At 61.0% G+C, this 54,601-nt stretch carries 59 protein-coding genes, 1 tRNA gene and 1 riboswitch (1 of these 61 cut by a window edge); of the genes, 39 read left to right on the plus strand and 21 right to left on the minus strand.

Going from position 1 to position 54,601, the window contains the following annotated elements:
- Positions 1–152: 152 nt before the first annotated feature.
- The 3 genes from AC1Q5O_RS19725 to AC1Q5O_RS19735 form a co-directional block, all read right to left on the minus strand.
- Positions 153–1,076: a homoserine O-succinyltransferase gene (locus tag AC1Q5O_RS19725; RefSeq protein ID WP_492565319.1), complete on the minus strand. Its 924-nt coding sequence runs from the start codon at positions 1,074–1,076 to the stop codon at positions 153–155.
- Between the two features lie 31 nt (positions 1,077–1,107).
- A riboswitch (SAM riboswitch) is annotated at positions 1,108–1,185 on the minus strand.
- A gap of 93 nt (positions 1,186–1,278) precedes the next feature.
- A complete protein-coding gene (locus AC1Q5O_RS19730) occupies positions 1,279–1,896 on the minus strand; it encodes a glutathione S-transferase family protein (RefSeq protein ID WP_492565320.1) in 618 nt (205 codons plus the stop codon).
- An 86-nt stretch (positions 1,897–1,982) separates the two neighbouring features.
- Positions 1,983–3,146 carry a dihydrodipicolinate synthase family protein gene (locus AC1Q5O_RS19735; RefSeq protein ID WP_492565322.1) on the minus strand — a complete coding sequence of 388 codons (1,164 nt, stop codon included), beginning with the start codon at positions 3,144–3,146 and terminating at the stop codon, positions 1,983–1,985.
- Positions 3,147–3,398: 252 nt separating this feature from the next.
- Here AC1Q5O_RS19735 and AC1Q5O_RS19740 point away from each other — a divergent pair, with 252 nt between their 5' ends.
- The 12 genes from AC1Q5O_RS19740 (at position 3,399) to AC1Q5O_RS19795 (ending at position 17,851) form a co-directional block, all read left to right on the plus strand.
- The gene (locus AC1Q5O_RS19740) at positions 3,399–4,442 is read left to right on the plus strand and encodes a LacI family DNA-binding transcriptional regulator (protein WP_492565324.1); all 1,044 of its coding nucleotides are present in this window, start codon (positions 3,399–3,401) and stop codon (positions 4,440–4,442) included.
- Positions 4,439–5,440 (plus strand): Gfo/Idh/MocA family protein, encoded by a 1,002-nt coding sequence (locus AC1Q5O_RS19745; protein WP_492565326.1) that lies wholly within the window; start codon positions 4,439–4,441, stop codon positions 5,438–5,440. The genes AC1Q5O_RS19740 and AC1Q5O_RS19745 overlap by 4 nt, the downstream gene beginning before the upstream one ends.
- Positions 5,441–5,457: 17 nt before the next feature.
- Positions 5,458–7,059, plus strand: coding sequence for an acyl CoA:acetate/3-ketoacid CoA transferase (locus AC1Q5O_RS19750; protein ID WP_492565327.1), 1,602 nt, complete (start codon positions 5,458–5,460; stop codon positions 7,057–7,059).
- The gene (locus tag AC1Q5O_RS19755; protein ID WP_492565329.1) at positions 7,052–7,831 is read left to right on the plus strand and encodes an enoyl-CoA hydratase/isomerase family protein; all 780 of its coding nucleotides are present in this window, start codon (positions 7,052–7,054) and stop codon (positions 7,829–7,831) included. The genes AC1Q5O_RS19750 and AC1Q5O_RS19755 overlap by 8 nt, the downstream gene beginning before the upstream one ends.
- Complete coding sequence (locus AC1Q5O_RS19760; protein ID WP_492565331.1) at positions 7,831–9,339, plus strand: aldehyde dehydrogenase family protein; 1,509 nt, start codon at positions 7,831–7,833, stop codon at positions 9,337–9,339. Before AC1Q5O_RS19755 ends, AC1Q5O_RS19760 begins: the two co-directional genes overlap by 1 nt.
- Positions 9,340–9,446: 107 nt before the next feature.
- The gene (locus AC1Q5O_RS19765; protein ID WP_346304993.1) at positions 9,447–10,694 is read left to right on the plus strand and encodes an ABC transporter substrate-binding protein; all 1,248 of its coding nucleotides are present in this window, start codon (positions 9,447–9,449) and stop codon (positions 10,692–10,694) included.
- 94 nt (positions 10,695–10,788) lie between these two features.
- Positions 10,789–11,667: a carbohydrate ABC transporter permease gene (locus AC1Q5O_RS19770; protein ID WP_492565334.1), complete on the plus strand. Its 879-nt coding sequence runs from the start codon at positions 10,789–10,791 to the stop codon at positions 11,665–11,667.
- Positions 11,664–12,545, plus strand: coding sequence for a carbohydrate ABC transporter permease (locus AC1Q5O_RS19775; protein WP_464662193.1), 882 nt, complete (start codon positions 11,664–11,666; stop codon positions 12,543–12,545). Before AC1Q5O_RS19770 ends, AC1Q5O_RS19775 begins: the two co-directional genes overlap by 4 nt.
- 4 nt (positions 12,546–12,549) lie before the next feature.
- A complete protein-coding gene (locus AC1Q5O_RS19780; RefSeq protein WP_403169061.1) occupies positions 12,550–13,668 on the plus strand; it encodes an ABC transporter ATP-binding protein in 1,119 nt (372 codons plus the stop codon).
- Positions 13,669–13,681: 13 nt separating this feature from the next.
- On the plus strand, positions 13,682–15,205 hold the full coding sequence (locus AC1Q5O_RS19785) for a GMC oxidoreductase (RefSeq protein WP_492565339.1): 1,524 nt from the start codon (positions 13,682–13,684) through the stop codon (positions 15,203–15,205).
- The gene (locus AC1Q5O_RS19790; protein ID WP_492565341.1) at positions 15,205–15,981 is read left to right on the plus strand and encodes a 3-ketoacyl-ACP reductase; all 777 of its coding nucleotides are present in this window, start codon (positions 15,205–15,207) and stop codon (positions 15,979–15,981) included. Before AC1Q5O_RS19785 ends, AC1Q5O_RS19790 begins: the two co-directional genes overlap by 1 nt.
- Positions 15,982–16,171: 190 nt before the next feature.
- On the plus strand, positions 16,172–17,851 hold the full coding sequence (locus AC1Q5O_RS19795; protein WP_492565343.1) for a GMC family oxidoreductase: 1,680 nt from the start codon (positions 16,172–16,174) through the stop codon (positions 17,849–17,851).
- Positions 17,852–17,905: 54 nt separating this feature from the next.
- On the opposite strand, the gene AC1Q5O_RS19800 is transcribed toward AC1Q5O_RS19795, so the two are convergent.
- Together AC1Q5O_RS19800 and AC1Q5O_RS19805 are read right to left on the minus strand one after the other, a co-directional pair.
- Positions 17,906–18,163, minus strand: coding sequence for a DUF982 domain-containing protein (locus AC1Q5O_RS19800; RefSeq protein ID WP_105733947.1), 258 nt, complete (start codon positions 18,161–18,163; stop codon positions 17,906–17,908).
- 158 nt (positions 18,164–18,321) lie between these two features.
- The gene (locus AC1Q5O_RS19805) at positions 18,322–19,296 is read right to left on the minus strand and encodes a LysR substrate-binding domain-containing protein (protein ID WP_472462020.1); all 975 of its coding nucleotides are present in this window, start codon (positions 19,294–19,296) and stop codon (positions 18,322–18,324) included.
- A 65-nt stretch (positions 19,297–19,361) separates the two neighbouring features.
- On the opposite strand from AC1Q5O_RS19805, the gene argH reads away from it, so the two are divergent.
- The 5 genes from argH (at position 19,362) to AC1Q5O_RS19830 (ending at position 23,907) form a co-directional block, all read left to right on the plus strand.
- Entirely contained in the window at positions 19,362–20,801 is a 1,440-nt protein-coding gene (gene argH, locus AC1Q5O_RS19810) for an argininosuccinate lyase (RefSeq protein ID WP_492565346.1), read from the plus strand.
- A gap of 5 nt (positions 20,802–20,806) precedes the next feature.
- The gene (locus tag AC1Q5O_RS19815) at positions 20,807–21,706 is read left to right on the plus strand and encodes an amino acid ABC transporter permease (RefSeq protein WP_464662203.1); all 900 of its coding nucleotides are present in this window, start codon (positions 20,807–20,809) and stop codon (positions 21,704–21,706) included.
- A gap of 2 nt (positions 21,707–21,708) precedes the next feature.
- The gene (locus tag AC1Q5O_RS19820) at positions 21,709–22,473 is read left to right on the plus strand and encodes an amino acid ABC transporter ATP-binding protein (protein WP_288194796.1); all 765 of its coding nucleotides are present in this window, start codon (positions 21,709–21,711) and stop codon (positions 22,471–22,473) included.
- A 59-nt stretch (positions 22,474–22,532) separates the two neighbouring features.
- Complete coding sequence (locus AC1Q5O_RS19825) at positions 22,533–23,354, plus strand: ABC transporter substrate-binding protein (RefSeq protein ID WP_223612429.1); 822 nt, start codon at positions 22,533–22,535, stop codon at positions 23,352–23,354.
- 79 nt (positions 23,355–23,433) lie between these two features.
- Positions 23,434–23,907, plus strand: a complete 474-nt coding sequence (locus tag AC1Q5O_RS19830) for a GNAT family N-acetyltransferase (protein WP_346307625.1) — start codon at positions 23,434–23,436, stop codon at positions 23,905–23,907.
- Positions 23,908–23,918: 11 nt separating this feature from the next.
- Here the strand turns inward: AC1Q5O_RS19830 and AC1Q5O_RS19835 are convergent, their stop codons facing one another.
- On the minus strand, positions 23,919–25,190 hold the full coding sequence (locus tag AC1Q5O_RS19835) for a multidrug efflux MFS transporter (protein ID WP_492565349.1): 1,272 nt from the start codon (positions 25,188–25,190) through the stop codon (positions 23,919–23,921).
- A 264-nt stretch (positions 25,191–25,454) separates the two neighbouring features.
- Between AC1Q5O_RS19835 and AC1Q5O_RS19840 the strand changes: the two genes are divergently transcribed.
- On the plus strand, positions 25,455–25,883 hold the full coding sequence (locus AC1Q5O_RS19840; RefSeq protein ID WP_492565351.1) for a DUF4864 domain-containing protein: 429 nt from the start codon (positions 25,455–25,457) through the stop codon (positions 25,881–25,883).
- 12 nt (positions 25,884–25,895) lie between these two features.
- On the opposite strand, the gene AC1Q5O_RS19845 is transcribed toward AC1Q5O_RS19840, so the two are convergent.
- The 4 genes from AC1Q5O_RS19845 to AC1Q5O_RS19860 all read right to left on the minus strand — a co-directional run bounded on the left by AC1Q5O_RS19845 (position 25,896) and on the right by AC1Q5O_RS19860 (position 28,478).
- A complete protein-coding gene (locus AC1Q5O_RS19845) occupies positions 25,896–26,321 on the minus strand; it encodes an AprI/Inh family metalloprotease inhibitor (protein ID WP_288194799.1) in 426 nt (141 codons plus the stop codon).
- A gap of 83 nt (positions 26,322–26,404) precedes the next feature.
- Positions 26,405–27,082: a lysoplasmalogenase gene (locus AC1Q5O_RS19850; RefSeq protein ID WP_492565354.1), complete on the minus strand. Its 678-nt coding sequence runs from the start codon at positions 27,080–27,082 to the stop codon at positions 26,405–26,407.
- Positions 27,083–27,112: 30 nt separating this feature from the next.
- Positions 27,113–28,045 carry a sterol desaturase family protein gene (locus tag AC1Q5O_RS19855; protein WP_492565356.1) on the minus strand — a complete coding sequence of 311 codons (933 nt, stop codon included), beginning with the start codon at positions 28,043–28,045 and terminating at the stop codon, positions 27,113–27,115.
- Complete coding sequence (locus AC1Q5O_RS19860; protein WP_492565358.1) at positions 28,023–28,478, minus strand: hypothetical protein; 456 nt, start codon at positions 28,476–28,478, stop codon at positions 28,023–28,025. The genes AC1Q5O_RS19855 and AC1Q5O_RS19860 overlap by 23 nt, the downstream gene beginning before the upstream one ends.
- A 289-nt stretch (positions 28,479–28,767) precedes the next feature.
- Here AC1Q5O_RS19860 and AC1Q5O_RS19865 point away from each other — a divergent pair, with 289 nt between their 5' ends.
- Positions 28,768–29,265: a sulfotransferase family protein gene (locus AC1Q5O_RS19865; RefSeq protein WP_492565360.1), complete on the plus strand. Its 498-nt coding sequence runs from the start codon at positions 28,768–28,770 to the stop codon at positions 29,263–29,265.
- 295 nt (positions 29,266–29,560) lie between these two features.
- Here AC1Q5O_RS19865 and AC1Q5O_RS19870 read toward each other — a convergent pair.
- A tRNA-Ser gene (locus AC1Q5O_RS19870) sits at positions 29,561–29,651 on the minus strand.
- A gap of 371 nt (positions 29,652–30,022) precedes the next feature.
- On the opposite strand from AC1Q5O_RS19870, the gene AC1Q5O_RS19875 reads away from it, so the two are divergent.
- From AC1Q5O_RS19875 to AC1Q5O_RS19885, 3 genes are all read left to right on the plus strand, one after another.
- The gene (locus AC1Q5O_RS19875) at positions 30,023–30,346 is read left to right on the plus strand and encodes a hypothetical protein (protein WP_492565362.1); all 324 of its coding nucleotides are present in this window, start codon (positions 30,023–30,025) and stop codon (positions 30,344–30,346) included.
- 269 nt (positions 30,347–30,615) lie between these two features.
- The gene (locus AC1Q5O_RS19880; RefSeq protein WP_223612330.1) at positions 30,616–31,614 is read left to right on the plus strand and encodes a BMP family lipoprotein; all 999 of its coding nucleotides are present in this window, start codon (positions 30,616–30,618) and stop codon (positions 31,612–31,614) included.
- Between the two features lie 132 nt (positions 31,615–31,746).
- Complete coding sequence (locus AC1Q5O_RS19885) at positions 31,747–32,382, plus strand: LysE family translocator (protein ID WP_492565365.1); 636 nt, start codon at positions 31,747–31,749, stop codon at positions 32,380–32,382.
- Here AC1Q5O_RS19885 and AC1Q5O_RS19890 read toward each other — a convergent pair whose 3' ends face one another.
- The 3 genes from AC1Q5O_RS19890 to AC1Q5O_RS19900 are packed head-to-tail and all read right to left on the minus strand — an operon-like array spanning position 32,383 to position 34,244.
- Entirely contained in the window at positions 32,383–32,838 is a 456-nt protein-coding gene (locus AC1Q5O_RS19890) for a GNAT family N-acetyltransferase (RefSeq protein ID WP_492565367.1), read from the minus strand.
- A gap of 12 nt (positions 32,839–32,850) precedes the next feature.
- Positions 32,851–33,060, minus strand: coding sequence for a SlyX family protein (locus AC1Q5O_RS19895; RefSeq protein WP_105733935.1), 210 nt, complete (start codon positions 33,058–33,060; stop codon positions 32,851–32,853).
- A gap of 11 nt (positions 33,061–33,071) precedes the next feature.
- Positions 33,072–34,244: an iron-containing alcohol dehydrogenase gene (locus AC1Q5O_RS19900; RefSeq protein ID WP_464663164.1), complete on the minus strand. Its 1,173-nt coding sequence runs from the start codon at positions 34,242–34,244 to the stop codon at positions 33,072–33,074.
- 209 nt (positions 34,245–34,453) lie between these two features.
- Between AC1Q5O_RS19900 and AC1Q5O_RS19905 the strand changes: the two genes are divergently transcribed.
- From AC1Q5O_RS19905 to deoA, 7 genes are read left to right on the plus strand one after another with little or no spacing between them, the layout of a single operon-like run.
- The gene (locus tag AC1Q5O_RS19905) at positions 34,454–35,986 is read left to right on the plus strand and encodes an ABC transporter ATP-binding protein (RefSeq protein ID WP_492565370.1); all 1,533 of its coding nucleotides are present in this window, start codon (positions 34,454–34,456) and stop codon (positions 35,984–35,986) included.
- Positions 35,983–36,537 (plus strand): cysteine hydrolase family protein, encoded by a 555-nt coding sequence (locus AC1Q5O_RS19910; RefSeq protein ID WP_492565372.1) that lies wholly within the window; start codon positions 35,983–35,985, stop codon positions 36,535–36,537. The genes AC1Q5O_RS19905 and AC1Q5O_RS19910 overlap by 4 nt, the downstream gene beginning before the upstream one ends.
- Positions 36,534–37,679: an ABC transporter permease gene (locus tag AC1Q5O_RS19915; protein WP_288192615.1), complete on the plus strand. Its 1,146-nt coding sequence runs from the start codon at positions 36,534–36,536 to the stop codon at positions 37,677–37,679. The genes AC1Q5O_RS19910 and AC1Q5O_RS19915 overlap by 4 nt, the downstream gene beginning before the upstream one ends.
- Complete coding sequence (locus AC1Q5O_RS19920) at positions 37,679–38,650, plus strand: ABC transporter permease (protein ID WP_223612324.1); 972 nt, start codon at positions 37,679–37,681, stop codon at positions 38,648–38,650. Before AC1Q5O_RS19915 ends, AC1Q5O_RS19920 begins: the two co-directional genes overlap by 1 nt.
- A 1-nt stretch (position 38,651) precedes the next feature.
- Complete coding sequence (locus AC1Q5O_RS19925) at positions 38,652–39,059, plus strand: cytidine deaminase (RefSeq protein WP_492565375.1); 408 nt, start codon at positions 38,652–38,654, stop codon at positions 39,057–39,059.
- On the plus strand, positions 39,056–39,856 hold the full coding sequence (locus AC1Q5O_RS19930) for a purine-nucleoside phosphorylase (RefSeq protein WP_403169104.1): 801 nt from the start codon (positions 39,056–39,058) through the stop codon (positions 39,854–39,856). The genes AC1Q5O_RS19925 and AC1Q5O_RS19930 overlap by 4 nt, the downstream gene beginning before the upstream one ends.
- A 5-nt stretch (positions 39,857–39,861) precedes the next feature.
- Complete coding sequence (gene deoA / locus AC1Q5O_RS19935; protein ID WP_492565822.1) at positions 39,862–41,175, plus strand: thymidine phosphorylase; 1,314 nt, start codon at positions 39,862–39,864, stop codon at positions 41,173–41,175.
- A gap of 126 nt (positions 41,176–41,301) precedes the next feature.
- Here the strand turns inward: deoA and upp are convergent, their stop codons facing one another.
- Together upp and AC1Q5O_RS19945 are read right to left on the minus strand one after the other, a co-directional pair.
- Complete coding sequence (upp, locus tag AC1Q5O_RS19940; protein WP_105733928.1) at positions 41,302–41,928, minus strand: uracil phosphoribosyltransferase; 627 nt, start codon at positions 41,926–41,928, stop codon at positions 41,302–41,304.
- Positions 41,929–41,958: 30 nt separating this feature from the next.
- Entirely contained in the window at positions 41,959–42,978 is a 1,020-nt protein-coding gene (locus AC1Q5O_RS19945) for an adenosine deaminase (RefSeq protein WP_492565378.1), read from the minus strand.
- A gap of 116 nt (positions 42,979–43,094) precedes the next feature.
- Between AC1Q5O_RS19945 and ubiE the strand changes: the two genes are divergently transcribed.
- The 4 genes from ubiE (at position 43,095) to AC1Q5O_RS19965 (ending at position 47,562) form a co-directional block, all read left to right on the plus strand.
- Positions 43,095–43,871, plus strand: coding sequence for a bifunctional demethylmenaquinone methyltransferase/2-methoxy-6-polyprenyl-1,4-benzoquinol methylase UbiE (gene ubiE, locus AC1Q5O_RS19950; RefSeq protein WP_105733926.1), 777 nt, complete (start codon positions 43,095–43,097; stop codon positions 43,869–43,871).
- 8 nt (positions 43,872–43,879) lie between these two features.
- Positions 43,880–45,457, plus strand: a complete 1,578-nt coding sequence (gene ubiB / locus AC1Q5O_RS19955) for a 2-polyprenylphenol 6-hydroxylase (RefSeq protein WP_492565381.1) — start codon at positions 43,880–43,882, stop codon at positions 45,455–45,457.
- A 68-nt stretch (positions 45,458–45,525) separates the two neighbouring features.
- Entirely contained in the window at positions 45,526–46,920 is a 1,395-nt protein-coding gene (coaBC, locus tag AC1Q5O_RS19960) for a bifunctional phosphopantothenoylcysteine decarboxylase/phosphopantothenate--cysteine ligase CoaBC (RefSeq protein ID WP_492565383.1), read from the plus strand.
- Positions 46,921–47,025: 105 nt separating this feature from the next.
- Positions 47,026–47,562 (plus strand): GNAT family N-acetyltransferase, encoded by a 537-nt coding sequence (locus AC1Q5O_RS19965; RefSeq protein WP_492565385.1) that lies wholly within the window; start codon positions 47,026–47,028, stop codon positions 47,560–47,562.
- Positions 47,563–47,587: 25 nt separating this feature from the next.
- Here AC1Q5O_RS19965 and AC1Q5O_RS19970 read toward each other — a convergent pair whose 3' ends face one another.
- From AC1Q5O_RS19970 to AC1Q5O_RS19985, 4 genes are all read right to left on the minus strand, one after another.
- A complete protein-coding gene (locus AC1Q5O_RS19970) occupies positions 47,588–47,953 on the minus strand; it encodes a hypothetical protein (protein WP_492565387.1) in 366 nt (121 codons plus the stop codon).
- 52 nt (positions 47,954–48,005) lie between these two features.
- A complete protein-coding gene (locus AC1Q5O_RS19975; protein WP_492565389.1) occupies positions 48,006–48,551 on the minus strand; it encodes an SRPBCC family protein in 546 nt (181 codons plus the stop codon).
- Positions 48,552–48,555: 4 nt separating this feature from the next.
- Entirely contained in the window at positions 48,556–48,954 is a 399-nt protein-coding gene (locus AC1Q5O_RS19980) for an ArsR/SmtB family transcription factor (RefSeq protein ID WP_492565391.1), read from the minus strand.
- A gap of 110 nt (positions 48,955–49,064) precedes the next feature.
- The gene (locus AC1Q5O_RS19985; RefSeq protein ID WP_492565393.1) at positions 49,065–50,654 is read right to left on the minus strand and encodes a peptide chain release factor 3; all 1,590 of its coding nucleotides are present in this window, start codon (positions 50,652–50,654) and stop codon (positions 49,065–49,067) included.
- Between the two features lie 169 nt (positions 50,655–50,823).
- Here AC1Q5O_RS19985 and AC1Q5O_RS19990 point away from each other — a divergent pair, with 169 nt between their 5' ends.
- On the plus strand, positions 50,824–51,105 hold the full coding sequence (locus AC1Q5O_RS19990) for a type II toxin-antitoxin system RelE/ParE family toxin (protein ID WP_403177316.1): 282 nt from the start codon (positions 50,824–50,826) through the stop codon (positions 51,103–51,105).
- A gap of 24 nt (positions 51,106–51,129) precedes the next feature.
- Positions 51,130–51,447, plus strand: a complete 318-nt coding sequence (locus tag AC1Q5O_RS19995; protein WP_492565395.1) for a HigA family addiction module antitoxin — start codon at positions 51,130–51,132, stop codon at positions 51,445–51,447.
- 15 nt (positions 51,448–51,462) lie between these two features.
- On the opposite strand, the gene AC1Q5O_RS20000 is transcribed toward AC1Q5O_RS19995, so the two are convergent.
- On the minus strand, positions 51,463–52,272 hold the full coding sequence (locus AC1Q5O_RS20000; protein ID WP_492565397.1) for a class II glutamine amidotransferase: 810 nt from the start codon (positions 52,270–52,272) through the stop codon (positions 51,463–51,465).
- Between the two features lie 162 nt (positions 52,273–52,434).
- Here AC1Q5O_RS20000 and dut point away from each other — a divergent pair, with 162 nt between their 5' ends.
- The 4 genes in view from dut to AC1Q5O_RS20020 are tightly spaced (at most 15 nt apart) and all read left to right on the plus strand, a layout consistent with a single transcriptional unit that may run on beyond the window.
- A complete protein-coding gene (gene dut, locus AC1Q5O_RS20005; protein ID WP_223612312.1) occupies positions 52,435–52,920 on the plus strand; it encodes a dUTP diphosphatase in 486 nt (161 codons plus the stop codon).
- A 15-nt stretch (positions 52,921–52,935) separates the two neighbouring features.
- The gene (locus AC1Q5O_RS20010; protein WP_464662238.1) at positions 52,936–53,754 is read left to right on the plus strand and encodes an isocitrate lyase/PEP mutase family protein; all 819 of its coding nucleotides are present in this window, start codon (positions 52,936–52,938) and stop codon (positions 53,752–53,754) included.
- Between the two features lie 2 nt (positions 53,755–53,756).
- Positions 53,757–54,413, plus strand: a complete 657-nt coding sequence (locus AC1Q5O_RS20015) for an HAD family hydrolase (protein ID WP_288192605.1) — start codon at positions 53,757–53,759, stop codon at positions 54,411–54,413.
- Positions 54,413–54,601, plus strand: partial view of a proline racemase family protein gene (locus AC1Q5O_RS20020; RefSeq protein ID WP_464662239.1) — the 5' end (the start) only. The gene runs 816 nt beyond the window's last position; 189 of the gene's 1,005 nt are visible here — the first part of the coding sequence; the start codon lies at positions 54,413–54,415; its stop codon lies off the right edge, out of view. The genes AC1Q5O_RS20015 and AC1Q5O_RS20020 overlap by 1 nt, the downstream gene beginning before the upstream one ends.

The following is a 54,601-nucleotide window of genomic DNA, read 5'->3' on the forward strand; positions in this document are numbered from 1 at the left end:
GTCGGCCTGCATGTCACCGCCGCAGAAACCGACGCCCTCGAAACCTTCATGGCCAAAACCGTCCTGCGCCGAGCGCATACTGTGCCGGAATAGGCTTCCCGCTGCCCTATCCAGCGGTGAAGGGCGGGCGGCCGTGCTGGCCCGGCCTTCGTTTATCGGGATTTTCCGATTGAACCGATATCAAAGGGTGTCGTTTGATAAATCTCGTTTATCCAGTTGGACAGGAGCAAATGCGCATGCGAGCGCCAGCGATTGGGCGGCGGCCTTGATGTGTCGTCATCGGGGAAATAGTTGAACGGCAGGTTGATCGGTACCCCGGCCTGAATATCGCGGAAGTACTCATCGGCCAGCGAACCGGAATCATATTCGAGATGGTCGAGCACATAAAGGCGGCGATACCGCGGATCTTCGACGATGCAGGCTCCCTTCTCCTCCGAATGTGCCAGCAGCGTCAGTTCCGGCCGCGCAAGAATGTCCGCCGGCCGCACTTCGGCCCAGCGTGATATCGGAATGGCGAAATCGTCGGAAAAGCCGTTGAGATAGGGCGACGCTGTCTTCAGGATTCTCTGGCTGTAGACACCGAATGCTTTTTCGCCAAGCGCGTGCTTCGGCACGCCGTGGAAATGATGAAGTGCCGCCATCGCCCCCCAGCAGACATTCATCGTCGAATGGACGTTGGTTTGCGTCCACTCCAGGATATCGCGCATTTCCGGCCAGTAGCTGACATCCTCGAACGGGATTGTCTCGACGGGGGTTCCGGTAATGATGAAACCGTCGAACGTGCGGTGCTGCGCCTTTTCCCACGTCTCATAAAAGGCGCTGAGATGGTCTTCGGGCGTATTCTTCGGTTTGTAGCTGCCGACGGTCACCAGCGAAAGTTCGATCTGCAGCGGTGAAGCGCCAAGCAGGCGCGCGATCTGCAATTCTGTCTTGATCTTGTTGGGCATCAGGTTGAGCAGCCCGATCTGGAGCGGGCGGATATCCTGACGGATAGCCACGGCTTCCGTCATCACGCGTACGCCCTCGCTTACCAAAGTATCGAAGGCGGGCAGTTTATCAGGAATCTTGATAGGCATCACGGTCACCAAAAAAAGCCGATAGAACGCTTCCGGTCCGCACGCGGCCCTTTAGCGAGTTTTTTAACGTGGCTGCAAGCCGGCCGGCCAAATCACCACGGGTTCTTCAATACTGGATACTTGTGCAAATAGCTATCGGATTCAAAGGCGCAGGCCGGCGCTCGCCGCATGGGCCTGGAGGAGACGGTGTTTCACCGCCGTCTCAATCGTGCGTTTCACCGGAAAAAGCGGTTGCCTGCATCGAGGGACGCTGGCAATAACCGGCATACCATGCGGCAAGGCGCGGGCGGCCTTCGGCAAACGGATAGACGTTGCGAAACGCGATCCAGTCGAGCGTTGTCGCCAGGGCGATCTCACCGATGCGCGGCAGGCCCTCGAGGGATGCTTCCTTCTCGGCGAAATCGCAGGCCGCGATGATTTTCTGCAACTGGGCATCGCGCATGGTCGGCCAACGCAGAGGCTCCGGCCGCCGCTCGGTTTCCCAGCGCACCACGATGCCGGAATCGGCAATGCCCTGCGCCGCCGCCTGCAGGCGCAGTGTTTCCCAGCGTGCATTCCCGCTTGGCGGGATGAGGGCGGAGCCACCGGGGAGGGTGCTGAGATAGTCCGCTATGGCAACCGAATCGAACAGCGCAAAGCCGTCCTCGCCGATCAGCACCGGAACCTTTCCCAGTGGGTTGAGCGCATAGACCGCCTCATTGCGCCGGGTTGGACTGGTTTCGTGGTGGATGACCTCGACCCTGTCCGCCAGACCGATTTCGTGAATGGCGACCAGTATCTTGCGGGCGTAGGGCGAGTGTGTCTGGTAAAGCAGCTTCATGGGAATCCCGGATGATGGAGCGAGTCGGCACGGACAATCGCCCGGCAAGCCCGCGGGATCAAGAGGGCTCCAGCAGAAGCCGGATATCAGAGACCGTATAGCTGAAGCAGGCTCTTCATGCGGCTTGCGGCAAGTTCCGGCCTGTCGAGAACATTGGCCTGATCGGCCAGCCGGAAAATATCGGCATAATGAACGATACCGCGTGCCGACTGCATGCCGGCGGGCATGGTGAAATGGCTCTGGTGACCATTGAGCCAGGCCAGGAAAACCACTCCCGCCTTGTAATACTGCGTCGGGGCTTCGAAAATTTTGCGGGACAGCGGCACGGTGGGTTCGATCACGGCGCGGAAGGCCGTCGTCTCGCCCTTTGCCAGCAGCGCCAGTGCCTTCGAGGCCTGCGGCGCGACCGCATCGAAAATGCCGAGCAGGGCGTGGCTGTACCGTGCGCCGTCGCCTTCGATCAGTTCGGCATAGTTGAAATCATCGCCGGTAAAGCACAGGACCCCCTCGGGCAGCCGGTTGCGCAGGGCAATTTCCCTGGTGTTGTCGAGCAGCGAAATCTTGATGCCTTCGACCTTGTCCCTGTTGTCATCGATGATGGCAAGCACGGTTTCCAGGGCGTGCTCGAAGTCGTGGGAGCCCCAGTAGCCGGCAAGTTGCGGATCGAACATGTCACCGAGCCAGTGCAGGACGACCTTGTTGCGCGTCTGGCGCAGGATTTCGCCGTAGACGGCCCGGTAGTCATCCGGGGATTTTGCCACTTTGGCGAGCGCCCGGCTGGCCATCATCACGGCCCGGCCGCCCTCAGCCTCGACAAAGCCGATCTGCGTTTCATAGGCGGCGATCACATCTGCGAGGCTGCGGGTGTCTTCCGGCGCCAGCTGGTCGGTCCCGGCACCGCAGGCAAGGTCCGCGCCCGGCACGCTGCGTGCCTCGGCGAGCGAGCGGCGGATCAGTTCCTGCGCGCCTGCCCAATCCAGCCCCATGCCGCGCTGGGCCGTGTCCATGGCTTCGGCGATCTTGAACCCGAGTGACCAGAGATGATGGCGAAAGGCCATGGTGGCATCCCAGTCGATGGCGGGCGAACCCCAGGGCGCGCTGTCCCTGCGCGGATCGGACACCACATGGGCGGCCGCGTAGGCGATACGGCTGAAGGATGGCGGAGCATCCGGCCGCGCTGTCGGCTCGCCGGAAAGGCGGTAGGCTGAAAGCGTGCCATCGGCGGCGGGCAGGTTCAGAACTAGGCTCATCATATCGCTCCCGGTCGTATGAAGGGCTTTGTAATTTGGAACGTTCCAAAAAACAAGAGGAAAAAATCCGAGCCTTTGTGCAGCCGAAAAATGAAAGATCGACGGCTGAGAAAGTTAAAATGAGCAGGAAATCACCGTAAATCATGGTTTTCTGTGTTGTCCTGACGATGTATCGTGATAGTCCTTGATTTTTCCTGCTTGACATATTTGGAACGTTCCAATTATATCCATCGTCTGACTGGGAGGAAGACCGTGAGCCGAAGCCGGACAACCGTTGTGGATATTGCGCATGCCGCCGGCGTGTCGAAATCCACCGTGTCGCTGGTTCTGCAGGGCAGTCCGCTGGTCAATGAAAAGACCCGTGAGAAGGTCAACAGCGTCATCGCCGATCTCGGCTATGTCTATAATCGCGGTGCGGCCAACCTGCGCCAGGCGCGCTCGAAAATCGTCGGCATCGTGGTCAATGATCTCACCAACAGCTTCTTCGCCGAACTCGCCGTCGGCATGGATATGGTCGTTCAGTCGGCAGGCTACGTGCAGTTCCTTGCCCATAGCGGCGAGAGCGTCGACCGCCAGCGCGAAGTCATCGCGTCCATGCGGGAAAACGGCATCGCCGGGATGATCCTGTCGCCGGCGCGCGGCACCGAGGCGGCGGATATCAAGCCGTTGATCGACAGCGGTATTCCGGTGGTGGTTGTGGTGCGCAATCTGCTGGGTGCCAAGGTCTCCACCCTGCTTTCCGACAATTATACCGGCGCGAAGGCGGCCGTGCGTCATCTGGTTGCCCTTGGCCACACGCGCATCGGCTTCATGGGCGGCTTTCTCGATACCGCGGTTTTTGCCGAGCGGCTGCGCGGTTATCGCGATGCCCTGCAGGAAGCGGGCATTGCCGTCGATGAGGCGCTGATCATCCATTCCGCGCCGTCCCGCGCCGGTGGTGTTGCCGCTGTCGAGCGCATGATGCTCCATCCCGATCGGGCAACGGCGGCGCTGTGCCTCAACGATGCGGTGGCCTTCGGTGTCTGCGATGGTTTGCGGGCCGTCGGCATCGAGCCCGGCAAGGGTTTTGGCGTGATCGGTTTCGACGACGTGATCGAGGCCAAGACCGCCGTCCCGGCGCTGACAACCGTTTCGGTCGACCCGCAGGGCATGGGCCAGCGTGCGGCCCAGCTCCTGCTCAAGCAGATCAATGCCGGCGGCAATGAACAGGAATCGCTGGTGACGTCCGTGCGCCTTGTGGTGCGGCAAAGCTGCGGTGCGCCGGTCAGGAACAATCATCTGGAGGAAATGGCATGATGCGGTGGGGATTGATCGGAGCAAGCACGATTGCGCATGAATGGGTGATCGATGCGATCCGTGCCGAAGGCGGCGAGATCGTTTCCGTCATGAGCACCAGTGCCGAGCGTGGCCGGAAATATGCTGCCGATCACGGCATTGCCAAATCCGTGACCACGCTCGATGCGCTGGTCGGCGATCAGGATGTCGACGCGGTCTACATCTCGACGACCAATGAGCTGCACAGGGATCAGGTGCTCGCGGCCGCGGCTGCGGGAAAGCATGTGTTGTGCGAAAAGCCGCTGGCCATGAGCCTTGCGGATGCACGCGCCATGGTTGACGCCTGCCGTGCGGCCGGTGTGGTGCTTGGCACCAATCATCATCTGCGCAATGCCGCGAGCCACACCGCCATGCGCGACGCCATTGCTGCCGGCCGGATCGGCACACCGCTCGCCGCCCGGGTTTTCCATGCGGTCTATCTGCCGCCGCACCTGCAGGGCTGGCGGCTCGACAAGCCGGAAGCCGGCGGCGGCGTCATCCTGGATATCACCGTGCATGACACGGATACACTGCGCTATGTGCTGGGCGACGATCCTGTCGAGGCGGTTGCCGCCAGCCAGATCGGCGGCCTTGGCAAGGCAGGCCTTGCCGATGGCGTCATGGGCGTGCTGCGCTTCAAGTCGGGCCTGATTGCCCAGTTCCATGATGGCTTCACTACGAAGTATGCCGAAACCGGCTTCGAGGTGCACGGCTCCGAAGGCTCGCTGGTCGGCCGCAATGTCATGACGCAGAAGCCGGTCGGCACCGTCACCCTGCGCAATGCCGAGGGTGAAACCGAGCTCAAGCTCGACCACCGGAACCTCTACGAAACCGGCATTGCCAAATTCCATGCCGCCATCCTCGGCAAGGGGCAGCCTCCGGCAACGGGCGAAGATGGCGTCTGGTCGCTTGCCGCCGGTCTTGCGGTCACCGACGCCGCCCGCACCGGCACCGTGCAGACAATCAATCCAGGTCTTTGAAGAGAACGACGTCAAGCATGAGCAAGCACATAACCCCTGAAGAGGCGGCAAACCTCATCCCCGACGCAGCGATCGTTTCGGTCTCGTCGTCGAGCGGCCTTGGCTGCCCCGATCTGATGCTGAAAGCCATCGGCGCGCGTTTCGATGCGACGGGCCATCCGCGCGATCTGACCACGCTGCATCCCATTGCGGCGGGTGACATGAGCGGCATCAAAGGCATCGATTACATCGCCAAGAAGGGGCTGCTCAAGCGCATTCTCGGCGGCTCCTACCCTTCCGGGCCTTCGACCGCTGAACCGCCGCTGATCTGGCAGATGATCGGCAATGACGAGGTGGCCGCCTACAACATTCCTTCCGGCATCCTGTTCGACATGCACCGCGAGGCGGCGGCCAAGCGTCCGGGCGTCCTGACCAAGGTCGGGCTCGATACATTCGTCGACCCGGACCGCCAGGGCTGCGCCATGAATGCCTCGGCCGCCCGCGAGCCGGTGGTCCGCAAGATCGAGTTTGAGGGCGAAGAGTGGCTGTTCTTCAAGCCCGTTATCCCGCAGGTCGCCATCATCCGCGCCACCACGGCGGATGAGCGCGGTAATCTGACCTATGAGCATGAGGGCGCATACCTCGGCGGCTTCGATCAGGCTCTAGCCGTGCGCAACAATGGCGGCATTGTCATTGCGCAGGTCAAGCGCATCACCAAAAGCGGTTCGCTCAAACCGCATGACGTGCGCGTTCCCGGCATTCTGGTTGATTATGTCGTCGTCGACCCCGACCAGAAGCAGACCACGCAGACCGTCTACGACCCAGCTATCTCGGGCGAGATCTTCCATCCGCTCGACGATTTCGCCCTGCCGGATTTCAACATCCAGAAGGTGATTGCCCGCCGTGTCGCGACGGAGCTTGAGGCAGGCAGCGCCGTCAATCTCGGTTTCGGCATCTCCGCCAATGTCCCGCGCATCCTGCTCGAAGAGGGCCTGCATGGCGCGGTGACATGGGTGATCGAGCAGGGGCCGGTCGGCGGTATCCCGCTTCTCGATTTTGCCTTTGGCTGCGCCTCCAACGCCGAAGCCTTCGTGCCGTCACCGCACCAGTTCACCTATTTCCAGGGTGCGGGTTTTGATGCCTCGCTGTTGTCCTTCCTCGAGATCGACAAGTCCGGCTCCGTCAATGTGTCCAAGCTGAGCTTCCGCCCGCATGTGACGGCCGGTGCCGGCGGTTTCGTCGATATCACCGCGCGGGCCCGCAAGATCGTCTTCTCCGGCATGTTCAATGCCGGTGCGAAGGTGCATGTGGAGAATGGCAAGCTTGTCATCGAGAAGGAAGGCAAGCTGAAGAAACTGGTCAACGAAGTCGAGCACGTCACCTTCTCCGGCCGCCGTGCCGTGGAGCAGGGGCAGGACATCACCTATGTCACTGAGCGCTGCGTCATGGTCCTGCGCCCGGAAGGCATCGTGCTTACCGAGATTGCGCCGGGTGTCGATCTCCAGACCCAGATTCTCGATCAGTCGGAATTCCCGCTCATCGTTGCCGGCGATCTGAAACTGATGGCGGCAGAGCTCTTCGCCGAAGGGCCTTTCGGCTTGAAGCTGCCGCAGAAACCGGAAAGGACGCTCCATGGCTGAGCCCCGCATCACGGTTGACTCCAACGGGCCTGTCGCAACCATTACCGTGTCGCGCCCGGAAAAACTCAACGCTTTCGATATTGCCATGCTGAAGGAGCTTTCAGCCGCGTGCGACGAATTGGAGGCCAATGCCGATATTCGCGTCGCCATCCTGACAGGCGCCGGCAAGGCCTTTTCCGCAGGCGGCGACATCAAGGCCTGGGCGGCGATGACGCCGAACGAGTTCGGTCACGCCTGGGTCCGCTTCGGGCATCGCGTCTTCGAGCGTCTGGCGACGTTGCGCGTGCCATTGATTGCCGCGCTCAACGGGCATGCGCTGGGCGGCGGGCTCGAACTTGCCGCTGCTGCCGATATTCGCATTGCCGAAACGCATATCCGCATCGGCCTGCCGGAGACGGGCCTCGGCATGGTGCCGGGCTGGTCGGGAACGCAGCGGCTTGTCCGCCGGTTTGGGGCACAGGCTGTCCGCCGCATGGCGCTGGGCGGTGAAATCTTCAGCGCGACCGAAGCGGCCACGCTCGGGATCGTCGACCACGTGGTGGAAACCGGTGCCGCCGTCACCGCTGCGCAGGCCTATGCCGAGCGGATCGCCAGGCGCGGACCGGCTGCGGTGGAAGTGGCCAAACTGATGATTGCGTCGGCTAACGGCGAAGACAATGGCACGGCGGTCGAAGCACTCGGCTCGATCCTCGTCGCCAAAACAGCGGACCTGAAAGAAGGTGTTTCGGCCTTTGCCGAAAAGCGTGAGCCCGTGTTCAAGGGAGAATGGTAATGACGGTTCTGATGCGGCCACAAGCGCTCGACAATTTCAAGATCCGCGAATTCCGGATGCTGATCGACGGCAAATGGACCGATGGTGCAGAGGGAGGTGTGATCGAGCGCAAGAGCCCCGGCCATGGTGTCGTGGTCTCGCGCTATCAGGCGGGCACGAAAGCCGATGCGGAGCGCGCCATCCGTGCCGCCCGCAATGCCTTCGACAACGGTCCATGGTCGCGCATGACCGGCGCCGAACGCTCGAATATCCTGCTCAAGGCCGCTGATCTGATTGCGGCACGTTCCGACGAACTTGCCTATCTCGACTGCATCGAATCCGGCAAACCAATTTCGCAGGCCAAGGGCGAGCTGGGCGGCGCGGTCGATATCTGGCGCTATGCCGCCGCGCTCGGCCGCGATCTGCATGGCGAAAGCTACAACACGCTGGGTGACGGCACGCTGGGTGTGGTCCTGCGTGAGGCGATCGGTGTCATCTCTATCATCACGCCGTGGAATTTCCCCTTCCTTATCGTCAGCCAGAAACTGCCCTTTGCCCTGGCTGCCGGCTGCACGGCTGTCGTCAAGCCGTCCGAACTGACCTCGGGATCGACGCTCGTTCTCGGTGAAATCCTGATGGAAGCCGGTGTTCCCGCCGGTGTCGTCAACATCCTTGCCGGTACGGGCGCCGAGGTCGGTGCGCCGATGACCACCCATCCGGATGTCGATATGGTCTCGTTCACGGGCTCGACCCTTGTCGGCAAGCTGACGATGGCCAATGCCGCCCAGACGCTGAAAAAGGTCTCGCTGGAGCTTGGCGGCAAAAACCCGCAGATCGTTTTCCCCGATGCCAATCTCGATGATTTCATCGATGCGGCGGTGTTCGGCGCCTATTTCAATGCGGGCGAATGCTGCAATGCCGGCTCACGCCTGATCGTTCATCGGGATATTGCCGATGAGGTCACGCAGCGTGTTGCCGCGCTGTCGGCCAAGGTCCGGGTTGGCGATCCGCTTGATCCGCAGACCAAGGTCGGTGCGATCATCACACCGGAACATCTGGCCAAGATCGACACCTATGTGCGCAATGCCGCATCGGCGGGCGCTGCCGTTTCCCATGGCGGTACGCCGCTGGATCTCGGCCTTGGGCAGTATATGAGCCCGACCATTCTTTCGGCGGTGCAGCCGGATATGGCCGTCGCGCGTGAAGAGGTGTTTGGTCCTGTGCTTTCCGTGCTAACATTCGAAACGATGGAAGATGCCATCCGGATTGCCAATTCCATCGACTACGGCCTGTCGGCAGGCGTATGGAGCCGCGATTTCGATACGTGCCTGATGGTAGGCCGCCGCGTACGTGCCGGGACCATCTGGATGAACACGTTCATGGATGGTGCAGCGGAGCTGCCGTTCGGCGGTTATCGCCAGTCTGGCCTTGGTCGTGAACTGGGCCGTCATGCGGTCGAGGACTACACCGAGACCAAGACCCTGAACATGCATATGGGGCGGAGGATATTACTTTGGGCGTCGAATTAAATCGATTGTATTCGCCATTCGGCTTATTGTATGAATGGGGCAGGCTGAGGGATAACTGAGGTCTAGGGTAGTGGGAATTTTATCTTTTTTTCCTTGGGAGGAATGAAATGAATAAGTTGATGAATACGGTTGCTGCGGCAGCCATGCTGCTCGGCACGGCCACGATGGCCCGCGCTGCCGAAAACGTCGAAGTCCTGCATTGGTGGACATCCGGCGGTGAGGCGACAGCGCTGGAAGTCCTGAAGAAGGATCTGGAAAAGAAGGGCATCACCTGGTCCGACATGCCTGTTGCCGGTGGTGGCGGTACGGAAGCCATGACCGTTCTGCGCGCCCGTGTCACCGGCGGCAACCCTCCGACAGCCGTACAGGCCTTGGGCTTCGACATCACCGACTGGGCCAAGCAGGGCGTTCTTGCCAACCTTGACGATGTCGCATCGAAGGAAAAGTGGGCCGACGTTATTCCCGGCGCGCTGCAGAACTTCTCCAAATATGACGGTCACTGGATCGCCGCACCGGTCAACGTCCACTCCACCAACTGGATGTGGATCAACAAGGCTGCACTCGACAAGGCTGGCGGCAAGGAACCCAAGAACTGGGATGAACTGATTGCCCTTCTCGACAACTTCAAGAAGCAGGGCATCACACCGATCGCCCACGGCGGTCAGCCATGGCAGGACGCGACGATTTTCGACGCGGTCGTGCTGTCGCTCGGCAATGACTTCTACAAGGCGGCTTTCATCGATCTCGATCCCAAGGCTTTGGGCGGCGCGAAGATGAAGGAAGCGTTTGACCGCATGACCAAGCTGCGCTCCTATGTGGATGACAACTTCTCCGGTCGCGACTGGAACCTTGCCTCCACCATGGTTATCGAAGGCAAGGCCGGCGTGCAGTTCATGGGCGATTGGGCCAAGGGCGAGTTCGTCAAGGCCAAGAAGGAGCCAGGCAAGGATTTCGTTTGCATGCGCTTCCCGGGCACCCAGGGTTCGGTCACGTTCAACTCCGACCAGTTCCTGTTCTTCAAGAAGAGCGATGCTGAGCATAAGTCGCAGCTCGTCATGGCATCGTCCATCGAGAGCCCGACCTTCCAGTCCGCTTTCAACGTCGTGAAGGGTTCAGCTCCGGCACGTACCGATGTGTCCGATGCGGCCTTCGATGCCTGCGGCAAGAAGGCGATCAAGGACCTGGCTGAAGCCAACAAGGCCGGCACGCTCTACGGTTCCATGGCCCATGGCTATGCGGTTCCGGCCGCCATCAAGAATGCGATCTATGACGTGGTTACCCGCGAATTCAACGGTGACCTGACATCAGACGCAGCGGTCAAGGAACTCGTTTCCGCCGTGGACGCTGCCAAGTAAGCGCGCTCCTTCTGTCCGGGGCGCAAAGCCCCGGACAGGTTCCCGTGAACAAGCACGGCAATGACAAGAACTTAAGAGTTGAAGGGGTGAGGCTATGGATACCCGCAGCCGCATACAGGACTTGATACCCAAACTGGTGTTGGGGCCGAGTTTTCTGATTGTCCTGATCTTCGTCTATGGCTTTATCATCTATACGGGCGTCCTGTCGTTCACCGACAGCAAGATGCTGCCGTCCTTTGGTTTTGTCGGACTGGAGAATTACCGCAAATTGTGGGCTCTGCCGCATTGGTGGCGGGCCATCACCAATCTGGGTATTTTTGCCTCGCTCTATATCATCATCTGCACCGTCATCGGGCTTGGCCTTGCCATCCTGCTGGATCAGAAGATCCGCATCGAAGGTTTCTTGCGGCCGATCTACCTTTATCCCATGGCGCTGTCGTTCATCGTGACAGGTGTTGCCTGGAAATGGTTCCTCGATCCCGGAATCGGTCTTGAGAACACCATGCACCAGTGGGGCTGGAGCAGTTTCGCCTTCAACTGGATCAAGGATTCCAAGATGGCGATCTATACGGTGGTGATCGCCGCCGTCTGGCAATCGTCCGGCTTCGTCATGGCCATGTTCCTTGCCGGTCTGCGCGGCGTCGACAACGAGATCATCAAGGCGGCACAGATCGATGGCGCGTCCACCGCCATGATCTATCGCCGCATCATCATTCCGCTGATGCGCCCGGTTTTCCTGTCGGCCTTTGTCGTGCTCGCCCATCTCGCCATCAAGGCATATGACCTGGTGATTGCGCTGACCGGCGGCGGCCCCGGACAGGCAACCGAACTGCCCGCGACCTTCATGTATTCCTATACGTTTACACGCAATTCCATGGGCATCGGCGCGTCCTCGGCCATCATCATGCTGATCACCATTTTCGCGATCATCATTCCCTATCTCTATTCTGAAGTCAGGGGAGGCAGCAAATGAGCGCTCCGAGTCCGGACAATGCCATCTCCAGCGGCAAGCTGACACGCATCCTTATCTATATCGCCCTGCTGGTCTTCGCCTTTTACTACCTTTTGCCGCTCTACGTCATGGTGGTGAATTCGCTGAAGACCCTCGATGAAATCCGTCAGGGTGGCATGCTGTCGCCGCCGCATGAATGGACCATCGAGCCTTGGCTTGCGGCCTGGTCCACGGCCCAGATCGGCGTGCAGCCGACAGGTTTGAAGCCTTACTTCATCAACTCGATCATCATGGTCATCCCGGCCGTGGCGATTTCAACGGTGCTGGGCGCGCTGAACGGCTATGTGCTGACGAAGTGGCGGTTCCGCGGCTCGAACGTCATGTTCGGCATGCTGCTGCTCGGCTGCTTCATTCCGTTCCAGATCGTCCTCATACCCATGGCGCGGGTTCTCGGTGCCCTCGGAATGGCCGGCACCATTCAAGGCCTGATTTTCGTGCACGTGATCTACGGTCTCGGTTTCACCACGCTGTATTTCCGCAATTACTACGAAGCATTCCCGACGGAGCTGGTCCGCGCTGCGCAGATCGACGGCGCCAGCTTCTTCCAGATTTTCTGGCGCATCCTGCTGCCGTCGTCGGGTCCGATCATCGTGGTGTCCGTCATCTGGCAGTTCACCAATATCTGGAACGACTTCCTGTTCGGCGCCTCGTTCTCGGGGTTCAGCAGCACGCCGATGACGGTCGCGCTCAACAATCTCGTCAACTCGTCGACGGGCGTGAAGGAATACAACGTGCATTTCGCCGGCGCGATCCTCGCCGCACTGCCAACTCTTATCGTCTACATCGTTTCCGGGCGCTACTTCGTCCGTGGACTTATGTCCGGCGCCGTGAAGGGATAACCCAATGTCATTTCTCCAGATCAAGAACCTGCATAAATCCTATGGCAATGTCCCGATCCTGAAGGACATCAATATCGAGATCGACGAGGGTGGCTTTCTCGTCCTCGTCGGCCCTTCCGGCTGCGGCAAGTCGACCCTGCTCAACACCATTGCCGGGCTCGAACCGATCAGCTCCGGTGATATCTCCATCAAGGGCAAATCGATCAGCGGCCTGCATCCGTCCAAGCGCGATATCGCCATGGTGTTCCAGTCCTATGCGCTTTATCCAAACATGACCGTTGGCGGAAACATCGCCTTCGGCATGGAAATCCGCGGCGTGCCGAAAGACGAGCGTGAGAAGGCCATCAAGCAGGTTGCCGACATGCTGCAGATCGGCCATCTGCTCGACCGCAAGCCGAGCCAGCTGTCCGGCGGTCAGCGCCAGCGTGTTGCCATGGGCCGGGCGCTCGTGCGCAATCCGCAGGTGTTCCTGTTCGATGAGCCGCTGTCCAATCTCGATGCCAAGCTGCGCGTCGACATGCGCACCGAGATCAAGCGCCTGCACCAGCGGATGAAAACCACGATCGTCTACGTGACGCACGACCAGATCGAGGCGATGACGCTGGCCACCAAGATCGCCGTGCTCAAGGACGGCATCCTGCAGCAATTCGGCACCCCGGCGGAAATCTACAACAATCCGACCAACCTCTTTGTCGCGGACTTCATGGGCTCGCCTGCCATGAACCTGCTCAAGGCGAAAATCGAGGGCGGTGCTTCGGATTTGAGCGTCGTGCTCGACCGGCCCGATTCCTCGCCGTTGCGGTTGCCGATCAGGAAGACCAACAGCGCGCTGGTGGGGCATTCCGGCAAGGATGTGATTTTCGGCATCCGTCCGGAAGCCCTGACCGATCCGGACGGAGCGGACCGCAATGCGAGTTCGCTGGTGGAAGGCGAGTGCCTCATCGACGTGGTCGAACCAGCGGGGTCCGATACCTTCGCCGTGACCAGGCTTGGCAGCAAGGAAGTGGTGGCGCGCCTGCGTGCCGACGCCCAGATCCTGCCGGGGCAGAAGACGCAGCTGGCGTTCAATCTCGACAAGGCCGTGTTCTTCGATCCGCAATCGCAGCTGCGTATCGGCGCCTGACGATCACGATGTCATGAACGCCGCATCGCAACGAAGCCAATCCCCCGATATCGTCATCATCGGTTCGGGGATTGGCGGGTCGACTATTGCCGCCGGTCTGGCGGGATCGGGAGCAGACATCCTGATCCTGGAGGCGGGTGGTCATTTGCCCGACCGTCCGGAGAACCGCGATCCGCGCGCGATCTTCCAGAAGGGTTTCTTCCGCCCGGACGAAAGCTGGTACGATGCGGACGGCAAGGCGTTCAATCCCGGCAATTACTACAATGTCGGCGGCAATTCGAAATTCTATGGCGCGGTGCTGACGCGTTACCGCGCCGAGGACTTTGCCGAGATGCAGCATCTCGAGGGGGTCTCACCCGCCTGGCCGTTTGCCTATGACGAGCTGGAGCCGTGGTACGGTAAGGCGGAGGCGCTCTATCAGGTGCGCGGAAGCCAAGGCGAAGACCCGACGGAACCGCATCATTCGACGCCCTACGGCTTTCCGCCCGTGCCCGACGAGGAACCCATCGGTGTCCTGCGCAGGCGGCTGCGTGTTGCCGGTGTCCATCCGTTTTCCCTGCCGCTCGGCGTCGATATCGATACATGGATGTCCCACGGCAGGACGCCCTGGGATGCACACCCCAACAGCTTCAACGGCAAGATGGATGCGGAAACCACCGCCCTTGCCCAGGCATTGAAGCACGGCAATATCCGCCTGCAGACCAATTCGCGCGTCACGCGGCTGGAAACGGCGGTTGACGGGAAGTCGATTGCCGCCGTGCACTATGTGAAAGACGGAACAGTCTCGGTTGTCAGGCCAAAGCTGGTGATCCTCTCCGCAGGCGCCGTTCAATCCGCGGTGCTTCTGTTGCGGTCGGCTGACAGCCGCAATCCCGCCGGTCTTGCCAACCGCTCCGATCAGGTCGGCCGCAACTTCATGAATCACAACCTGTCGGCGGTCATCGGGTTCGATCCGCGCTTCCGCAATGATTCCATCTATCAGAAGACGTTCGGCTTCAATGATTTCTACCTGTCCGATGGCGAGGGTGGTGCACCGCTCGGCAATGTGCAATTGCTCGGGCGGATCAGCGGACCCGTGCTGAAGTCGGACCTCAAGCTCGTGCCCGAATGGATTCTTGACCGGTTCTGCAATCATACGGTGGATTTCCTCGCCATGAGCGAGGATGTGCCGAAACCGGAGAGCCGCGTTCGCGTCGATGGCGACAGGATCATTCTCGAATGGGTGCGCAGCAACTGGCCGGCACATCAGAAACTGGTCGCCAGGATCAAGTCGGTGTTGCGGGCCGCCGGATTTCCCCTCGTTCTGTCCAAGGCCTTTGATCGCAAGACGCCGTCGCATCAATGCGGCACCGTGCGGATGGGCACGGACCCGGCGCAGGCGCCGCTGGATGTCCATTGCCGCGCCTTCGACCATCCCAACCTGTTTGTCGTCGATGCCGCCTTCCTGCCGACATCAGCCGCGGTCAACCCGGCGCTGACCATCGCCGCACAGGCGCTGCGCGTCGCCGATCACATCATTGCCGGGGAGCTTGCATGATGAGCATCCAACCCAAACCCGTCGCTCTGGTTACCGGCGCCCGGCGCGGTATCGGCCTCGGTATTGCCAGGGCGCTTGCCGCCAGGGGATTTGATCTGGCGATCACCGACCTTGTGCGGGATGAAGCGGCTGATGCCGCCGTTTCAGCACTGGAATCACTCGGCGCCAGGGTAGAATTCATTGCAGCGGACCTCGCCGATCTTTCTGGCCATGCACAAACCGTCGGCGCCGTCATGGCAGCATTCGGCCGGATTGACTGTCTCGTCAACAATGCCGGCATCGGCTCGAAAGTGCGCGGTGATTTCCTCGATCTTGAGCCGGCAAACTATAATGCGATCTTTGATATCAATGTGCGGGGAACCGTGTTCTTCACCCAGGCGGTGCTGCGCGCCATGCTTGGCCGCACCGATGAGGGGGCCGCCCGTACGATCATCAACATCACGTCGGTTTCCGCGGAGATGACCTCGCCGGAACGTCTCGATTACTGCATGACCAAGGCGGCACTGTCGTCGTTCACGCAAGGGCTGGCCGTGCGGCTTGCGGAAGAGGGGATCAGCGTTTTCGACGTGCGTCCCGGCATCATCCGCTCCGACATGACGGCCGTTGCCGCAGCCAAGTATGACAAACGCATCGCCGAAGGACTCGTGCCGATGAAGCGCTGGGGCGAGCCGGATGATCTCGGCCGCATCGTTGCGGCGCTGGCCGGCGGCGATTTCAACTTTGCCACCGGCTCGATCATCAACGCGGATGGCGCCCTTTCGATCAATCGACTTTAACAGGTTGCAAAACATGAATTTCACCCCCCTCTGTCCTGCCGGACATCTCCCCCACAGGGAGGGAGATCAGCTGTCGGTTTCGTTTCATTTCGCCTTGCATCGCTGTTCAAGATGCAAAAATGTCAATGCCGATGTGATCTCCCCCCCTGTGGGGGAGATGGGCGGCAGCCCAGAGGGGGGTGTCTGAGTCATGGCAAACTCAACCCAAAAATCATCCTCCTACGATTACATCATCACCGGTGCCGGCCCTGCGGGGTGTGTGCTTGCCAATCGCCTCAGCGAGGACCCCGATGTAAAGGTCCTGCTGCTCGAGGCCGGCGGCGGCGACTGGAATCCGCTGTTCCATATGCCGGCCGGCTTTGCCAAGATGACCAAGGGTGTCGCCAGCTGGGGCTGGTCGACCGTGCCGCAGAAGCACATGAAGAACCGCGTGCTGCGCTACACGCAGGCCAAGGTCATCGGTGGCGGCTCCAGCATCAACGCACAGCTTTATACGCGCGGCAATGCAACCGATTACGACCTGTGGTCCTCGGAAGATGGCTGTGCCGGTTGGAGCTACCGCGACGTGCTGCCCTACTTCAAGCGTGCCGAAGACAATCAGCGTTTTGCCGATGACTACCATTCCTATGGCGGGCCGCTGGGTGTTTCCATGCCGGTTGCAACCCTGCCGATCTGCGATGCCTATATCCGGGCCGGGCAGGAACTCGGCATTCCCTACAATCATGATTTCAACGGCAGGCAGCAGGCCGGTGTCGGTTTCTACCAGCTGACCCAGCGCGATCGCCGCCGCTCATCGGCCTCGATGGCCTATCTTGCCCCGGTCAGAGGCCGCAAGAACCTGACGGTCCGCATGGGCGCGCAGGTGACAAAAATCGTGGTGGAGAACGGCCGGGCCGTCGGTGTTGAAATCGCCAAAGGCAGTGCCCGCGAGATCATCCGCGCCGAGCGGGAAGTGCTGGTCAGTTCCGGCGCCATCGGCTCGCCGAAACTGCTGCTGCAGTCGGGCATCGGCGCGGCGGATCAGCTGCGGAAAACCGGCGTTCCCGTCGTGCACAATCTGCCCGGTGTCGGCGAGAACATGCAGGATCATCTGGATCTGTTCGTGATTTCCGAATGCACCGGCGATCACACCTATGACGGTGTCGCCAAGCTGCACCGCACCCTGTGGGCGGGGCTGCAATATGTGCTGTTCCGCTCCGGTCCCGTCGCGTCCAGCCTGTTTGAAACAGGCGGTTTCTGGTACGCCGATCCCGACGCCCGTTCGCCGGATATCCAGTTCCATCTCGGGCTGGGGTCGGGCATCGAGGCGGGTGTCGAACGGCTGAAGAACGCCGGCGTCACCCTGAATTCGGCCTATCTGCATCCGCGGTCGCGCGGCACGGTGCGGCTGCAATCGGCAGATCCAATGGCCGCGCCGCTGATCGATCCCAACTATTGGAGCGATCCGCACGACCGCAAGATGTCGATCGAAGGATTGAAACTTGCCCGCGAAATCATGAACCAGGCGGCGCTGAAGCCCTTCGTCATGGCGGAACGCCTGCCGGGGCCGAAATACAATTCGGACGAGCAATTGTTCGATTATGGTTGCGCCAATGCCAAGACCGATCACCATCCGGTCGGTACCTGCAGGATGGGCACGGATCCGATGGCGGTTGTCGATCTGGACTTGAAGGTGCATGGGCTGGAGGGGCTGCGCGTCTGCGACAGTTCCGTCATGCCGCGGGTTCCCTCGTGCAACACCAATGCACCGACCATCATGATGGGCGAAAAGGGCGCCGATATCATCCGCAGGCTTGCGCCGCTGCCGCCCGCTGTGTTCAGCCATGAGATGAATGAAAAACGCCCACGGGCACGGGCGGATATTCGCTGATATCGGAGAAGGAGCGCCGCCGGAGCATATGGGTCCCGGCGTCGCCCGCTCCGGTTACTGACGCAGTCTCGTGTCGAGAAACACCCCGGCATCGCGCGCGGCGCTGATAAAGGCATGGCGCGCCTTGTGGGCGGGTTTCCACCCGTCCAGGGCATCGAGACAGGCCTGCAATGCGCGGCGATAGCTCGCGCCGGTCTTCGACGGCCAGTAGCGCTGCAGGCACTCCATCGCTTCCCAGACACTGGTGATCGCCCTTTGGCCCGTCGCGCCCAGTTTCACCATGACCGGTATGGGAAAACGCTTGTCGTTCATCACTTCCTCCCTGAGTATTCTGATGAGCATGGCATGCTGTTTGGCAGTGCCAGACTAGACGAGGAAATGCGTCGGGAGTCCGTCCGGTTCCATGACAAGTTGATTAAATATTTTTGAATGGGATTGGCCCTGAAAACACGCAGGTTTGATCGGCCGGTTCACCGCATGTCGGACGGCATGGAACTGACTTCCCGGAGCAGCCAGTCAAGGAATATGCGCATGGCCGGCCGTTGCGGACGGTCCTGCGGACAGGTCAGCCAATAGGCGTGGCGGCTGACGAACCCGAAGCCTTGCGGATTGACGAGCTTGCCGCTGGCCAGCTCGTCGGCGATCAGGCCGCGCGGCACCAGTGCCAACCCCTGTCCGGCAATTGCCGCCCGGATGACCAGCGCATAGAAGCCGAAATGCGTGATACGGTCCGGCGCGAAATCGGTGATGCGCTGCGCTTGGGCAAACTCTTCCCAGCGCAGGGGCGTGTACTTGTGGTGGAGCAGCGGAAACGCGCCGATGTCGCCGGGATGCCGGATGCCGCCAAGCCGGGCAATGAAGTGCGGCGCGCCGACAAGCGCCACCTCGCGACCAAAGAGGTAGTGGTTGTCCTGATCGGGCCAATCGCCTTCGCCGAAACGAAACGCGGCATCCGCCTGGTTGATCAGATCGTTATTGGCAAAGGTCGACAGTTCGACATTGATGTCCGGATGCGCTTCGGCGAAGCTGGCAAAGCGCGGGATCAGCCAGCGGTCGCCCATGATCGGCAGGATGTGCAGCTTGATGGCATTGGGCGACGATCCCAATGCGGCAACCCGCAAGGCAGCATTCTCCATGGCGCCAAGCGCGATGCGGGCTTCGACCACATAAATCCTGCCCGCTTCCGTGGTCGAGAGGCCGTAGGGCGTGCGGACAAACAGCGGAACGCCAGCCAGGGCTTCCAGTGCCAGCAATTGCTTGCTGACGGCACTCTGCGTCATGTTCAACGCCTTGGCGCACGCCGTCGTGCTGCCATGTTCGGCAATCGCCGCAATGACCTGCAATGCCCGTGTGGACGGATATATCCGGCCGGATACCATCGCCTTCGCCTCGCTGGTTCTTCGGAACAGAGGGTATTCCTTTTTGGAATGGATATGCGAATTCATTTCGTTTGTCGTGTCAAAAACACAACCATAAGCTTCCAACAACGAGAAAAAGGGGAATAAATGCCATGACCGAGCAGTCCGTCCGTTTGTGGGGGGCGCGTTTCAGGACGAGTCCATCACCTGAGCTGACAGCGCTTTCCCGTTCGGAAAGCAGCTATTTCCGGCTTGTCCCGTATGACCTGACCTCGTCGCTGTCCCATGCGCGGGAACTGGTGCGCGCCGGGATTTTGACCGAGGCCGAAGCCGAAACGGTTTTCGCGGCGATCAAGGGCATCGGCGCCGACTACGCGGCCGGCGCGATCGAGCCAACCGCCGCCGATGAGGACATTCATACATTCCTGGAGCGGGTTCTGGGCGAACGCATCGGCGCGCTTGGCGGCAAGCTGCGGGCGGGCCGTTCCCGCAATGATCAGGCCGCCAACGACCTGAAGCTCTATCTGCGCGATGTGGCGCGCGGGCTCGGTGCGGATATTCTTCTCCTGCAGCAGGCGCTGACCGGCCAGGCGGAAGCCCACGTGACGACGCTCACCGCGGGCTTCACCCATTTGCAGCCGGCCCAGCCCATCAGCTTTGCCCATCAGCTGCTGGCCCATGCCCAGACCTTTGCCCGCGATCTTGACCGGCTGCGCGATTGGGACAGGCGCGCCGCTCGCTCGCCGCTCGGAGCGGCTGCCATGGCTGGTTCAAGCATCGCCGTGCAGCCGGAGCTGTCGGCGCACGAGCTTGGCTATGACGCGCCGTGCGAAAACTCCATCGATGCCGTGGGCAGCCGCGACCATGTGGCGGAATTCCTCTTTGTCACGGCCATGTTCGGCGTGCACCTGTCGCGTCTTGCCGAGGAGCTTTTCCTGTGGTCCTCGCGCCAGTTCCGCTGGATCGAAATGGACGATGGCTATGCCACCGGCTCGTCGATCATGCCGCAGAAGAAGAACTGTGATATCGCTGAACTGACGCGGGGCCGTGCTTCCCGGCTGATCGGCAGCCTGACGACGATGCTCGTCGCCCTCAAGGGGCTGCCCTTCGCCTATAACCGTGACCTTGCCGAGGACAAGCATGCTGCCTTCGACACGATCGATGCCCTGACGCTCGTCGTGCCTGCCATGGCCGGCCTCATCCGGACCATGCGCGTCAACATCGATATCATGCGCAGGCAGTCGGTCGACGGCTTCACATTGGCAACGGAAGTCGCCGACTGGCTGGCCAAGACAGGCGTGCCCTTCTCCGAGGCGCACGAAATCACCGGTGCGCTGGTGCGTTACTGTGAAGACAGGAATATCGGCCTTGAGGATGTGAGCGACGATGACCTTGCCGCCGTCGATGTCAGGCTGCTGCCGTCGATCCGGTCAAGCCTGTCGCCGCAGGCGGCCGTCGATGCGCGCAAGGGCTATGGCGGAACGGCTCCGGACCGGGTTCGCGAGCAGATCGTCAGGCTCAAAACCGTGTTGGAATCGCAGCGGGAGTGGCTATCCTCCTATGCGAGCCCGACAGCGGCTTTGAAAGGATGAGTACGATGGCCAATATCGAACACACGGTTTCCGTCCCGCCTGCCAAATATTCCATTGCGCACCTGAAGCACCAGCCCCGGCGCCACTATGGCCGCTGGCTGGCCGCTGCCCTGATCATTTTGGCGCTGGCCATGATCGTCAAGGCTTTTGCGCAGGGCCAGATTGCCTGGCCGGTGGTCGGCCAGTTCTTCACTGCACCGGCCATTCTCGCCGGTCTGTGGAACACCATCCTGATGACGATCTGTGCCATGGCCCTCGGCCTGCTGCTCGGTGTCGTCTTTGCCATCATGATCATGTCGCCCAATCCGGTGCTGAAATATGTGGCGGTGTTCTACATCTGGTTTTTCCGGGGAACGCCGCTGCTGCTGCAGCTGCTGCTCTGGTTCAATCTCGCCCTGATCTTTCCGACACTCGGCATTCCCGGTCTGTTCGAAATGCGCACCGTCGATTTCATGACGCCGTTCATGGCCACGCTGCTCGGCCTTGGCATCAATCAGGGGGCCTACACCGCCGAGGTCGTGCGCGGCGGCATCCTGTCCGTCGACAACGGCCAGATCGAAGCCGCCAAGGTCATCGGCATGACCCGGCTGACCATGCTGCGCCGTATCGTGCTGCCGCAGGCCATGCGCGTGATCATTCCGCCTGTCGGCAATGAAGTCATCAGCATGGTCAAGCTGACCTCGGTTGCCAGCGTCATCCAGTACGCGGAAATCCTGCGCAACGCCCAGGCCGTGTACTACGCCAACAACCGCGTCATGGAACTGCTGATCGTCTCGGCTATCTGGTATCTGGCGGTTGTGACCATTCTTTCCATCGGCCAGCATCTCCTCGAGAAGCACTATTCGAAAAGCCTGGGGCGCCGGACCGGCAAGCGCACCGAACCTGCCGCAGCGGAAGGAGTCTGAACATGTCAGCCATGGTCGTAGCGGTAGACGTCAACAAGTATTTCGGGCCGTTTCACGCGTTGCAGAACGTGTCGCTTGAAATCAGTCACGGCGAAGTCCTGTGTATCATCGGACCTTCGGGCTCCGGCAAAAGCACGCTCCTGCGCTGTGTCAACCAGCTGGAGCGCATCGACTCCGGCGCCATCTGGGTCGACGACGAACTGGTCGGCTTTCGCCAGGAGGGCAACAAGCTCTATGAACTGACCGATGCGGAGATTTCGCGCCAGCGCCTGGCAAGCGGCATGGTGTTCCAGCGGTTCAACCTTTTCGCCCATATGACGGTGCTGGAAAACATCGTCGAAGGGCCGGTTATCGTCCAGAAGCGAGCGAAAAGCAGCGTCATCCCCGAAGCCATGGCTTTGCTCGAACGGGTCGGTCTGGCCGACAAGAAGGATGCCTACCCCAGCGAACTTTCCGGCGGGCAGCAGCAGCGCATCGCCATTGCCCGCGCCCTCGCCATGCAGCCCAAACTGATGCTGTTCGACGAGCCGACATCGGCACTCGATCCGGAACTGGTTGGCGACGTGCTGAGTGTGATGCGCGATCTCGCCACCAGTGGCATGACGATGATCGTGGTCACGCACGAACTCGGTTTCGCCCGCGAGGTTGCGCACCGGGTGGTGTTCATGGACCGCGGCCGGATTGTCGAGACCGGAACCCCGCACGACATCCTCAGCAGCCCGAAAGAAAAACGCACACAGGACTTCATCGCAGCGGTGTTGTCCTGAGCCAAACTGAAATCAACAGGCCGGAAGAACCGGCCAGAGAGGAACCAGACATGAAAACCATGACACGGCTTGCAATTCTCGGTGGAGCGCTGGCATTCAGCTTTTCTGCCATGGCACAGGACCTTCCGGCTCGCATCAAGGATGCCGGTAAACTTGTTATCGCGACCATGCCGAACTATCCGCCGATCACCTACAAGGACCCGGCCACCAATGTGCTGCAGGGTTTTGACATCGAGCTTGGCGAAGCCATCGGCAAGGAACTTGGTCTGAAAGTCGAATGGCAGGAAATCGCTTTTGCCCAGATGCTGCCGTCCCTGCAGACTGGCCGTGTCGATCTGGCGATGGCCGGCATGAGCGACAAGAAGGCTCGCCAGGAAACCGCGGACTTCGTCGATTACATGAAGTCGGGTGCGCAGTTCTACACATCCAAGGCCCTGGCCGGCGAAATCAAATCGGTGGACGATCTTTGCGGCAAGTCGGTGGGCGCCAGCCGCTCGACGGATTGGCCCGCGCAGATCACCGCCTGGAGTGAAGCCAACTGCGTTGCCAAGGGCAAGCCTGCGATCAATGTCATGGGCACGGAAGGGTCCGCCGATGCCCGCACGCAGATCAAGAGCCAGCGTCTTCAGGCAGCGGCCCAGGGCAATGAAACCCTTCCCTACAACCAGAAGCTGGAACCTGATACCTATGTTACGCTTGGCGAGGCATTCAGCCAGTCTCTGGCCGGCATTCCGGTCCTGAAAAGCGAGACCCAATTGCGCGATGCGGTGAAAGTGGCGCTTGAAAAACTGCAGGCGAATGGTACCTATGATGCACTTTTGGAAAAGTATGGTTTGAAGGCCAACAAGCTGACGCCCGTTACCATCAATGCCGGCGAATAAAGCATAGGGCCGAAGAGACGAAAGAGGCGGTTCCGGTTTTGGCTGGAGCCGCCTTTGCATGGAAAGGAATGCGGGATTGATGAAAGTCAGTTTGTCCAATCCGTCGGATCACCCGCAGCTTGCGGCCCTGTTTGAGGAAATGCAGGCCCATTACAACGTGCCCTGTCCGCCGCGCGCGGAAATACTGCGCGGATTGCGCGATATGCCCGATGGGACGGAAATCCTGGTCGCCGGCACGGATGAGCTCGTTGGCTTTGCCGCGTTTTCGTCGATCTATCCGGGGCCGGGTCTGCAATCCGGCCTGTTTCTCAAGGAGCTCTTCGTTTCAAAGGCGCATCGCAGCAGCGGAGCCGGTACCTCGCTGATGCATGCACTGGCCAAACTGGCGCTGGAGCGGGGTTACAAGCGCGTCGACTGGACCGCCGACCGCAACAATCCGAAGGTCCTGGCCTTCTACAATGGTTTCAGCGCGTCTCCGCTGCCGGACAAGCTTTTTTACCGGATGGATGGCGAGGCGCTTGCTGCCGCCGCCGCGAAAGCCGGTAACGCGTAAGCGTTGGCTTACTAAGACTGCCGCGGCCGTGCCAGCCAGCAATAGGCCGAACCGAGGGCCAGCAGCACGCAGGTTGCCAGAAACACGGCGCGCATGCCGAAATGCCCGCCGATGAAGCCGCCTGCCAAGGGGCCGACGACCTGTCCGGCATATTGCGATGATGTCGAATAGCCCAGGATGCCGCCTGCGACCCGGTCCGGAACGTTGTGCCGGATGACGCTGGTGATGCAGGGCAGCAGCCCGCCAAGCGCCAGCCCCATCAGGAATCGCAGCCCGATCAGCTGCCAGCCCTCGGTCACGAAAGCCTGGGGTATCAGCAACAAAGCCGATACGGCGAGGGCGGCAATGATCACATTCCAATGGCCGACACGGTCGGCCAGCTTGCCCAGCCGTGACGCCGACAGGATGCTGCCGAGCGCCGCCGCCGACATGACAACGCCGGAAACAATCGTCACCTTGCTGGCATCGCTGACCAGCTGCGCTACATAGACCGTGATGATCGGTTCGATCGACATGTTGGCCAGCATCAGCAGCAGGCCGGTCGCCAGCATGGCGATGATGGGGCGCTTGTCGGGAATCGCCGACCAGCCGCCCGTCACCTTGGCGCCCTTGCCCTTCGGCGGGCGCCGCTCCTCCTTGATGAAAAGACTGGTCGCGATGAAGGTCAGGAAAATCACGCCGCCCGCCAGCCAGAATGTCTGGCGGATGCCGATCAGGGGCGGCAGGCCGCCGCCGATCAGCGGCCCAACCAGATTGCCCGCCATGATGCCCGACGACAGGGTGCCGAGCGCCCAGCCGGTGCGCGCTTTCGGCGTCTGGGTCGCCACCAGCACGGTGGAACCGGAGGCATAGCCGCCGAGCAGTCCGGCAGCGAGACGCAACGCCACGAGTTGCCACACGTCCGTCGCCATGCCGATCAGCGACATGGCGACGGCCATGCCGAGGCTCGCGCGGATGAGCATCAGCTTGCGGCCGTAGAGATCGGCGAGCCGCCCCCAGAGCGGTGCGACGAGGGCCGCGGTGAAAAAGGTGGCGCCATAGGCCACGCCTGACCATTGCACGATTGCCGCGTGTTCCTTGACGCCCAGCTGTTCGACATAGAGCGGCAGGAAGGGCAGAAGCAGCGTCATGGCCACGATCGTCGTGAACGATCCGATGAGGCAGACGACAAGGTTCTGGCGCCAGTAGCGCGATTCAGTCTCGGATTCACCGGCAATGGCCGGAGCAGGCGCAGCGGTCACGGTTGTACCGCCCGTGCCATGCTGTTGATCAGGTGTATTCATGGAAACATGTTTTCGCGGCAGGGGGGCTGCCGTGCCTCTCACTCTTTCGAGCACCGAACTCGTTCGCACTGTTTCACCGCAGCCGGCCAATAGCAATCGTCCGACCGGCTTGAAGTGGCAACAAGTCGCAATCGCCGGGATTCGCAGCAAAGTGATCCATCACCATGACCGCCACGTATTGCAGCGAAAGAACCGGACAATGGACTTCATCCGCAGGAGGTTTATCCTGTCGGCTGGTTGTCCCGGCAGATGCAAGGAGACGGCATGATGAAGACATTTCCAGCTTATATCATTTCCGGCCTGTTCCTGTTGATCGCCATGCCGGGCGCGGCGATGGCCGATGAGCCGCTGGATACGGGACAGTCGATCATCAGGAAGCAGATCGCCGCCTTTCTCAGTGACGACGCGGCAACCGCCTATTCCTTCGCCTCGCCGGCCATTCAGGGCAAGTTCGTCAATCAGGACATGTTTTTCGAGATGGTCAAGCGGGCCTACCAGCCCGTATACCGGCCGGGCAATTTTGCCTTCGGCCGCAGCAAGGTGTCGGATAGCGAGATCGTGCAGGAAGTCGTCATCCGCGGTCCCGACGGCAAGGACTGGACGGCGCTGTACCAGTTGACGAAACAGCCCGACGGCAGCTGGAAGATCAATGCCGTCCGCATGATGCAGGCCGCGCCCGGACCCGAAATCTGAGCGGTCGGCCGCTCATTCGCCAGCCAGTTGCTCGATGGTGAATATGCCGTCCGTCTGCGGCTGCGCAATGTAGGTCTCGTCCGGCGTCTCGAAGGTGATACGCGTCTTGCGCGTCGCGTCGACGAGTTCGATGGTCCAGTTTTCCTTCAGCCGCCACGCGGTGATGTCGCCCATGACGGGAAACGCCTTGACGCAGGCCGGATCAATATCGATCTGCGAGCCGCCAATGGTCTCGTCCCGTTTGAGCGTCACCTTGCACAGCCTGTTGCCGCCTTCGTCGCGAATTTGCCATGGGCCAAAAAAGCTTTCGAGCAGATCAGGATCGACGGCATCCATATCCATCGGTTTGAGATCTTCAGCCAGTGCCGCCGTTACCGGCAGGATGGCCATGAGAAAAAGCGAGGCAACCGTGTTCCGCATGATGATCAGACCTGTCACTGTTTCCTGTATATCGGTAAATCTACCCGCAATTCTCCCGCCGGAAAACCGCCAATGCGGTGATCGGGAGAAACGGTGGAGTTTCACTGACCGGATGATGCGACCGACCGCGCAATGAACCATTGCGCGGCATAGTAGGTTCCCAGCACCCAGAGGGGGCCAAGCGGCATGGCGAAGCGGAATTTCCCATAGGCCAGCAGCGTGTCACTGGCCAGAAACAACATGCCGCCCATGCCGGCCAGCCGGGCAGGGGACGTTGCAAGGCGTTGGGCCCGGCTGATGGCCTGGGCGCCCATCGCGGCCAGAACCGCCGCATAGACCGTGACAGGAAGCTTCAGTTCCGCAGGCAGGCTTGACCACAGGCCCCAGACGATTGCCAGCGCCAAGAGGGCGCAGGCGGCGAAAGTGAGGGGCACGGCGCCGAGGCGGACATCACCGGTCAGCGCGACGATATAGGCGCAGTGCGTGATGAGAAAACAGATCAGCCCGGCGACAAACAGATCCTGCGGCAGCATCAGGAAAATATCGCCGCACAGCGAAAAGACCAGACCCGCGGCAATCGCCCATTGATAGCGCTTTGAAACCGGGTTGGCCGTCTGCACGACCAGGAGCAGCAGCAGCGCCGTCGCCAGCGGCTTGCTGACGTAGTGCAGCCAGCGCCCGTCCGTGCCGAGCAGCGCGCTGGCAATGGCAGCCACCGCCGCAATCGCGAACAGCCTGTGCAGCGCCGGCCGGATGGCCGATTGTGTCTTGGATGTCATTGCTGTCCCCCGCAAGGTTTCAGTGCCGTGTCACAGTTCTGGCAGTCCGGCCTTGCCCGCTTCCCCGGGATGCCGCCTGACATAATCCGCTTTCAGGTCTTCCGAGGTTCGGCGGCTGCCATCATGGCTCCAGCCCGGCGGGGCGGCCATGTAGAGCAGCCGCTCGCGCAAGGTCAGACCCGGCGAGAAAACATCCTTGAGCATGCCGGCCCATTCGTGGAAGGCCACACGCACCGGGTTGAATGTGCCGATATTCCGGACGATCCCATAGCGCGGAACATCCTCATCCAGCTCTTCGACGAATGTCCCGAACATGCGGTCCCAGATGATCAGCGTGCCGGCAAAATTGGCATCGAGATAACGCGGGTTGGTGGCGTGATGCACGCGGTGATGCGATGGGGTGTTGAAGATGAATTCGAACGGGCGCCACATCTTGCCGATGGCTTCGGTGTGAATCCAGAACTGGTAGACGAGATTGAACCCGTAGACAAAGGCGATCACGGCGGGGTGGAACCCGAGCAGCACCATCGGCACCTGCAGAATGAACATGCCGGTTATCTGACCGGTCCAGGATTGGCGCAGGGCCGTGGAAAGGTTGTAATGCTGGCTGGAGTGATGGTTGACATGCTCCGCCCAGACCCAGCGCACGCGATGGGCAATACGGTGATAGCAGTAATAGCGCAGATCGTCGAAAACGAACGCCGCGATGAACACCCACCAGTGCATGCCGAGATCGAACAAGCGGAACTGCCAGACCCACATCAGGGCTGTCACCGAAACGAAACCCAGAAGCAGCCCGGCGGCGACATTGCCCGTGCCCATCAGCAGGCTGGTCAGTGTATCGCGCGTCTCGAAGTCGCCTTTGCGGTGCCAGTAGCGGATGGCCACGAGTTCAATGAGGATGGCAAGGATATAGAACGGGACGGCCAGTTTCGTGACGTCAAAGAACATGGGCGCGTTCATGGGTGATCCCTTCGGCAGACATCGCTGCAGCCTGAAGCCAGGCCCGGACGATACGTCGCTCTGTTTCGCTGGCAAATGAAAATGTCTGGCGCGGCCATGTGATGTCGTGCCAGCGCACCTTGAGCGCGCGATCGCCCGCCGGTTCTGCGCCTGCAACATCGGGCGCGGAAATACAGCGCGTCAGGAACTTGTTGCCGATGCCATGCACAATGCCGGTGCGCTGCGTGGGGAGTTCGAAAAACGCCGTCCGCCGGTCACGCGTGTAGACAATCGGCCCGATGCGGCTTTCGGGGAAATCGGCAAGGAAGATCGATCGGGTCTCGTCGTCATCGGCGAGCTGCGGCCGCGCGCTGCCGCCAGCCAGGTGCACGGCAAGGACGCCGACTGAAATACCGACAACAATCATGCCGATCAGTGCTGGCAAGCCGAGCAATGCACACCTCCCCATGATGCCGGCCCATCGCCCGGCCCCTGTGCCGAATCGTGGGACCGTCCCATTCTCCCGCAAATAGTTTTCCACAGTGCGGATCAATGCACAATCACAGAGGTTTCGCGTGCGGTTCGAGGTTTTGGCCGGCCGGCGCTCCCGAGGATATACTGTTCAAATCTAAGTGATACCCGGTGATACAGTGTATTTCCCGCTGTATATTTCGCTGACACCCTTGACATGAATTAAAACAATAAAAGAATATAATAATATCGGGGCGGTGATGCAGGGGTATATGGGGGATGATTCAAAATTTAGTCCAGTGATAATCTGTGGATGCAAGAGAAGTGGTACAACAGCGCTCGTTCGAATATTGAATGAGAACGGTATTACTATTTCCAATGAATGGGCTCTGTTTGCTTGGGGCGCATGGAAGCATGAATTTTCACTTTCCGACTGGCTGCACAACAAGCATCTGGAAGTTGAAAACACGGAATGGCTGCAACACTGGAATTATCGAATGAAGCTTTCGGGCGAGGAGGCGGAGCTTGGCTTCCCCGCTGCGCTTCACGCGGTTTATGGCAACAAGCCGCGCTGGAAATGGGGCGACAAATGGCCTGACTACGTGTTTCACATGCGGGAAATCAAGGCGCATTTCCCCAATGCCAAGGTGATCTACATCTACAGGGATGGCCGGGATGTGGTGGCGAGCATGCTGCGCAAGCAAATAGCCGACGACGTCAATCACGGTTTCGAACAGTGGGTCGGCGCCATCGGGGCGTGGCGGTCCTAGGAAAACGAGGTCGATCACATAGCCATAAGGCAGGAGGATCTGCTGCGATATCCCGCGGAAGTCGGCGCCTATATCGCCCGGTATTGCGGCATCCGGCTGTCGAGTGCGGATCATGCGCGGCACGTCGTTCTTGGCGCGGATGAGCAGTCGAATGACGATTATGTCGCGGAAAACCCGTTTGCGCATACGGGGGCATACACCGCGCTGTTTTCCGATGACGACGTTCCGCCGGCGGCAAGGCGCCTGCTGGCATCTCTCGGCTATATCTGATGGATCGGTGTGAAGGGAAGGGAACTGGCGGAGAGAGCGGGATTCGAACCCGCGTTACGCTTTTGACGTAAACACACTTTCCAGGCGTGCGCCTTCAACCACTCGGCCACCTCTCCGCAATTCGTCCGGCGTGGGGCCGGTCGGGTTGGTCGTTCTCAGCCGGAAAACCCGGCTCAGGAGCACCGTCAACCATCGGTCACTCAGTCTTTGGAGTTTGCGCGAGTCACTTGAAGATGGTTAGCCAACAACGACCCCGTGCGGCGCGCACTATAGTCAGAACAGGCTCTTGTTCAACACCTATTTCAACATAAATGCGCTTTGGCATAATTTCATTCCTTTGTCACTGAAATTGCTGCGAATTTTCAGGGAAACTTCATCGTTCGGTCCCAAAATGCCGGTAAGTTTGCATTCAATCGGTAGGCGTTCCACGCTAGAATACCGTTTTCCCGGCGCCCGATGGCACCGGCCGATGACTTTGGAGAAAGACGTGATCCGACCTGTATTGAGGCTTTTTGCCTATATTGCGCTCGCCATGGCAATCATCGCTGCGGTTCTTGACGCGGCGCGGTCCGTGGGGGCGTCGCATCTGGTGACCACCCCCCTGCAGGAAAGCTGGCAATCGCTCTCCACCTCATCCCTCGGCGTCGTCGAGGCCTATTTCAAGGCCCGTCTCTATCCCGTGCTGTGGGATCCGCTGATGCTGTGGATTCTTGCAACGCCCACCTTCGTCGTGTTCACCATTCTGGCCCTGCTTCTCTATAGCCTGGGCTACCGGCGCGAAAACCGTGCCGGCCGCTTTGCCGCGCGTTGAGGCGCGTTCCCGCCCGGAATCCGGTAGTCTGTCGCGGCCTGCGCGGCAGCGGGCATAGCTTGCCCTGTTCCACAGGTGAAATCTGCATAAGGTACTGATAGGGCTCGGCTATTTCGCAATATTTGACCGGGAGGCAAAATTCCGCGTGAATTTTGCCGTGAGCCGTGCAAGATTGCTTTCGGGGCGGCTGTGACGGGATGGGCCGCAACACAGTCGGGAACCGGCGGAATGCCGGTCCTGCTTAACAAAATCCAGAGGGTTGGTATCAAATGAAGCGTATTGTTCTTGGTCTGCTGGCTGCCACAGCCATGTCCTTCTCGGCCTATGCCGCGGACAACAAACCTGCCTTGATCTTCGATCTCGGCGGCAAATTCGACAAATCCTTCAACGAGGCTGCGTTTCATGGCGCAGAAAAATACACCAAGGAATCCGGCGTAAAATTCCGCGAGTTCGAAATCCAGAACGAAGCCCAGCGCGAACAGGCTCTGCGCAAATTCGCTTCAGATGGCAACTCGCCGATCGTGATCGCCGGTTTCTCCGCTGCTGCGGCCATTGAAAAGGTCTCGACGGAATTTCCGGATACGAAATTCGTCATCATCGATGCGGTTGTCGACAAGCCAAACGTGCGGTCGGTTGTCTTCAACGACAATGAAGGCTCCTATCTCGTTGGCGTTATCGCCGCCAAGACCTCGAAGAGCGGCACGGTAAGCTTTGTCGGCGGCATGGATGTGCCGTTGATCCGCAACTTTGCCTGCGGCTATGTCGGCGGCGTAAAGGCGACAAATCCGGCTGCCAAGGTCATCCAGAACATGACGGGCGACACGCCTGCCGCCTGGAACGACCCTGCCAAGGGTGGTGAAATTGCCAAGTCGCAGATGGATCAGGGCTCTGACGTGATCTTCGCGGCGGCCGGCGGCACCGGTATCGGTGTGCTGCAGGCGGCTGCCGATGCAAACAAGCTCGGTATCGGCGTCGATTCCAACCAGAACGGCCTGCATCCAGGCAAGGTTCTGACCTCGATGATGAAGCGCGTTGACGTGGCCACCTACAACGCGTTCAAGGACGGCGCGGACGGCAAGTTCACCGCCGGCGTCAATGTTCTCGGCGTCAAGGAAGGCGGCGTCGACTATGCCGCCGACGAAAACAACGCCAAGCTGCTGACCGACGATGTCAAGAAGGCCGTCGAGGCGGCAAAGGCCGATATCATTTCGGGCAAGGTCAAGGTTCACAACTACAACACGGACAATGCCTGCCCCTACAAGGGCTGATGTTTCACGTATCTGACGGGCCGCCGGTTGCAAGGCCGGCGGCTTTGTTCTGGGCGACGAGACTGCTTGTTTTATCCATGAAACATGAGAATATGCCGCTCCGCGTCACTGACGCACGCTGGAGATCATCCCATGTCTGCGATCGCCGTTTTCTTCACCATTCTTGGGGTTCTGCTGCTGGGCGCGATGAGCCCCGGCCCAAGCTTCGTCCTGGTTTCCCGCATTGCCATCACCTCGCCGCGTTTGCACGGCGTGGCCGCCGCGCTGGGCATGGGCATAGGCGGCGCGATTTTTTGCTGTTTGGCCGTTCTGGGGCTGACAGCCCTGCTGATGCAGGTCGAATGGCTTTATCTGATCCTGAAAGTCGCCGGCGGGGCCTATCTGATTTACATTGCCGTTCGCGTCTGGAGCAATGCATCCGAACCCCTGGCTTTGACGGGAACTGGCGGGCATATGTCGTTGGCCCGGTCATTCTCCTTTGCCCTGATGACCCAATTGAGCAATCCCAAGACAGCAATTTTCTATGCCAGCCTCTTTGCCGCGCTGTTGCCCGCTGACGCACCGCTCTGGCTGTTGCTGGCGCTGCCGCCCATGGTGTTTCTGATTGAGACGGGCTGGTACACGCTGGTTGCCACCATGTTCTCGACGACAAGAGCCCGTGCGGCCTATGCCGGGTTCAAGGCATGGATCGACCGCGGTGCCGGGGCCGTCATGGGCGCGCTGGGCATGAAGCTGATCATCGAGGCGTTCAAGACGCACAGAATCTGATCAGAGCGCGCGGTTGAGGATCGCCATTCCCGTGTTCTCGCCGGCCAGCGCTTCGTGGTGTTGCCAGCCTGCGGCGCGGTAGTAGTCGGGCTTGTCCGTGTAGAGATAAAGCTCAGAATGGCCTTGGTCGCGGGCAGCATTTTCCGCCGCCGCGATCAGCTGCTTTCCGACACCCTTGTTGCGGAAGGCAGGATCGACATACAGGCTGGCCAGCCAGGGCGTGAGATGGGCATGGCTGTCGAGATCATTGTCGATCAGAAGCACCAGTCCGGAGGGAAAGCCGGACACGAGGGCGACAAAGGCTTTCTGCCGGCTGCCGGGCGCCAGCAGCTCCATGAAGGCGTCGATGGTCTGCTCCATGCTCCGGCCATCGGCATGGCCCCATTCATGAAAATTCCAGCGCGCGCATACGGGAACGAGCTCGGGGCGATTTTCCAAGGGTTCTACGGTGATCATGGAATATCCGGCCTACCAGTGGGGTGGTTTGGTCACCGGAATGTCCGGCGTGGTTTGTTCTTCGAGAACAAGGAAGCGGTCCGTCAAGGCATCGAGCTTCCGGCGCATGGCTTCGATCACTGTCCATTGTTCGGCAATCTGGGCAGAAAGCTCTTCAATGGTTTTTTCCTGTTCCGTCACCAGGATTTCCAGGCTGGTGACACGGTCCGTATCAGCGGTCATTTCTCTCTCCGTTACCAGGCCGTTCTGTAGATCGCCAGGGCATCGGCCTCGGTCACATCCCGCGGGTTGTTGACGAGAAGCCGCCCCTGCTTCATGGCATCGGCCGCCATCACAGGCAGATCATCCTCGCCAATGCCGACATCGCGCAGCCGCGTCTGCAGCCCCAACTGGGCCGAGAGGCCGGCCAGGCGGTCGATAAACCTGTTGCAGATGCGCTCTGCCCCTCCCGACACATCGATACCGGCGAATGCATGCGGCGCCAAAGCAGCATAGTGTGTGGCCGCCCCATTCATCGAATCGGCCGCGTTGTACCGCAGCACATGGGGCAAAACCAAGGCGTTGGACAGGCCATGCGGTACATGGAAGGTCCCGCCGATGGGGTAGGCAAGGGCGTGGACAGCGGCAACGGGAGAGTTGGCGAAGGCCTGTCCGGCCAGCATCGAACCGAGCAGCATGGCCGAACGCGCCGCCTTGTCCCGGCCATGGAAAACCGCGGTCTCGATGTTCGCGCCGAGAAGCCGCAAGGCCTCGACGGCCAGCGCCCGGGAGAGCGGATTGTTGTTGGCGTTCTTCGAGGCATAGGCCTCGATGGCATGCACCATGGCGTCGATGCCCGTCGCCGCCGTAACATGCGGCGGAAGGCCGAGGGTGAGGTCCGGGTCAAGCAGCGCCACGTCGGGCAGGATGAGCGGTGACGAGACGCCGCGTTTTTCATTGCTGCCGACGGTGATGATGGAAACCGGCGTCACCTCGGAGCCGGTTCCGGCGGTGGTGGGAACAAGCGTCAATTTCAGGCGCGGTCCCCTGGCATTGCCCACGCCCCAGGCATCGTCGAGATTTTCATTTGAACCTGCGAGCAGCGCGACGAGTTTGGCCACATCCAGCGAGGAACCGCCGCCAAAGCCGAGCACATGGTTCACGCTGTTTTCCCGGGCCACGTCCACGGCATTCAGCAGTGTATCGAGCGATGGATCCGCTTCCACCTCGCCGAACACCGTGATATCGGCTCCGGCGGCTTGCAGGCTGGCAATGGCCGGTTGCGCCAGTCCAAGGGCAAGGATGGTGGCATCCGTGACGACAAGCAGCCGGTCCCTGGGCTTTATGCGCAGGTGCGCGGCGATATCGCCGCTGGCGCCTGCCGCAAAGACGATGCGCGGCGTGGTGTGGAAAGCGAAGGGAGCGATGATGTCGGCCATGTCAGGAGATTGCCAGAGCCGGGCCCGGTTTGTCGAGGCCCGCTACGGAACGGGAAATATGCAATTCTTGACTAAAAAGTAAAAAATCCAGTGAACGAGCAATCGGGGACCCAACGGAACCGGTTCCATTTGATTTTTCTTTGCTCTAGGGTCAAAAGTTCGGAACGATAAAAAGCTGATCAACAGCGGATGGGGACATGGCAGAACCGGCGATTGAACTTGTTGGAATTGATAAGCGGTTTGGTGCAGTTCACGCCAATCGCGACATTCATTTGCGCGTCGAAAAAGGCACTATTCACGGTATTATCGGGGAAAATGGCGCTGGCAAGTCCACGCTTATGTCCATTCTCTACGGGTTTTATCAGGCCGATAATGGCGAAATCCGCATCAATGGTGCGCCGGTCAGAATCAGCGATCCCAATGCCGCCATCGGGCTGGGCATCGGCATGGTGCATCAGCATTTCATGCTGGTTGAAAATTTCACCGTGCTTGAAAATGTCATGCTCGGTGTCGAGGGCGCACCGCTCCTGAAGCGGGGCATTGCCAAGGCCCGCGCCGAGCTGAAGCGGCTGGAACAGGAATACCAGCTGGATGTCGATCCCGATGCGCTGATCGAGGAATTGCCGGTCGGTCTGCAGCAGCGTGTTGAAATCCTCAAGGCGCTGTATCGCGGCGCTGATATTCTGGTGCTCGACGAGCCGACCGGTGTGTTGACGCCAGCCGAAGCCGATCATCTGTTCCGTATTCTGGAGCAGCTCAAGGCGCAGGGCAAAACCATCGTTCTTATCACCCACAAGCTGCGTGAGATCATGGCCGTCACCGACAATGTGTCCGTCATGCGCCAGGGCTCAGTCGTGGCAACGCGCAAGACCGCAGAGACGACGGTCGAGGAACTGGCCGAACTGATGGTCGGGCGCCGGGTTCTCCTGCGGGTGCAGAAAGGCGAAGCCAAGCCGGGCGAGGTCAAGCTCTCGGTAGAAAATCTCACGGTGCGCGACAGCCGCGGTGTGGTCATGGTCGACAATGCGTCCTTCACGGTTCGCGCCGGCGAAATCGTCGGCATTGCCGGTGTGGCGGGCAATGGCCAGTCGCAGCTGATCGAGACGGTCGCCGGCATTCGCACGGCCGTGTCCGGCCGCGTGCTCCTGGACGGGCAGGTCATCGATATAACCGGTGCGGCCGATCCGGGCGAATTGCGTGATCGCGGCCTCGCCCATGTGCCGGAAGACCGGCATCACATGGGGCTGGTTCTTGCCTTCGAGGAATATGAGAATTCCATCCTCGGCTACCACGATGATCCGCTCTATCTGAACGGGCCATTCCTCGATATCGACGCCATCAAGGCCGATGCACGCAAGAAGATCGAGAAATATGACATCCGCCCGAGCGATCCGCGCCTGAAAACGGCGAATTTTTCCGGCGGCAACCAGCAGAAGATCGTCCTGGCCCGCGAGATCGAGCGTGACCCGGGCGTGCTGATCATCGGCCAGCCAACGCGCGGTGTTGACGTTGGTGCGATTGAATTCATCCACAAGCGGATCATCGAGATGCGCGATGCGGGCAAGGCCGTGCTGCTTGTTTCGGTTGAGCTGGATGAAATCCGCTCCCTGTCCGACCGCATTCTGGTGATGTTTGCCGGACGCATCGTCGGAGAACGCGATGCGGATACGAGCGAAGGCGAGCTGGGTCTTCTGATGGCCGGCGTTGAAAATCAGGAGGCGGCGGAATGACCACCACCCAGGCACTTCTCGTCATCGATGTGCAGAATGCCATCGATGATCCGAAATGGGGCCGTCGCGGCCAGCCGGACGCCGAGGCGCAGATTGCCCGGCTTCTCGGCGCATGGCGGGAGCGCCGCCTGCCGATCGTCCATATCAAGCATGATTCCACCGATCCGGCATCGCCCTATCGCCCCGGCACGCCGGGCAATGATTTCAAGCCCGAGGTGGCGCCGCAGGTGGGCGAGCCTGTGGTCGACAAGCGCACCAACAATGCCTTCATTGGCACCGATCTGATGGATGTCCTCGATGAACTGCAGGTCCACAGCCTCGTGGTAACGGGGGTCCTTCTCGAAAACTCCGTTGATGCGACCGTGCGCATGGCGGCCAATCTCGGCTTTGAGGTGATTGTTCCCGAGGATGCCGTGGCCAGCATCGATCGCACCGATCATCGCGGCAAGAGCTGGAGCGCGGAAGATGTTCACGCGCTGGCGCTGTCCGTTCTTGATGGCGAATATGCCAAAATCTCCACCTCCGACGCCATCATTGAGGCCCTGCCATGAGCCAGCCCTTTGCCAAACTGCCCGCCTGGGCTGATTATGGCCTGCTGCCGCTGATCAATCTGATCGTGGCGTTTTTTGTTGCGGGCCTCGTCGTTCTGCTGGTCGGCGAAAGCCCGATTGATGCCGCTGTCCTGATGGTCAAGGGCGCCTTCGGCTCCGGCGACGGTGTCGGCTACACGCTGTATTATGCGACGAACTTCATTTTCACCGGCCTTTGCGTCGCCGTGGCGTTCCATTGCGGCCTGTTCAACATCGGCGGCGAGGGGCAGGCCTATATTGGCGGCCTCGGCGTTGCGGTGGTCGGCCTTGGCCTCGGCAATGTCCTGCCCTGGTGGATCACCTTTCCGCTGGCCATCATTGCCTCGGGGCTGGTCGGCGCGCTCTGGGCCCTCATTCCGGCCTGGCTGCAGGCCAAGCGCGGCTCGCACGTGGTCATCACCACGATCATGTTCAACTTCATTGCCGCCAGCATCATGGTCTATCTGCTGGTGGGATATCTCAAGGCGTCGGGCACGCAGGCACCGGAAACCCGTGTCTTCGGCGATGGCGGGCAATTGCCGGGCCTCGGCTGGCTGCTCAGCCTGATCGGGCTGAACATGCGCTCGGCGCCGCTCAACATCAGCTTCCTCCTGGCGCTGGTTGCCGCATTCCTTGTCTGGGTGCTCATCTGGCGCACCAAGCTCGGCTATGAAATCCGCACCATGGGCTACAGCCCCAAGGCCGCGCGCTATGCCGGTATCGGCGAGGTCAGGATCATCGTCATCACCATGATGATATCGGGCGCGCTGGCCGGCATGATGGCGCTGAACCCGATCATGGGGGCGCAGCACCGCGTGCAGCTTGATTTCGTCGCCGGCGCCGGCTTTGTCGGCATTGCCGTGGCGCTGATGGGACGTTCGCATCCGGCGGGCATCGTTCTCGCCGCCATCCTGTTCGGCATGCTCTACCAGGGCGGTGCGGAAATCGCCTTCGACATGCCCAATATTTCCCGCGACATGATCGTCATCATCCAGGGCCTGGTGATCCTGTTTGCCGGCGCGCTGGAGCACATGTTCCGCCCGACCCTGCTGCGCGTCCTGCAGCGGTTCGCCCGGACGAAGCGCCAGTCCACACCGGCCGTTGCCGCCGAGGGAGGTCAATAATGGATAGCTTCACCGTCGTCCTGCAGGTTCTCGATTCAACGATCCGTCTCTCCGTGCCGCTGCTGCTGGCCTGTCTTGCCGGGCTCTATTCCGAACGTGCCGGTATTTTCGATATCGGTCTGGAAGGCAAGATGCTGGCCGGCGCCTTCGCGGCAGGTGCCGCGGCCACCTATTCCGGCTCGGCCTATGCCGGGCTGCTCGCGGCCGTTGTGGTTTCCGTTGCGCTGGGGCTGGTGCATGGCTTTGCCTCCATCACCCATCGCGGCAACCAGATCGTTTCGGGCGTCGCCATCAACTTCATTGCCGCCGGCACCACCGTCATTCTCGGCCAGGCCTGGTTCCAGCAGGGCGGGCGTACGCCGTCGCTGCCCAACGCCGCGCGCTTCAACCCGATCGACCTGCCGGGCGTGGAAACGCTGAACGGCATTCCGGTCATCGGCGCGATCTATTCCGAGCTGATTTCCGGCCACTCCGTGCTGGTCTATCTCGCTTTCCTGCTGGTGCCGTTCACCTGGTGGGTGCTGTACCGCACGCGCTTCGGCCTGCGCCTGCGCGCGGTCGGTGAAAACCCGGCGGCGGTTGATACGGCTGGCATTTCCGTGCCGTGGCTGCGTTACCGCGCGGTGATCTGCTGCGGCTTGCTCTGCGGTATCGCCGGTGCTTATCTGGCAACAGCGCAAGGGGCGGGTTTCGTCAAGGATATGACCGCTGGCAAGGGCTATATCGCGCTCGCCGCGCTGATCTTCGCCAAATGGCGGCCGGTCCATGCCATGTTTGCCTGCCTGCTTTTCGGCTTTCTCGATGCCATTGCCATCCGCATGCAGGGGCATCCCCTGCCACTCATCGGTGAGGTTCCCGTGCAGCTGATGCAGGCCTTGCCCTATATTCTCACCATCGTGCTGCTGGCCGGTTTCATCGGCAAGGCAATTCCGCCCAAGGCGGGTGGTGTGGCCTATGTGAAAGAGCGATAGAATGAATACAGACCTGTTCGATGCCGCCTTTGCGGCCATGCAGAAAGCCCATGCGCCCTATTCGCAGTTCCCGGTGGGCGCTGCCGTGCGCACCAGCGATGGCCGGATTTATTCCGGCTGCAACATCGAAGTCATTTCCTATCCGGAGGGATGGTGCGCCGAAACCACCACCCTGTCGCATTTCGTCATGGGCGGTGGCGGCACAATCACTGATATTCTCGTGGTTGCAGAAAAGAAGGCGAAATGCACGCCCTGCGGCGGCTGCCGCCAGCGGCTGGCGGAGTTCGCCGGTCCCGAGACGCGCCTGCACCTGTGCGACAACAATGGCATTGTCGAAACCCTGACGATGAAAGAGATTTTCCCCCACGGCTTTGAAGCGGAAGTTCTGGGAAAAGGAAGTGCCGCATGATTGCGCCTGCCACTGGAGCGCTCATCCACAAGTTGCAGGGCCTGGCGCCGCGTGTCGCGCTCGTCCTCGGGTCCGGTCTGGGATCCCTCGTGGATGCGGTCGAGAATGCCATCCGCATTCCCTATGCCGATCTGCCGGGTTTCCCGCACAGCGGTGTCTCCGGCCACGCCGGGGAAGTGGTTGCCGGCTATCTCTCCGGCAAGCCGGTGCTGATGCTGGCGGGCCGCGCCCACTACTACGAAAAGGGCGATGCCGCGGTCATGCGCCCGGTCATGGCGGCGCTGGCCGACCTTGGCATCGAAATGCTGATCCTGACCAATGCGGCGGGCTCGGTGCGCCACGACCTTGCGCCGGGCAGCGTCATGCTGATTGACGATCACATCAACTATTCCGGGCTCAATCCGTTGATCGGCGAAGCCTCCGATCAGCGCTTTGTCGGCATGACCGCCGCCTACGACAGGAAGCTCAAGGATGCCTTTGTCATCGCCGCCGGTGAGGTGGGCGAGAAGCTGCCGATGGGCGTTTATATGTGGTTCTCCGGCCCCTCGTTCGAAACACCGGCGGAAATCCGCATGGCACGCACGCTCGGCGCCGATGCGGTTGGAATGTCGACGGTGCCTGAAGTCATTCTCGCCCGCTTCTTCGGCCTGCGTGTTGCCGCCTGTTCGGTCATCACCAATTACGGGGCCGGGATGACGGGTGCAGAGCTGTCGCATGAGGAAACCAAGGATGTCGCGCCGAAGGGCGGTGCGCGCCTGCAGACAATTATCCGGGCGCTGGTCCGGGAGATCGGCTGATCATGTTGCTGCCGCAGGAAATCATCCGCCGCAAACGCGATGGGCATGCGCTCGATGCGGCGGATATCACCGCCTTCGTCAACGCCATGAGTTCGGGCGCCATCACCGAAGGGCAGGTTGCCGCCTTTGCCATGGCGGTGTTCTTCAACGGCATGAAGCGCGACGAAGCGGTCGCCCTGACGCTCGCCATGCGCGATTCCGGCGATATTCTCGATTGGTCCGATCTGCCGGGCCCGGCTGTCGACAAGCATTCGACCGGCGGTGTCGGCGACAATGTCTCATTGATGCTTGCGCCCATTGCCGCCGCGTGCGGGGCCTATGTGCCGATGATTTCCGGGCGCGGCCTTGGCCATACCGGCGGCACGCTCGACAAGATGGATTCGATCCCCGGCTATCGCAGCCAGCCGGACAATGCGCTGTTCCGCAAGGTTGTGCACGAGGTCGGTTGCGCCATCATCGGCCAGACCGCCAATCTCGCACCGGCCGACAAGCGCTTCTATTCCATCCGCGATGTCACCGCCACGGTCGAATCGATCCCGCTGATCACCGCGTCCATCCTGTCGAAAAAACTCTCGGCCGGGCTCAACGCGCTGGTGCTCGATGTGAAATCGGGCAATGGCGCATTCATGGCGCGCAGCCGCGATGCCGTGGCCCTGGCCGAAAGCATTGTCGCGGTGGCAAGCGGCGCGGGACTGACCACCACCGCTTTGCTGACCGACATGAACGAGCCGCTGGCACTTGCCGCAGGCAATGCCGTGGAAGTGCTCAATGCCGTGGATTTCCTGACCGGCGATCTCCGGGATCCACGCCTTGAAGCGGTTACGCTGGCGCTGGTTGCGGAAATGCTGGTTTCGGCCAAGCTTGCCGCCAGTCCCAAGGCCGCCATGGACAAGGCGCGGGAAGCCCTGAATTCAGGCAAGGCAGCGGAGGTCTTTGGCCGCATGGTTGCCGGGCTCGGCGGACCCACGGACTTCGTCTCCCGCGCCCGCCATTATCTGCCGGTTGCGCCGGTGATGCTGGAAGTGAAGGCACCGCAGGCAGGATATGTCGCGTCGGTGGAAACCCGGGCGATTGGTGTCGCCGTTGTCTCGCTCGGCGGCGGGCGCATCCGTCCGCAGGACCCGGTTGACCACGCGGTGGGCATCACGGCGCTGCAGCCGGTGGGTGCGCTGATGGAAGCGGGCGATCCGATTGCCCTTGTCCATGCGCGCAGCCAAAGCGATGCCGAGGCGGGTGCCCGCGCCATTCTTGCCGCCTATGGTTTCTCCGGCCGCAAGCCGCGCACGGTCAATCCCGTCCTGCGCCGCATCGGCGGGTAATGGTCTCCCGGCACGATAGTTGTGCGTGGTTCGACAAGCTCACCATGAGGGAGGACAGGGATTGCAGCCAAACCACTTCCCTCATGGTGAGCTTGTCGAACCACGCACAGTGTTATTGCAGCAGACCTATTTCGTGCCGTACATCCGGTCACCGGCATCGCCGAGGCCCGGCATGATGTAGCCTTTTTCATTCAGGTGGCTGTCGATGGCCGCGGTGAACACCGGCACGTCGGGATGGGCCTTGGTGAAGCGCTCGATGCCTTCCGGTGCCGCAAGCAGGCATAGGAAGCGGATATTGGTTGCGCCGCGATCCTTCAGCTTCTGGATTGCCGCGATGGCCGAATTGGCGGTCGCCAGCATCGGGTCAACGACGATGATCAGCCGGTTGACGATATCTTCGGGTGCCTTGAAGTAATATTCCACCGGCTGCAGCGTGTCGTGATCGCGGTACAGGCCGATATGCGCCACGCGCGCGGCGGGCACCAGGTCGAGCATGCCTTCGAGCAGACCGTTGCCGGCGCGCAGGATCGAGGCGAACACCAGCTTCTTGCCTTCGAGCACCGGCGCATCCATTTCCATCATCGGCGTCTGGATGCGGATGGTGGTCAGTTCGAGATCGCGCGTCACCTCGTAGCACAGCAGCAGCGAAATCTCCTTGAGCAGCCGCCGGAATCCCGCCGTGGATGTATCCTTGTCGCGCATGATGGTGAGCTTGTGCTGGACAAGCGGATGGGAAACGATCGTAACGCCCATGGAGAACTCCTACTCGAATTTTCCCCGACCTTAGCTGCTTGCAACCGATCCCGCAAAGTCCGCATCCCCGGCACGCACAGTTTTGTCGCCGTCGAGGCGCTCAATCAGTGTGTTTCGCGTGGTTTCATCCACATAAGCTGCCTTGAGCGCCGTGCGCGTGATCTCCGTCAAGGCGCCGTCGTCGCAGCCGAAGAACGTGGCGGCGATATCGTACTCCCGCGCAAGGTCCGTATGGAAATAGGGCGGGTCGTCGGAATTCAGCGTGACCGGCACGCCGGCCTTGGCCAGGGCCGGAAAAGGATGGGACGGGAAATCGGCGTAGACCTGCAGTGAAATATTGGAGCCGGGGCAACATTCCAGAAGGATTTTCTCCTCCGCCAGCCGCCGCACCAGATCCGGGTTCTCGATGGCGCGCACGCCATGGCCGATGCGTGACGGCCTGATCGCATCAAGCGCGTCGGCAACGCTTTCCCATCCGGAAAGCTCGCCCGCATGCACGGTGATGCCGAGGCCGGCGTCGCGGGCGACATCAAAGGCACGGGCGAAATCCCTGGGGTGGTGCATGCGTTCGTCGCCGGCCATGCCGAACCCGGTCACCAGCGGGTGCGGATTCTCGGCGATATATCTTGCTGCTTCCATCACCGCGTCCGGCCCCTTGTGGCGCAGGCCCGTGGCGATCATGCGCGATTCGATGCCGGTGGCGGCCTTGGCGCGCCGCATGCCTTCCGCCAGCCCCTCGATATAGGCGCGCGGCGAAAGCCCGGCACTGATCGCATGGTCGCTGGAGATGAACACTTCCGAATAGATCGCATCCTGCGCGCTGAGGGACAACAGGTAGTCCTCAGTCAGGTCAGCATAATCCTCCTCCGTGCGGAACAGTGCCGAGGCCTGATCATAGGCGCGCAGGAACGAGGTGAAGTCGTGCCAGACGAACCGGCCGTCGACGATGAAGGCCGAAACATCGGCGCCATATTTGCCGGCTTTTCGCTCGACGAGGGCGGGGGAGGCTGCGCCTTCGACGTGACAATGCAGTTCGGCCTTCAACACCATGGGCGGTCTCCATTCGACAAAATGTGCAGCGCGTCGCTTCATCGCGCAACAGACAATAGCCTTCTGCGTTTCAATCTTCTATGCTCCGCCCGCAAAAGAGATCAGCAGGTAGCACAATGAGCCAGCAACGCACCGGTGCCCATGGCGGCATGGAAACGTCCTTCGGTTTTCAGGATGTCGGCGACGGAGAAAAGCAGACACGCGTCAATGACGTGTTTCATCGCGTCGCCAAGCGCTACGATGTGATGAACGATCTGATGTCCGGCGGGCTGCACCGCGTCTGGAAAGATTCGATGATCGCCTGGCTTGCCCCGTCCAAGACGTCGAACTGGAAGACACTCGATGTTGCCGGCGGCACCGGTGATATCGCCTTCCGCATCGTCGAGGCTTCGAATCGCAATGCCCATGCCACCGTGCTCGACATCAACGGCTCGATGCTGGGTGTCGGCCGTGACCGCGCGGCGAAAAAAGGCCTTGCCGACAATACCGAGTTTGTTGAAGCCAATGCCGAGGAACTGCCATTCGAGAATGCCAGCTTCGATGCCTACACCATCGCCTTCGGCATCCGCAACGTGCCGCATATCGACCGTGCCCTGGCGGAAGCCTATCGTGTGCTGAAGCCGGGCGGCCGCTTCCTCTGCCTTGAATTTTCCGAGGTGGAACTGCCGGTTCTCGACAAGATTTACGACGCCTGGTCGTTCAATGCGATTCCGAAAATCGGCAAGGCGGTCACGGGGGATGCGGATTCCTACCAGTATCTGGTGGAATCCATCCGCAAATTCCCCCGCCAGGCGGATTTCGCCGAGATGATCCGCACGGCAGGTTTCGAGCGGGTGAGCTGGCGCAACTTTACCGGCGGTATCGCTGCCCTGCATTCCGGCTGGAAATTGTGACGTTCTGAATGAGTAAGTTTACCGCAACATTTCGCCTGATCCGGGCCGGATGGATCATGACGCGCGAAGGCGTTATTTCCGCACTGCCCGCCGAAGGCCTGAGCGGCCTTCCCGCGTTCGGCCACCGCATCGCCGGGCTGCTGGCAAGGCGGCGCGCCCGCACGGCCCGCCGTTCCGAGCGCATGTCGCGCGCCATCAACAAGCTCGGGCCGTCCTACGTCAAGCTGGGCCAGTTCCTGGCAACGCGGCCGGATGTGGTCGGCACCGAAGTGGCCGATGATCTGGCGCTGCTGCAGGATCAGCTCGATTTCTTCCCGATGGAAGCGTCGGTCAAGGCCATAGAGGGCTCGCTCGGCCGTCCCGTCGATGATCTCTATGTCAACCTCGGCGAACCCATTGCCGCGGCATCGATTGCGCAGGTCCACCCCGCCTATGTCAGAACAGGCGGCGAGAACCGCAAGGTCGCCGTCAAGGTTGTCCGGCCGGGCGTGCGCCAGCGCTTCAACAACGATCTGGAAAGCTTCTTCCTCGTGGCAAAGTGGCAGGAGCGCTACGTGCCTGCGACGCGCCGCCTGCGTCCGATCGAAGTGACGCGCACCCTGGCGCAGACGACGCGGATCGAGATGGATCTGCGGCTGGAAGCGGCCGCGCTTTCGGAAATCGGCGAGAACACCAAGAACGATCCGGGCTTCCGCGTGCCGACCGTCGATTGGGAGCGCACGGGGCGCGATGTGCTGACGCTCGAGTGGATCGACGGCATCAAGATGTCGGATATCGACGGCCTGCGCGCTGCCGGTCACAATCTCGTCGGCCTTGCCGAAACGCTGATCCAGTCCTTCCTGCGCCATACATTGCGGGATGGTTTCTTTCATGCCGACATGCATCCCGGCAACATGTTCGTCGATGATCGCGGGCACATCGTTGCCGTGGATTTCGGCATTACCGGACGCCTCGGCAAGAAGGAACGGCGGTTTCTCGCCGAAATCCTCTACGGCTTCATCACGCGTGACTATGTCCGTGTCGCCGAGGTGCATTTCGAGGCTGGCTATGTGCCACATCACCACGACGTGGCGAGTTTTGCCCAGGCCATCCGCGCCATTGGCGAGCCCATCCATGGCCAGCCCGCCGAAACCATTTCCATGGCCAAGCTGCTGACCCTGCTGTTCGAGGTCACCGAGCTTTTCGACATGGAGACCCGGCCGGAACTGGTCATGCTGCAAAAGACCATGGTGGTGGTGGAAGGTGTCTCCCGCACGCTCGATCCGCATTTCAACATGTGGAAGGCATCCGAACCTGTTGTCGGTGACTGGATTCGCCGCAATCTCGGTCCGCAGGGAATTCTTGCCGATGCGCGTGAGGGCGTCGGCGCCCTGCTGCATCTCGCCCGTCAGGCGCCTGAGCTGGTGGCGCGTGCCGACCGCCTGTCGAAAGAGATGGACCGGATGGCGGAGCAGGGTTTCCGCTTCGATGACGAGACGGCAAAGGCTATCGGCAAGGCGGAGGCGCGGCACACCCGCTCCGGCCGCGTGGCGCTGTGGGTGATTGCAATCTGTCTGGTTATCATCACTTACGGCCTTCTTTTCTGAGCTAAACTGCGCTAGTGTGATTGCAATGATTGCATTTGATGCGATCAATCCATGGAGAGTGCAATCATATGGCCAGCATCACCATCCGCAATCTCGATGATGCGACCAAGGAAAAGCTGCGGCTGCGCGCCGCCGCCCACGGCCGGTCGATGGAGGAGGAGGTGCGCCTCCTGCTTGCGGCACTGGATGTGCATGCGGGCCCTTCCATCACCCAGGTCTCGGCACCTTCATCAGCGTTGGCTGCCGGACCGCTTGCGGGGCAGCATATTCTTCTCATCATCGGCGGCGGCATTGCCGCCTATAAATGCCTCGACCTGATCCGCCGCCTGCGCGAGCGCGGTGCGCATGTGCGCCCGGTGCTGACCAAGGCAGCGGAAGAATTTGTCACGCCCCTGTCCGTCGGTGCACTGGCCGCGGACAAGGTCTTTACCGACCTGTTCTCCCGCGAGGACGAGCACGATGTCGGGCATATCCGCCTGTCGCGCGAAGCGGATCTCATTGTCGTTGCCCCGGCAACGGCGGATCTCATGGCAAAAATGGCGGGCGGTCTGGCCAATGATCTGGCCTCGGCGGTGCTGCTGGCAACCGACAAGCCCGTCCTGATCGCCCCGGCCATGAATCCGAAAATGTGGAATCATCCCGCAACCCGGCGCAACCGAACGACCCTTGCCAATGACGGCATCCGCTTTGTCGGGCCGAACAGCGGCGAGATGGCCGAAAGCGGCGAGGCGGGCGCCGGGCGCATGGCCGAGCCGTTGGAGATCGTCGCCGCGATTGAAACACTGCTGGATATCAGGCCGAAACCGCTTGCCGGCAAGACCATTGTCATGACCTCCGGCCCGACGCATGAGCCCATCGATCCCGTGCGCTACATCGCCAATCGTTCTTCCGGCAAGCAGGGCCATGCCATCGCCGCTGCGCTGGCGCGGCTGGGGGCGACGGTGCATCTGGTCTCCGGGCCGGTCACGATTGCGGACCCCGAGGGCGTGTTCGTCACCCATGTGGAATCCGCGCGCGACATGCGCGATGCCGTGGAACGGTTGCTGCCCGCAGATGCGGCGGTCATGGTTGCGGCGGTCGCCGACTGGCGCACGGCAAACGAAGCGGGCGAAAAGATCAAGAAGCAGCCGGGCGCGGCGGCCCCAGCCCTGCAGATGGTGGAAAACCCCGATATTCTCGCCGGGGTCGGGAACAGCAGGCAACGCCCGCGCCTCGTGGTGGGCTTTGCTGCGGAGACTCAGGACCTGCTCGCCAATGCGCGGAAGAAGCTCGACAAGAAGGGTGCCGACTGGATCGTTGCCAATGATGTCAGCCACGCCACCGGGGTGATGGGCGGCGACCGCAATGCGGTGCGCATTGTCACGCGTTCCGGCGTCGAAGAATGGCCCGACATGAGCAAGGAAGAGGTAGCGGAACGGCTGGCCGCCCGGATCGCTGCCGCCTTGCAGACGATCGAGGTATGATGCCGGAACGCCAGAAAGGTAAGCATCTGCTTACTTTTCAAGTCATTTGACTTGATGAACAATAATCTCCAGAAAACGCAAATCATTGTTGAAGACGGAATCCCCATGACCGCCACCACGACGCCCATCGTTGAAACCGAACGCCTCATTCTGCGCGCACACAGGCTGGACGATTTTGAAGCGCTGCACAGCCTGTGGACGCAACCGGCGGTTTATGAATTCATTTCGGGCAAGCCGTCGACCCGCGAGGCCTCCTGGGGCCGGCTGCTCAAATATGCCGGTCTCTGGACCCTGAACGGTTATGGGTTCTGGGCGGTCGAAGACAAGGCTACGGGCCGCTATGTCGGCGATATCGGCTTTGCCAATTTCCTGCGTGATATCGAACCGCCCTTTGGCGACACGCCGGAGATGGGCTGGGTCCTCGCACCGGAAATCCACGGCAAGGGCTATGCCAGTGAAGCGCTTGCGGCGGCTGCGGCGTGGGGCGACGGTTTTTTCAAGCAGGACCGGGCCCTGTGCATCATTTCGCCGGAAAACACCGCTTCGCTCCGGGTAGCGGAAAAGACCGGCTTCGGCCGGATTGGCACGGCCGATTATACCGGCGAAACGGTCCTGCTGCTCGAGCGCAGGTTCAAGCGCTGACCGGGCAATAGTAGCCGGTCTGCGCTTACCACCCTTCACCCTTCTGCGATATGTGGTGGACGATCTGGCAGGGACTGGTAATCCAGAAATCCCGGTGACCCTCCGGCAGCGCCTCGATTGCGTCGCAGCGGACAACGCCGGCAGCGTTCAGGTGTACCGCAGCCGCACCGGCATCGTCGGCGGCAATTTCCAGCCACAGTTCCGCCTGGCTCATGCCGGGCATCCGGTCGATCCACAGCTGGTTCGAACCGAAATGGAACCCGACATGGGGAGGGTGGTTGTCGAGGGGTTTCAGGCCGATCACATCGCGGTAGAAGGCGACCGTTGCCTCATACTGGTGCGGCGGAACTTTCATGGCGATGTTGTGGTTGCCTTCATAGCGCGGTTTCATGCGTATCATCCTTCCGGTAATGTGGTGCGCCAGCATTGACGCAGCAAAAATGTCATGCGGGCAGCGCCCTGTCATATTCAGCCTCGAGGTGCTCCATCTTCGCCCAGAAATCGGCGGTTTCGGCCCCGTTCAGCACATTGATCAGCACGCTCAGATGCGTGTGCCAGCCGCTGGCGACGCTGACCATGGCGCCATGATCGGCGAGACGGCTGTGGGTGAGGGTCAGCAGAGTGTCGTCGCCGGCCGCCTGCAGCTCAAAACTCACCTCCGATGCCGTGCCATTGCCCTCTTCCCATGTGAAGGACAGGTATGTCGGCGGCTCGCAGCGTATGACCTTCCCGACATTGCGGTGGCCTTCATATTTCCGGTACTTTTCCGGGGTGGGCGCGGTGGACAGTTCGGAATGGCGGAAGGTCAGTTCCACCGGTCCGCCGGCATGGCCCGCCATCGGCCCCTTGGCGAGCCATTTGCCGCGCTTTTCCGCGTCGGTGAGATAGGCCCATACGCGCTCCACCGGACCGGGAAGCAGCCGTTCGATGCGAACGGTGCGTGGGGCTGTTGCAATGCCGAGCTGGTCGTTTCCCTGATGCAGGCTCATCATTCTACTCCTTGGTATCCTGTTTGGATTTGGGGGCCTTGCGGGCCCCGTGTTTCGCCGTGTCGGCAAGCGCACGGTCCTCCGCGCGCAGAATGTCTTCCAGATCGTCGAGCCGTTCCTGCCAGAACTGCTCGTAGTAGCGCAGCCATTCCTGCGCTTCGGCCAGCCGGGCCGCCTGCAGGGCGCAGACGTGGGTCCGGCCTTGCACGTGCCGCCGCACCAGCCCGGCCGCTTCGAGCACCTTGATGTGCTTGGATGCGCCGGCGAGCGACATGTTGAACGGCGTCGCCAGTTCGCTGACGGTGCGTTCGCTGGTCGACAGCCGGTGCAGCATGGCTCTCCGCGTCGGGTCGGAGAGGGCATGGAAAACGGCGTCGAGCGTGGGTGTGCTATATTCAACCATAAGGTTTAATATAGCCGCGCGATTTCAATTGTCAACCATTTGGTTGAATAAATGCGCGAGGCCGGTCAGGGTGACGAACGGCGGTCAGTCCGGTTGAAGGGTGAGCGGGCTCAGGCGGCCTTTTCGCGGACCTGATAATCCTTGATCGCGGCGAAGCGGATGGCCTTCCAGCGCTCTGCCTCATAGGACAGCGAGAAGGAATTCTGCGCCAGGAACACCGGATCATTGTCGAGATCGTGGGCGATATCGGCCCGGTGCGCGTTGACGAAGCGCTGCAGCTCCGCCGGGTCATCGGCCGAAATCCAGCGCGCAATGGTGAAGCGTGCGGGCTCGAAGCCGACGGGAAGCGTATATTCGACTTTCAGCCGTTCGGTCAGGACGTCGATCTGCAGGGCGCCGACCACGCCGACGATGGCGGGCGAACCGTCATCGGGCAGGAACAGCTGGACAACGCCTTCTTCCGCCATCTGCTGCAGCGCCTCGCGCAGTTTTTTCGCCTTCATCGCATCGTCGAGCCGCACGCGGCGCAGGATTTCAGGGGCAAAGTTCGGCACGCCGCGGAACAGGATGTCTTCGCCTTCCGTCAGCGTGTCGCCGATGCGCAAGGTGCCATGGTTGGGAATGCCCACCACATCGCCGGCCCAGGCCTCGTCGGCAATCTGGCGGCTGCGGGCGAAGAAGAACTGCGGTGCCGACAGGCTCATCGGCTTGCCGGTGCGTACCAGCTTGGCTTTCATGCCGCGCGACAGTTTGCCGGAGCACACGCGCAGGAAGGCGATGCGGTCGCGATGGTTCGGGTCCATGTTGGCCTGGATCTTGAAGACAAATCCGGTCATCTTGTCTTCGGTCGCTTCAACGCGGCGGATATCGGCATCCTGCGCGCGCGGGCTCGGTCCGAAATCGCAGAAGGCTTCGATCAGGTCGCGCACGCCGTAATTGCGCAGCGCCGAGCCGAAATAGACCGGCGTCATATGGCCTTCGCGGAATGACTGCAGATCGAAGGGATTGCAGGCATCGCGCGCCAGGGTCACCTCGTCGATCCACGCCTGGCGTTCGTTCTCGGGCAGCAGGCCGGAGGCACCGGCGGCTTCCGGTCCGTTGACCGGTGTCGGCTTTTCCTCTTCATCGCGGCGCCGCACGGTATTGTCTTGCAGGTTGTAGGTGCCGGCAAAGCTCTTGCCGCGGCCGATCGGCCAGGTGATCGGGGCGGTGTCGAGCGCCAGTTTCTGCTCGATTTCGTCGAGGATTTCGTAGGGGTCGCGGCTTTCCCGGTCCATCTTGTTGACGAAGGTGACGATCGGAATATCGCGCATGCGGCAGACTTCGAAGAGTTTCAGCGTCCGCGCCTCGATACCCTTGGCGGCGTCGATGACCATGACGGCGCTGTCGACGGCGGTGAGTGTGCGGTAGGTGTCGTCGGCGAAATCTTCGTGGCCGGGCGTATCCAGAAGGTTGAAGATGCAGTCCTTGTACTCGAAGGTCATCACCGAGGTGACGACCGAGATGCCGCGATCCCGTTCGATGTTCATCCAGTCGGAGCGGGTCTGGATACGGTCCTTCTTGGCCTTGACCTCGCCGGCAAGCTGGATCGCTCCGCCGAACAGCAGCAGCTTTTCGGTCAGCGTGGTTTTACCGGCGTCCGGGTGCGCGATGATCGCAAAGGTACGGCGTTTGGAAACGGGATGGTCGGCAGAAGACATGAAGCGGCTCAAATTTCGTAATCGTAGGGTTGCGCGCCTTCTATCAGCCGGAGGCCCTGCCGTCGACTGTCAATTCTAAGGCGTCTTATACGAAGGTTGTATCACGGCGTGATACATTTTGTTTGACCGGTGAATGCGTGGCGGTAGAATAGCTGCATTTGAGGCGATAATGATATGTTCATTCAAGGACAAATGGACGGAGGCGATTTTACACGGGGTAGCTCCGAGAGGGTTTCCGGAAATCGTGCTTCAACGCGCTCGTCGCAAGCTTACCATGATCCAGCATGCGACCTCACTTAAGGATCTCCTTGCGCCGCCCGCCAATCGCTTGGAAGCCCTTCAAGGGGATCGAAAGGGACAACATTCGATCCGTATCAATGACCAATGGCGGGTCTGTTTCATTTGGACAGAGGCGGGCGCCAAGCAGGTTGAAATTACGGATTATCACTAGGTCTAGACTCCGGAAGGAAAAAGCATGTTGAGCAAAAACGGTTTACCTCCCATCCATCCCGGTGAAATTATACGGGAGGAGTTTCTCGAACCCTTGAAGATGAGCGCCGGTGCCTTGGCGAAAGCGCTGCATGTTCCGCGGACGCGTATCGAACGTCTGGTTGCGGAGAAGACGGCGGTCACTCCCGATACGGCGCTGCGGCTGGGAAAATATTTCAACACGTCCGCAGAGTTTTGGCTGAACATGCAGATGTCCTACGATCTCAAGATCGAAACCCGCGACAAGCAAACTGAAATCGACAGGATCGTCGCGCTCAAGCGCAAAGCCGACAAAGCGGCGTAGTCAAAATTTTGAAATTTACACGTTCTCCAGCACGGGACCGGACTTTTCCTGTGCCATGAACGGCTCGATGGCGATGCGCTTGCTGTTCTTGACGGTCACGAAACTGTTCGGCGGCACCGGCATCCAGTTTTCCGCTTCTCCGTCCAGCGGTTCCGAGACGACGCACAGGCCCGAGCTGGGTGAGAGCGTCGCCGTATAGAGCGTCGGGGCAAAGCGGTCGGTGGCGTAGCGCACCGCGTAGAGCTGCGTCCCGTCGGAAAACGCTGCTGTCAGCCGGATGAAGGGCGGCACGCCGGCGCGCTCCGCCTCGGCGGTGATGACATTGACCGTCTCCACCAGCGATTGTGCCGGGTCCTTGTCGAGGCCGTGCTGCAGCATCAGCAAGAAAATCAGCTCCGAATCCGTCGATCCCAGTTTCTGCACATAGAGCGCATCGTCGAGCTTGGCTTCCAGCCCGCGCCGCAGCCGGTCGAAATGGCCGATCTGCCCATTGTGCATGAAACTCCATTGGCCCGAGACGAACGGATGGCAATTGGTCCGGCTGGTCGAGCCGCCGGTGGAGGCGCGCACATGGGCGAGAAACAGGTGCGACCGGATTTGCCGCGACAGGCTCTTCAGGTTCTGGTCGGACCAGGCAGGGAGAATATCGCGGTAAAGGCCGGGTTCCGGCCGCTCGCCATACCAGGCAACGCCGAAACCATCGCCATTGGTGCGGGTCTTGGCCTCGTGCGCATCATGGCTCTGGGCGATCAGCGAATGGCAGGGCGAAGCAATGACATCTTCGAGATAAAGCTGAGGTCCGAGATAGGCTGCCCATCGACACATGATTCACCCGATTCACTCTTGATCCGACTGACAATAGCGCGTCGCGCGGCGCTTGGGAATCGTCAGGTTCAGCCACTGCTAGATAGAGATTGTGTGTAAACAATGATCCGGACAAATCTTGTGAGTTGACCAATCCGGCGGACTGGTGAAAAAGGTGACCTCATGTCTCAATCATCCGATTCCGCACGTCACGTGCATCCCGCTCTCGGTCTTGTCCGGTTGCCGCATGGGCGGGACCTCGATTTGCCCGCCTATGAAACCCCCGGCTCGGCCGGAATGGACCTGCGCGCCGCAGTGCCCGAGGACCGTCCGCTGCTGCTTTTGCCCGGCCGCCGCGCCCTGGTGCCGACCGGTCTCGTCTTTGAAATCCCGCAAGGCTATGAAGCGCAGGTAAGGCCGCGCTCCGGCCTTGCCCTCAAGCATGGAATTACCTGCCTCAACACGCCGGGGACCATTGATTCCGACTACCGGGGTGAGGTAAAAGTAATCCTGATCAATCTTGGAGATGACGACTTCTACGTCGAGCGTGGCATGCGCATCGCGCAGGTCGTGCTGGCGCCGGTCGTGCAGCTCGAGGTTGAAGAACGGCAGCATGCCAGCGAAACGGCACGCGGTGCCGGAGGGTTCGGGTCAACGGGCACGTCGTAATCGCGGGAGGATAGCATGGACAAGGGCAAGGTTTTCCGTCAGCTGCATCAGGGACCGGAAATTCTGTTGATGCCCAATCCATGGGATCCCGGTACGACCCGGTTCCTCGCGTCGCTCGGCTTCAAGGCGCTGGCCACCAGCAGCGCCGGGTTTGCCTTTTCGCGCGCTCTGCCCGATGGCGGCGTCGCCTTCGATGTCATGATGCAGCATTGCCGCGATCTCGTGGCGGCAACGGATCTGCCCATTTCCGGCGATCTGGAAAAGGGCAAGGGTGACAGCGCCGACAGCGCCGGCGAGACCATCTTCGCCGCCGAAGCCGCCGGTCTTGCCGGCTGCTCCATCGAGGATTTTTCCGGCGATGCGGACAAGCCGATCTATGATTTCGACCATGCGGTCGAGCGTGTCTACGCGGCGGCGGAAGCTGCACGGGCGCTGAAGAGCGATTTCGTCTTCACGGCGCGTGCCGAGAATTTCCTGCATGGCCGTGCCGATCTCGATGACACGATCAAGCGGTTGCAGGCTTTTGAACGGGCCGGTGCCGATGTGCTTTTTGCGCCCGGCATTTCGGATCTCGAGAGCATCCGCACGATCTGTGCCTCCGTGTCGAAGCCGGTCAATGTCCTGGCGCCGGCGTCATTGAGCGTCAGCGAACTCAAATCGATCGGCGTGCGCCGCGTTTCGCTCGGGCCGCGGCTGACCACTGCCGCCTTCACCGCCATTCGCGATGCGGCCCGCGAAGTGCTCGACAAGGGCACGTTCGAATTCTCAAAAACCGGCGTGACGTTCGGGGAGCTGCAAAAGCTCTACGCGCAGGACGCAGACAAGGAAGATTAAGCATGACTCGCCCCGATCTGGTGATTTTCGACTGTGACGGGGTCCTGGTCGATACCGAAGCCCTTGCCAATCAGCATCTGATCAAGATGCTCAATGCCGCGGGCTATCCCATCACCTTCGATGAGGCGCGCAAGAACCTCTGCGGCATGCCGATGCGCGCGGTGAAGGAGAAGGTCGAGGCGCAAGGCTATTCTCTTGGCGACGATTTTGTCGAGCGCTGGTATCAGGCCATTCCCGTCATTTTCGAAAACGGCGTTGAAGCCATCCCGCACATCGAAACGGTCATCGATGCCGTGAAAGAAGCGCAACTGTCCTACTGCGTGGCCTCCTCCGCCAATGTGGAAAAAATGCACCTGACGCTGGGGAAAACCGGGCTGATCGGCCATTTCCACGATGTGCTGTACAGTGCATCCATGGTGGCGCGCGGCAAGCCGTTCCCCGATCTCTTCCTGCATGCGGCACGGCAGATGGGAGTCGAGCCGTCCCGCTCGGTGGTGATCGAGGACAGCGTGGCGGGAACAACGGCGGGAACGGCGGCCGGCATGCGGGTGTTTTCCTATTGCGGCGATGCGCATGCCGACCATGAAGGTCTCGTGGCGGCGGGTGGTATCCTGTTTGACGACATGCGCAAGCTGCCCGCGCTTCTGGGCATCGCCTGATGGCCGCGCCGCTCAGCGTCGTCGACATGCACACGGGCGGCGAGCCCCTGCGCATCATCACCGGCGGCTATCCCGTCCTGCCGAAGGGCACGATCCTGGAGAAGCGCGCCTATGTCCGGGACAATCTCGACCATCTCCGCAAAATCCTGATGTTCGAGCCGCGCGGCCATTTCGACATGTATGGCGCG

The organism is Phyllobacterium sp. MT110 (assembly GCF_058792715.1).

Excerpts from the sequence above, each read along its gene's own strand:
- AC1Q5O_RS19725 (WP_492565319.1), bottom strand. The coding sequence starts at position 1,076 with ATGCCTATCAAGATTCCTGATAAACTGCCCGCCTTCGATACTTTGGTA.
- AC1Q5O_RS19905 (WP_492565370.1), top strand. The coding sequence starts at position 34,454 with ATGGCAGAACCGGCGATTGAACTTGTTGGAATTGATAAGCGGTTTGGT.
- AC1Q5O_RS19920 (WP_223612324.1), top strand. The coding sequence starts at position 37,679 with ATGGATAGCTTCACCGTCGTCCTGCAGGTTCTCGATTCAACGATCCGT.
- upp (WP_105733928.1), bottom strand. The coding sequence starts at position 41,928 with ATGGGCGTTACGATCGTTTCCCATCCGCTTGTCCAGCACAAGCTCACC.
- AC1Q5O_RS19800 (WP_105733947.1), bottom strand. The coding sequence starts at position 18,163 with ATGAACGACAAGCGTTTTCCCATACCGGTCATGGTGAAACTGGGCGCG.
- AC1Q5O_RS19770 (WP_492565334.1), top strand. The coding sequence starts at position 10,789 with ATGGATACCCGCAGCCGCATACAGGACTTGATACCCAAACTGGTGTTG.
- AC1Q5O_RS19735 (WP_492565322.1), bottom strand. The coding sequence starts at position 3,146 with ATGAGCCTAGTTCTGAACCTGCCCGCCGCCGATGGCACGCTTTCAGCC.
- AC1Q5O_RS19880 (WP_223612330.1), top strand. The coding sequence starts at position 30,616 with ATGAAGCGTATTGTTCTTGGTCTGCTGGCTGCCACAGCCATGTCCTTC.
- AC1Q5O_RS19785 (WP_492565339.1), top strand. The coding sequence starts at position 13,682 with ATGAACGCCGCATCGCAACGAAGCCAATCCCCCGATATCGTCATCATC.
- AC1Q5O_RS19970 (WP_492565387.1), bottom strand. The coding sequence starts at position 47,953 with ATGAAACCGCGCTATGAAGGCAACCACAACATCGCCATGAAAGTTCCG.
- AC1Q5O_RS19865 (WP_492565360.1), top strand. The coding sequence starts at position 28,768 with ATGGGGGATGATTCAAAATTTAGTCCAGTGATAATCTGTGGATGCAAG.
- ubiB (WP_492565381.1), top strand. The coding sequence starts at position 43,880 with ATGAGTAAGTTTACCGCAACATTTCGCCTGATCCGGGCCGGATGGATC.
- argH (WP_492565346.1), top strand. The coding sequence starts at position 19,362 with ATGACCGAGCAGTCCGTCCGTTTGTGGGGGGCGCGTTTCAGGACGAGT.
- AC1Q5O_RS19830 (WP_346307625.1), top strand. The coding sequence starts at position 23,434 with ATGAAAGTCAGTTTGTCCAATCCGTCGGATCACCCGCAGCTTGCGGCC.
- AC1Q5O_RS20015 (WP_288192605.1), top strand. The coding sequence starts at position 53,757 with ATGACTCGCCCCGATCTGGTGATTTTCGACTGTGACGGGGTCCTGGTC.
- AC1Q5O_RS19975 (WP_492565389.1), bottom strand. The coding sequence starts at position 48,551 with ATGAGCCTGCATCAGGGAAACGACCAGCTCGGCATTGCAACAGCCCCA.
- AC1Q5O_RS19805 (WP_472462020.1), bottom strand. The coding sequence starts at position 19,296 with ATGAATTCGCATATCCATTCCAAAAAGGAATACCCTCTGTTCCGAAGA.
- AC1Q5O_RS19930 (WP_403169104.1), top strand. The coding sequence starts at position 39,056 with ATGATTGCGCCTGCCACTGGAGCGCTCATCCACAAGTTGCAGGGCCTG.
- AC1Q5O_RS19730 (WP_492565320.1), bottom strand. The coding sequence starts at position 1,896 with ATGAAGCTGCTTTACCAGACACACTCGCCCTACGCCCGCAAGATACTG.
- AC1Q5O_RS19765 (WP_346304993.1), top strand. The coding sequence starts at position 9,447 with ATGAATAAGTTGATGAATACGGTTGCTGCGGCAGCCATGCTGCTCGGC.
- AC1Q5O_RS19915 (WP_288192615.1), top strand. The coding sequence starts at position 36,534 with ATGAGCCAGCCCTTTGCCAAACTGCCCGCCTGGGCTGATTATGGCCTG.
- AC1Q5O_RS19750 (WP_492565327.1), top strand. The coding sequence starts at position 5,458 with ATGAGCAAGCACATAACCCCTGAAGAGGCGGCAAACCTCATCCCCGAC.
- AC1Q5O_RS19780 (WP_403169061.1), top strand. The coding sequence starts at position 12,550 with ATGTCATTTCTCCAGATCAAGAACCTGCATAAATCCTATGGCAATGTC.
- dut (WP_223612312.1), top strand. The coding sequence starts at position 52,435 with ATGTCTCAATCATCCGATTCCGCACGTCACGTGCATCCCGCTCTCGGT.
- AC1Q5O_RS19910 (WP_492565372.1), top strand. The coding sequence starts at position 35,983 with ATGACCACCACCCAGGCACTTCTCGTCATCGATGTGCAGAATGCCATC.
- AC1Q5O_RS20000 (WP_492565397.1), bottom strand. The coding sequence starts at position 52,272 with ATGTGTCGATGGGCAGCCTATCTCGGACCTCAGCTTTATCTCGAAGAT.
- AC1Q5O_RS19925 (WP_492565375.1), top strand. The coding sequence starts at position 38,652 with ATGAATACAGACCTGTTCGATGCCGCCTTTGCGGCCATGCAGAAAGCC.
- AC1Q5O_RS19815 (WP_464662203.1), top strand. The coding sequence starts at position 20,807 with ATGGCCAATATCGAACACACGGTTTCCGTCCCGCCTGCCAAATATTCC.
- AC1Q5O_RS19775 (WP_464662193.1), top strand. The coding sequence starts at position 11,664 with ATGAGCGCTCCGAGTCCGGACAATGCCATCTCCAGCGGCAAGCTGACA.
- AC1Q5O_RS19885 (WP_492565365.1), top strand. The coding sequence starts at position 31,747 with ATGTCTGCGATCGCCGTTTTCTTCACCATTCTTGGGGTTCTGCTGCTG.
- AC1Q5O_RS19890 (WP_492565367.1), bottom strand. The coding sequence starts at position 32,838 with ATGATCACCGTAGAACCCTTGGAAAATCGCCCCGAGCTCGTTCCCGTA.
- ubiE (WP_105733926.1), top strand. The coding sequence starts at position 43,095 with ATGAGCCAGCAACGCACCGGTGCCCATGGCGGCATGGAAACGTCCTTC.
- AC1Q5O_RS20010 (WP_464662238.1), top strand. The coding sequence starts at position 52,936 with ATGGACAAGGGCAAGGTTTTCCGTCAGCTGCATCAGGGACCGGAAATT.
- AC1Q5O_RS19790 (WP_492565341.1), top strand. The coding sequence starts at position 15,205 with ATGAGCATCCAACCCAAACCCGTCGCTCTGGTTACCGGCGCCCGGCGC.
- AC1Q5O_RS19980 (WP_492565391.1), bottom strand. The coding sequence starts at position 48,954 with ATGGTTGAATATAGCACACCCACGCTCGACGCCGTTTTCCATGCCCTC.
- AC1Q5O_RS19855 (WP_492565356.1), bottom strand. The coding sequence starts at position 28,045 with ATGAACGCGCCCATGTTCTTTGACGTCACGAAACTGGCCGTCCCGTTC.
- AC1Q5O_RS19895 (WP_105733935.1), bottom strand. The coding sequence starts at position 33,060 with ATGACCGCTGATACGGACCGTGTCACCAGCCTGGAAATCCTGGTGACG.
- AC1Q5O_RS19835 (WP_492565349.1), bottom strand. The coding sequence starts at position 25,190 with ATGAATACACCTGATCAACAGCATGGCACGGGCGGTACAACCGTGACC.
- AC1Q5O_RS19745 (WP_492565326.1), top strand. The coding sequence starts at position 4,439 with ATGATGCGGTGGGGATTGATCGGAGCAAGCACGATTGCGCATGAATGG.
- AC1Q5O_RS19825 (WP_223612429.1), top strand. The coding sequence starts at position 22,533 with ATGACACGGCTTGCAATTCTCGGTGGAGCGCTGGCATTCAGCTTTTCT.
- AC1Q5O_RS19990 (WP_403177316.1), top strand. The coding sequence starts at position 50,824 with ATGATATGTTCATTCAAGGACAAATGGACGGAGGCGATTTTACACGGG.
- AC1Q5O_RS19760 (WP_492565331.1), top strand. The coding sequence starts at position 7,831 with ATGACGGTTCTGATGCGGCCACAAGCGCTCGACAATTTCAAGATCCGC.
- AC1Q5O_RS19995 (WP_492565395.1), top strand. The coding sequence starts at position 51,130 with ATGTTGAGCAAAAACGGTTTACCTCCCATCCATCCCGGTGAAATTATA.
- AC1Q5O_RS19850 (WP_492565354.1), bottom strand. The coding sequence starts at position 27,082 with ATGACATCCAAGACACAATCGGCCATCCGGCCGGCGCTGCACAGGCTG.
- AC1Q5O_RS19965 (WP_492565385.1), top strand. The coding sequence starts at position 47,026 with ATGACCGCCACCACGACGCCCATCGTTGAAACCGAACGCCTCATTCTG.
- AC1Q5O_RS19840 (WP_492565351.1), top strand. The coding sequence starts at position 25,455 with ATGATGAAGACATTTCCAGCTTATATCATTTCCGGCCTGTTCCTGTTG.
- AC1Q5O_RS19795 (WP_492565343.1), top strand. The coding sequence starts at position 16,172 with ATGGCAAACTCAACCCAAAAATCATCCTCCTACGATTACATCATCACC.
- AC1Q5O_RS19755 (WP_492565329.1), top strand. The coding sequence starts at position 7,052 with ATGGCTGAGCCCCGCATCACGGTTGACTCCAACGGGCCTGTCGCAACC.
- coaBC (WP_492565383.1), top strand. The coding sequence starts at position 45,526 with ATGGCCAGCATCACCATCCGCAATCTCGATGATGCGACCAAGGAAAAG.
- AC1Q5O_RS19985 (WP_492565393.1), bottom strand. The coding sequence starts at position 50,654 with ATGTCTTCTGCCGACCATCCCGTTTCCAAACGCCGTACCTTTGCGATC.
- AC1Q5O_RS19820 (WP_288194796.1), top strand. The coding sequence starts at position 21,709 with ATGTCAGCCATGGTCGTAGCGGTAGACGTCAACAAGTATTTCGGGCCG.
- AC1Q5O_RS19945 (WP_492565378.1), bottom strand. The coding sequence starts at position 42,978 with ATGGTGTTGAAGGCCGAACTGCATTGTCACGTCGAAGGCGCAGCCTCC.